This window comes from Lysinibacillus sp. F12 (assembly GCF_057773605.1).
In genome coordinates this window covers 1,380,911-1,423,303 of sequence record NZ_JBYMLP010000001.1, presented here as the reverse complement: position 1 = coordinate 1,423,303, position 42,393 = coordinate 1,380,911, and the positions used below count along the sequence as shown (strand labels likewise).

General features: G+C 35.6%; 40 protein-coding genes (1 of these 40 running past the window's edge). 32 read left to right on the top strand and 8 right to left on the bottom strand.

All coding sequences use genetic code 11. From position 1 onward, the window contains the following. On the bottom strand, positions 1-1,541 hold a 1,541-nt coding region (gene pruA, locus AC3CH7_RS07065; RefSeq protein WP_061504551.1), incomplete at its 3' end, for an L-glutamate gamma-semialdehyde dehydrogenase. Between the two features lie 177 nt (positions 1,542-1,718). Here pruA and AC3CH7_RS07060 point away from each other — a divergent pair. After that, complete coding sequence (locus AC3CH7_RS07060) at positions 1,719-3,056, top strand: AAA-type ATPase lid domain-containing protein (RefSeq protein ID WP_012292877.1); 1,338 nt, start codon at positions 1,719-1,721, stop codon at positions 3,054-3,056. A gap of 124 nt (positions 3,057-3,180) precedes the next feature. On the opposite strand, the gene AC3CH7_RS07055 is transcribed toward AC3CH7_RS07060, so the two are convergent. Then, the gene (locus tag AC3CH7_RS07055) at positions 3,181-4,155 is read right to left on the bottom strand and encodes a proline dehydrogenase family protein (protein ID WP_012292878.1); all 975 of its coding nucleotides are present in this window, start codon (positions 4,153-4,155) and stop codon (positions 3,181-3,183) included. Positions 4,156-4,765: 610 nt separating this feature from the next. On the opposite strand from AC3CH7_RS07055, the gene AC3CH7_RS07050 reads away from it, so the two are divergent. Continuing rightward, positions 4,766-5,386, top strand: coding sequence for a TetR/AcrR family transcriptional regulator (locus AC3CH7_RS07050; protein ID WP_031418674.1), 621 nt, complete (start codon positions 4,766-4,768; stop codon positions 5,384-5,386). A 24-nt stretch (positions 5,387-5,410) separates the two neighbouring features. Here AC3CH7_RS07050 and AC3CH7_RS07045 read toward each other — a convergent pair whose 3' ends face one another. Both AC3CH7_RS07045 and brnQ read right to left on the bottom strand, forming a co-directional pair. Then, a complete protein-coding gene (locus AC3CH7_RS07045; RefSeq protein ID WP_012292880.1) occupies positions 5,411-6,784 on the bottom strand; it encodes a S41 family peptidase in 1,374 nt (457 codons plus the stop codon). A 192-nt stretch (positions 6,785-6,976) separates the two neighbouring features. Continuing rightward, positions 6,977-8,308 (bottom strand): branched-chain amino acid transport system II carrier protein, encoded by a 1,332-nt coding sequence (gene brnQ, locus AC3CH7_RS07040; protein ID WP_036160825.1) that lies wholly within the window; start codon positions 8,306-8,308, stop codon positions 6,977-6,979. A gap of 249 nt (positions 8,309-8,557) precedes the next feature. Between brnQ and AC3CH7_RS07035 the strand changes: the two genes are divergently transcribed. Then, entirely contained in the window at positions 8,558-9,454 is an 897-nt protein-coding gene (locus AC3CH7_RS07035) for a C40 family peptidase (protein ID WP_031418677.1), read from the top strand. Between the two features lie 89 nt (positions 9,455-9,543). Here AC3CH7_RS07035 and AC3CH7_RS07030 read toward each other — a convergent pair whose 3' ends face one another. Together AC3CH7_RS07030 and secA2 are read right to left on the bottom strand one after the other, a co-directional pair. Beyond that, the gene (locus tag AC3CH7_RS07030) at positions 9,544-10,440 is read right to left on the bottom strand and encodes an accessory Sec system S-layer assembly protein (RefSeq protein ID WP_031418678.1); all 897 of its coding nucleotides are present in this window, start codon (positions 10,438-10,440) and stop codon (positions 9,544-9,546) included. Then, positions 10,440-12,803, bottom strand: a complete 2,364-nt coding sequence (secA2, locus tag AC3CH7_RS07025; protein ID WP_031418679.1) for an accessory Sec system translocase SecA2 — start codon at positions 12,801-12,803, stop codon at positions 10,440-10,442. Before secA2 ends, AC3CH7_RS07030 begins: the two co-directional genes overlap by 1 nt. Before the next feature lie 224 nt (positions 12,804-13,027). Here secA2 and AC3CH7_RS07020 point away from each other — a divergent pair, with 224 nt between their 5' ends. Continuing rightward, the gene (locus tag AC3CH7_RS07020; RefSeq protein WP_031418680.1) at positions 13,028-14,095 is read left to right on the top strand and encodes a glycosyltransferase family 4 protein; all 1,068 of its coding nucleotides are present in this window, start codon (positions 13,028-13,030) and stop codon (positions 14,093-14,095) included. 481 nt (positions 14,096-14,576) lie between these two features. Here AC3CH7_RS07020 and AC3CH7_RS07015 read toward each other — a convergent pair whose 3' ends face one another. Together AC3CH7_RS07015 and AC3CH7_RS07010 are read right to left on the bottom strand one after the other, a co-directional pair. Then, positions 14,577-15,638 (bottom strand): LCP family protein, encoded by a 1,062-nt coding sequence (locus AC3CH7_RS07015; protein WP_099804979.1) that lies wholly within the window; start codon positions 15,636-15,638, stop codon positions 14,577-14,579. Positions 15,639-15,787: 149 nt separating this feature from the next. Further along, positions 15,788-16,423: a YigZ family protein gene (locus tag AC3CH7_RS07010; protein ID WP_012292889.1), complete on the bottom strand. Its 636-nt coding sequence runs from the start codon at positions 16,421-16,423 to the stop codon at positions 15,788-15,790. Between the two features lie 165 nt (positions 16,424-16,588). Here AC3CH7_RS07010 and AC3CH7_RS07005 point away from each other — a divergent pair, with 165 nt between their 5' ends. The 28 genes from AC3CH7_RS07005 to AC3CH7_RS06870 all read left to right on the top strand — a co-directional run. After that, entirely contained in the window at positions 16,589-17,737 is a 1,149-nt protein-coding gene (locus AC3CH7_RS07005) for a sensor histidine kinase (protein ID WP_012292890.1), read from the top strand. A gap of 30 nt (positions 17,738-17,767) precedes the next feature. Then, complete coding sequence (locus AC3CH7_RS07000) at positions 17,768-18,442, top strand: response regulator transcription factor (protein WP_008178876.1); 675 nt, start codon at positions 17,768-17,770, stop codon at positions 18,440-18,442. 295 nt (positions 18,443-18,737) lie between these two features. Then, positions 18,738-19,289 (top strand): DUF3225 domain-containing protein, encoded by a 552-nt coding sequence (locus AC3CH7_RS06995; RefSeq protein ID WP_036214684.1) that lies wholly within the window; start codon positions 18,738-18,740, stop codon positions 19,287-19,289. A 244-nt stretch (positions 19,290-19,533) separates the two neighbouring features. After that, positions 19,534-20,376, top strand: a complete 843-nt coding sequence (locus tag AC3CH7_RS06990) for a DegV family protein (protein ID WP_036214687.1) — start codon at positions 19,534-19,536, stop codon at positions 20,374-20,376. A 45-nt stretch (positions 20,377-20,421) separates the two neighbouring features. Next, positions 20,422-21,807 (top strand): ATP-dependent helicase ComFA, encoded by a 1,386-nt coding sequence (locus AC3CH7_RS06985; RefSeq protein WP_488381642.1) that lies wholly within the window; start codon positions 20,422-20,424, stop codon positions 21,805-21,807. After that, on the top strand, positions 21,804-22,394 hold the full coding sequence (locus AC3CH7_RS06980; protein WP_036214694.1) for a ComF family protein: 591 nt from the start codon (positions 21,804-21,806) through the stop codon (positions 22,392-22,394). The genes AC3CH7_RS06985 and AC3CH7_RS06980 overlap by 4 nt, the downstream gene beginning before the upstream one ends. Positions 22,395-22,473: 79 nt before the next feature. After that, entirely contained in the window at positions 22,474-22,887 is a 414-nt protein-coding gene (locus tag AC3CH7_RS06975; protein ID WP_012292895.1) for a TIGR03826 family flagellar region protein, read from the top strand. 120 nt (positions 22,888-23,007) lie between these two features. Beyond that, complete coding sequence (gene flgM / locus AC3CH7_RS06970) at positions 23,008-23,268, top strand: flagellar biosynthesis anti-sigma factor FlgM (RefSeq protein WP_012292896.1); 261 nt, start codon at positions 23,008-23,010, stop codon at positions 23,266-23,268. A gap of 27 nt (positions 23,269-23,295) precedes the next feature. Further along, on the top strand, positions 23,296-23,796 hold the full coding sequence (locus tag AC3CH7_RS06965; RefSeq protein ID WP_031418689.1) for a flagellar protein FlgN: 501 nt from the start codon (positions 23,296-23,298) through the stop codon (positions 23,794-23,796). 16 nt (positions 23,797-23,812) lie between these two features. Further along, a complete protein-coding gene (flgK, locus tag AC3CH7_RS06960; RefSeq protein ID WP_488381641.1) occupies positions 23,813-25,405 on the top strand; it encodes a flagellar hook-associated protein FlgK in 1,593 nt (530 codons plus the stop codon). A gap of 76 nt (positions 25,406-25,481) precedes the next feature. Next, entirely contained in the window at positions 25,482-26,384 is a 903-nt protein-coding gene (gene flgL, locus AC3CH7_RS06955; protein WP_447402693.1) for a flagellar hook-associated protein FlgL, read from the top strand. 60 nt (positions 26,385-26,444) lie between these two features. Next, entirely contained in the window at positions 26,445-27,008 is a 564-nt protein-coding gene (locus AC3CH7_RS06950; protein WP_488381640.1) for a DUF6470 family protein, read from the top strand. A gap of 14 nt (positions 27,009-27,022) precedes the next feature. Next, positions 27,023-27,466, top strand: a complete 444-nt coding sequence (gene fliW, locus AC3CH7_RS06945; RefSeq protein WP_488381639.1) for a flagellar assembly protein FliW — start codon at positions 27,023-27,025, stop codon at positions 27,464-27,466. After that, complete coding sequence (gene csrA, locus AC3CH7_RS06940; protein WP_488381638.1) at positions 27,466-27,687, top strand: carbon storage regulator CsrA; 222 nt, start codon at positions 27,466-27,468, stop codon at positions 27,685-27,687. Before fliW ends, csrA begins: the two co-directional genes overlap by 1 nt. 179 nt (positions 27,688-27,866) lie before the next feature. Continuing rightward, positions 27,867-28,679: a flagellin N-terminal helical domain-containing protein gene (locus tag AC3CH7_RS06935; protein WP_008178849.1), complete on the top strand. Its 813-nt coding sequence runs from the start codon at positions 27,867-27,869 to the stop codon at positions 28,677-28,679. Between the two features lie 102 nt (positions 28,680-28,781). Then, entirely contained in the window at positions 28,782-30,479 is a 1,698-nt protein-coding gene (locus tag AC3CH7_RS06930; RefSeq protein ID WP_036160835.1) for a motility associated factor glycosyltransferase family protein, read from the top strand. Between the two features lie 2 nt (positions 30,480-30,481). Beyond that, the gene (locus tag AC3CH7_RS06925; protein WP_008178846.1) at positions 30,482-30,823 is read left to right on the top strand and encodes a DUF8042 domain-containing protein; all 342 of its coding nucleotides are present in this window, start codon (positions 30,482-30,484) and stop codon (positions 30,821-30,823) included. Position 30,824: 1 nt separating this feature from the next. Next, on the top strand, positions 30,825-32,027 hold the full coding sequence (locus tag AC3CH7_RS06920) for a motility associated factor glycosyltransferase family protein (RefSeq protein ID WP_488381637.1): 1,203 nt from the start codon (positions 30,825-30,827) through the stop codon (positions 32,025-32,027). 24 nt (positions 32,028-32,051) lie between these two features. Then, complete coding sequence (locus AC3CH7_RS06915; protein ID WP_488381636.1) at positions 32,052-33,056, top strand: NAD-dependent 4,6-dehydratase LegB; 1,005 nt, start codon at positions 32,052-32,054, stop codon at positions 33,054-33,056. Further along, positions 33,053-34,213 carry a LegC family aminotransferase gene (locus tag AC3CH7_RS06910; RefSeq protein WP_488381635.1) on the top strand — a complete coding sequence of 387 codons (1,161 nt, stop codon included), beginning with the start codon at positions 33,053-33,055 and terminating at the stop codon, positions 34,211-34,213. Before AC3CH7_RS06915 ends, AC3CH7_RS06910 begins: the two co-directional genes overlap by 4 nt. Beyond that, positions 34,210-35,337: a UDP-N-acetylglucosamine 2-epimerase gene (gene neuC, locus AC3CH7_RS06905; RefSeq protein WP_488381634.1), complete on the top strand. Its 1,128-nt coding sequence runs from the start codon at positions 34,210-34,212 to the stop codon at positions 35,335-35,337. The genes AC3CH7_RS06910 and neuC overlap by 4 nt, the downstream gene beginning before the upstream one ends. Further along, positions 35,334-36,413, top strand: a complete 1,080-nt coding sequence (gene neuB / locus AC3CH7_RS06900; protein WP_008178834.1) for an N-acetylneuraminate synthase — start codon at positions 35,334-35,336, stop codon at positions 36,411-36,413. Before neuC ends, neuB begins: the two co-directional genes overlap by 4 nt. After that, positions 36,406-37,029: an acetyltransferase gene (locus AC3CH7_RS06895; RefSeq protein ID WP_008178832.1), complete on the top strand. Its 624-nt coding sequence runs from the start codon at positions 36,406-36,408 to the stop codon at positions 37,027-37,029. Before neuB ends, AC3CH7_RS06895 begins: the two co-directional genes overlap by 8 nt. A 4-nt stretch (positions 37,030-37,033) precedes the next feature. Continuing rightward, the gene (locus AC3CH7_RS06890) at positions 37,034-38,086 is read left to right on the top strand and encodes a nucleotidyltransferase family protein (RefSeq protein ID WP_488381633.1); all 1,053 of its coding nucleotides are present in this window, start codon (positions 37,034-37,036) and stop codon (positions 38,084-38,086) included. Then, positions 38,076-38,762, top strand: coding sequence for an acylneuraminate cytidylyltransferase family protein (locus AC3CH7_RS06885; RefSeq protein WP_488381632.1), 687 nt, complete (start codon positions 38,076-38,078; stop codon positions 38,760-38,762). The genes AC3CH7_RS06890 and AC3CH7_RS06885 overlap by 11 nt, the downstream gene beginning before the upstream one ends. A 39-nt stretch (positions 38,763-38,801) precedes the next feature. After that, positions 38,802-40,025, top strand: coding sequence for a flagellin lysine-N-methylase (gene fliB / locus AC3CH7_RS06880; RefSeq protein ID WP_036160838.1), 1,224 nt, complete (start codon positions 38,802-38,804; stop codon positions 40,023-40,025). A gap of 139 nt (positions 40,026-40,164) precedes the next feature. Further along, the gene (locus AC3CH7_RS06875) at positions 40,165-40,830 is read left to right on the top strand and encodes a methyltransferase domain-containing protein (RefSeq protein ID WP_488381631.1); all 666 of its coding nucleotides are present in this window, start codon (positions 40,165-40,167) and stop codon (positions 40,828-40,830) included. A gap of 67 nt (positions 40,831-40,897) precedes the next feature. After that, positions 40,898-42,393 carry the 5' portion of a sulfatase-like hydrolase/transferase gene (locus tag AC3CH7_RS06870; protein WP_488381630.1) on the top strand. Its footprint extends 514 nt past the window's final position, so 1,496 of the gene's 2,010 nt are visible here — the first part of the coding sequence; its start codon is at positions 40,898-40,900; its stop codon lies beyond the right edge, outside the window.

The window sequence follows — 42,393 nt, the reverse complement described above, 5'->3', positions numbered from 1 at the left end:
AGCATTTCAGAAGTTGTTTTTGCTTGCATGTGAAGTTGTAGGTAGTCTGGGCCACCAGCTTTTGAGTCTGTACCTGACATGTTGAAGCCACCAAATGGTTGGTAGCCAACAATCGCACCTGTACAACCACGGTTGAAGTAAAGGTTTCCAACATGGAATTCTTCACGTGCTTTTTCTAAGTTCATGCGGTTTGTCGTAATGACAGCACCTGTTAAACCGTATTCTGTATCGTTCGCAATTTCAATCGCATGATCGAAATCCTTTGCTTTTGCAATCGCTACTACTGGTCCGAAGATTTCTTCTTTCATAATACGTGCAGAAGGCTCTACGTCCGCAAATACAGTTGGTTGTACGAAGTAACCTACTGTATCATCTGCTGTACCACCAGCTACTAGACGACCTTCGCCTTTACCGATTTCGATGTATTCCGTAATTTTATTGAATGCTGCTTGGTCAATAACCGTTGCCATGAAGTTGCTGAAATCTGTTGGATCTCCAACTGTTAGTGCGTTTGTTAACTCTTCTACACGGTTCACTACTTGGTCATACACATCTTCTACGATAACAGCACGAGAACATGCTGAACATTTTTGACCTGAGAAACCAAATGCTGATTTCACGATCGATTGTGCAGCTAATTCAAGATCTGCTTCTTTATCGACAACGATTGTATCTTTACCGCCCATTTCAGCGATAACGCGTTTGATCCAAATTTGACCATCATTTAGGACAGATGCTCGTTGGTTAATACGTAAACCAACATCACGTGAACCTGTGAAGCTGATGAAACGAGTTTTTGGGTGATCCACTAAGTAGTCGCCCACTTCTGCACCAGAACCTGGTACAAAGTTAACAGCTCCTGCTGGAAGACCTGCTTCTTCTAATACTTCGATAAATTTATATGCCACTACTGGTGTTGTAGAAGCTGGTTTTAGTAATACTGTGTTACCTGTTACTAAAGCAGCCACTGTTGTACCAGCCATAATCGCAAATGGGAAGTTCCAAGGTGAGATGACGATACCGATTCCTAGTGGAATATAGTCATAGCGGTTGTATTCACCTGGACGGCTTTCTACTGGTTGACCGTTTTTAATGCGTAGCATTTGGCGACCATAGTATTCTAAGAAGTCGATTGCTTCTGCTGTATCTGCATCTGCCTCAGCCCATGGTTTCCCAGCTTCTTTTGTTAATAATGCTGAGAATTCATGTTTACGACGACGAATAATAGCTGCTGCTTTGAAAAGAACGTCTGCACGAATAGCTGGATCTACCTTTTTCCAAGTTTTGAATGTTTCATCTGCTGCTTGCATCGCTTTTTCAGCTAAATCTTTGCTTGCTTTTGACACACGGCCGATAACTTCTGTTTTCTTTGCAGGATTGTACGAAACAATTTTATCTTCCGTTGTAATACGCTCACCACCGATAATAAGTGGGTAGTCTTGCCCTAAGTAACCTTCAACTTTATTTAAAGCCTCTACATAAGCATTGTAGTTTGCCTCTTGTGAAAAATCTGTGAATGGTTCGTGTTTGTATGGAATCATATCTGTTTCCTCCCCTGGATAAAGGGTGCAAAATGATTATGCACCTTTAAAGATTTTGTTAATTATATAATGCAATATAATTTGGCATTAATCAACTAATTTTAAAACTTTTTTAATTATTGCATCTGTTTTTCGTATTGGTGTTAGAATAAGCATAATGGAATACAGGAGGACAAGATGGATAATAATGTATTACTAAGCATTTATAAATACGTCATTGAAAAAGGTGATATGGGAATCTGCGTTGTGGATACAGAAGGCAAATTGCTCATTTACAATAAAAAAATGCGAGAACTAGAAGGCGTGAATGAAGACGAGTATGAGGAGAGGCGAGCAATAGAAATCATTGATTTCGAAATCGAAAAAAGCGATATCTTTAAAGTTCTAAGTTCTGAAACGCCAGTTCTACATGTGAAAAAAACGTATTGGAATAAAAAAAATCAAGAAGTGACCTACATAAGCAATATTTATCCGTTGCACTATGAGGGTGTTTTAGTAGGGGCTGTAGAGTTTGCTCGGGATATTACGCAGCTTGAATATATGATGTATCAGCCATTAAGAAGATACGGTGCACCGCTAACATTTGATATTATTACGGCTGTCTCCGAAGTTATGAAGGGTGTCATTGAAAAGGCAAAAATTGTCGCCTTGAGCAGAATGCCTGTTGTGCTAATAGGGGAGTCAGGTACTGGAATTGATATGATTGCTGAGGGGATTCATCATGATCTAAACGTGCAAAATGATATGTTTATCGCATTAATTTGCCGGCGAGATGAGCAAACAGTGTTGAATCAATTTGAAAAATACATTGTTGAAAAAGAGAGAATTACTTTTTTTGCTGAACGCATCGAATATTTATCACTCGAGGCACAAGAAAAGATTGTCGAGCTATTCAACGATCATCCAAATCATCAGCATGTTTTAATTGCTAGTGTTGGCAAAGACCCAATAGATTTGATTCAAAAACAGGAGCTTTCTAAAAAACTGTACCGCTTATTTTCTGGAATCACAATTTATGTACCACCTTTGCGTGAAAGAAAAGAAGATATGATGCCATTTATTGATGATTACTTCAAAAGGCATCGTGATAGCTTTGGCTCAACGATTCAAGGACTTTCGGAAGAAGTTCAAGAGATATTTTTGAAATATGATTGGCCAGGTAATTTAAAGGAATTAGAAGTATTGCTGGATGAAATTACCTCTCTGATTACCAATGAAACGGTCGTAGAATCCCATATGCTACCTGTTCATTTTAAATGGAAAATCCAAAGTACATGTGAGGAAACAGAAAATGAAGTATCAACAAGTGATTTGTTTGTCATTAAAAATCAGCAAGACATTCGACCATTAGATGTCTACATGAAAGAGGTGGAGGAATATTATATTTCCAAGGCTTTAGACTTTCATCAAGGTAATATCTCCAAAACCGCGGCTGCATTGGGAATTCGACGACAAAGTTTACAATATCGCGTAAAAAACTATAAGCTCAATAAAAAAAGCGAAAACATGGATTAACAATGTTTTCGCTTTTTTTGATAGCTTGTTTAGAATGACGGATAAAGCAGTCGAACTGACGGATAGAATTCCGAAAGTGACGGCTAGAATTATCGAACTGTTGGATAGTCACTAGCCTTAAGTCTTATTTTCCTTTTTTTGAAAGACGACCAAGGGCGAAGGCTGCTGCTCCTAAGCCAATTGCTAGGTTTGTTTTTTTATTAAACACTTGTTTTGTTACAAGTGCTACGTTTTGTGGGCGCTCAGCTAGACGGCGCATAAAGTAACCGTACCAGTCGTTACCAAATGGTAGGTATGTGCAGAAATTATAGCCTTCACGTGCAAGGTCTAACTGCATTTCTTTACGGAAACCATATAGCATTTGGAATTCAAACTTATCATTTGGAACGTTATGCTGTTTAACGAATTGCTTCACATGATTAATAACATTGTGGTCATGAGTAGCGATAGAAGTAAATTTACCATGTAACAAGTGATGTTCGATTAGCTTCAAATAGTTCCGGTCGATATCACCCTTTGATTGATATGCTACACTTTCTGGCTCTTTGTAAGCACCTTTTACAATACGTAAACGGAAGTTTTTGTACTTCTCAATATTTTCCTCTGACTCGAAGAAGTAAGCTTGAATAACAGTTCCCACATTATCAAATTCTTTGTGTAACTCCTCTAATAATTCAAAAGAGCTGTGTAAACGTTCATAATTTTCCATATCGAAATTCACGAAAATATTATATTGATGTGCAAGCTCTACGATTTCTTTTAGGTTTTCGTAGCAAAATGCGTAATCAATATCTAACCCTAATTGGGAAGGTTTAAGTGAAATATGAGCATCTAGTTGCTCATCGTGAATCGCTTGGACAACAGCTAAAATATTATTTTTTGCAGCAGTTGCTTCTGATTTCTCATAAACGAACTCTCCAAGATTGTCGACTGTACAAGAAATATTCGCTTTATTTAATTCTTTAATAGATTGGACAACTTCAGGTAAGCTAGTGCCTGCAACAACACTTTGTGCCCCCATTTTTAGACCATATTTTTGTGCAGCGCTATTTAATACTTTGTTTTCTGATAAGTAAATGAAAAAATCACGTAGTACCATTTTATGCCTCCAAAATTGAAAATTTTAAATTCTTGGCGATTATAACACTTTTTTCGAAAAGTAAAATGGGATGATTTTTAGAAAAAAATTTTTTGAACAGATGACTGAGGAGGTAAACTCTTGGCGTAATTGATTTTTCGAATTTAAAAACGGCCATAAAAAATATTTTTTCAAAAAAAAGGACTTTTCAAAATAATAGTTTTGTTTTATGTTAAAATTTTTGTCTTAAAACGGAAGTGCTGCTTTATTGAAGGAGTTTATTGCTATAATTTTGCTAATTTATTGGGTGAAAGAGTGTTTATTTAAACCCAATCTATAAGAAAAAAAGAAATAAGTGAAATCCTTCTATTGATAATATGTTGATATAATTTTATGGTATGGATAATTGAGGTATTTTGGAAATTAAATAAAAAATATACACTTTTTAGTGTAATCATAAATCTATCATTTATAGTAAAAATTTAAAAGGTGTATTATAATACAATGGTGTATAATCATGAATAAAAAATGCACATGTTATGAAAATTTAGTTACTTTTGATTAAGAATAGTGTGTCTATTAGTGATGCTAAGGGATTAGGGCGACTATAAACTGAGATAAGGTGGAAAGTATGGCAAGGGGTAGAAAATTTAATTCAAATGGTGAACGAAGCAAACAACTATTACTTGAAAAAGCGATAGAGCTATTTTCTGATAAAGGATATCATCATACAAAAATTAGTGATATTGTGAAGGCTGCTAATGTAACACAGCCTACTTTTTATTTATACTTTAAAAGTAAAGATGCACTTTATAATGATTTGAACTTGCAATTTCAGAGTGGCTTTTTTGAAGCGATGAATAGTAAATCCTCTGATAGTATGGCTAATGGATTAGAAGCATTTATTTCGATTTTAGAACAAAAACTGTCAAAATTGTTTCTCTACATAATCGAAAATCCGAAGCTATCAAAAATCGGTTTTATAGAATCTAAGCAGGCAATTTTAGTAAAATCTCAACTAACGCAAGAATTAATCCATCTTATTTATCTTCATGATTGTGACAAGGATTTACAACGTTATCGTGTAGATATTAAAATTTTAATAGATTCTTTAGTTGGATCGATGGAGAGACTGATTTTAACCAATTTACTAGAGCAAAAAAGATTGCCAGCAGAACTAGCAAACGATATTGTACAATTATATTTTTGGAAAACTGAAGAAATCATACAAAAATCCTCCCATCAGTCGTAATGTAGATTGATGGGAGGATTTTTCTTAATTTTCAAATTTTATGTGCTGATAATAACCTTTTTGTCCCTTGCTTTGTTTATTCGGATGAATGAGTAGCATATATTCCTGATTGAGTGATAAAGGACTCGTTGGAGTAACAATTAATGTTTGCCCTTCGACTTTAGTAGTGGCTAATACTTCATCGCCCCCTAAAGCAATAAGTTGAATAGACCCCTTATCCATTTGTGAAACAAGTGCTGTAGGTAGTTTCACCGTTATTTTTCCTGTTTGAATGCTAGTCTTCCCAATTGAAAGCTTTTTATATTTAGGGTATTGCTCCTTTATGGCATCAAAATGTGCCTGGAAAATAGGCGCTGTTGTTGTTTGAATATTGGGTTTGACTCCTACTTCATGAATGGTTTGCTGGGCAGGACCTGTAAATTTGCCTACAGTTAATTTTAAGTAGCTTCCGTCATGGAGCATATAAAAGCCCTGCATGGCGCCCTTCCCGTAAGTAGTTTCACCGTATAAAATAGCTGCTTTTTGGTCTTTTAATGATGCAGAAAGCATTTCAGAAGCACTAGCGCTGTATCGATTGACTAAAATACGCGTATTTACTGGAAACTTCGTATTTTGCTTAACGGCTGGTATTGTATAAGAGGCATGTGCTTCCTCTAATAGATACGCAACTTTTGCTGATGGAAATAGACCTGTAAGCTCTTCAGCTGTTGTAACATACCCGCCACCGTTATTTTGTAAATCGAAGATAAACGATTTAGCACCGCGCTTTTTTAAATCAGCTAACGCTTTTTTGACAAGCTGTGCACCATCTTCTGAAAATGAAGCTAGTGAAATGTAGCCAACATGCCCAAACAATAATTTAGATTGTACATTTGGTAATGTGAATTTTTTTCGTGTAATGGTTTTTGTCGTCGTCGTTTCATTACTATGTTTAAGTGTAACTTTCACCTGACTACCTTCATGACCAGTTAAGAGAGAAGAGGTCTCCTGTGTAGAACGACCAATAATTGACTCACCATTTACTGCAATAATGATATCTCCTGCTTGTAAGCCTGCATCAAATGCACCACTGCCCTCAATTACTTGTAAAATATGAATACCATCTTCGTGCTCTTCAATCACAACACCGATGCCGATGGATGATAAATTGATGCTATTCATATAATCTTCAAATTCTTGTTTTGTAAAATAAGTGGAGTAAGGATCCAGCATATCAATAATTTCTGCGATGGATGTAGCCTTTTCTAAGTTTCCGTTAATCGTCCCCACATACGTATTCTGTATAATATCCTTTACTTCTCTTACTAACGATTGTTCATGGCTAGCTGCTTGCGTAGATGTTAGTGGTAGGAGAAAGAAGCCTAGAATAAATACGAACGGCCATATTAATTTTTTCATTGAACACCTCTTTTCTAGAACTCACAATAGGAATGTATGTCCTCCTAGTTAATGGATGGATACATTTTACAATTGAGTATCTAGTTTTTATTATACATGAACGATAGAAATAGTGGATGAATTTAATGTCATAGAAAAAGAATCTACTTGCCTTGTATAGCAAGTAGATTCTCATGAAAAATGTCAGGTCCATTAAGCCGAGACTTGATTGTTAAATAGTTTATAAATAATAAAACCGATAAATGCACCAACAATGGCTGGTACAAGCCATCCTAAGTTTTGCTCATACAATGGCAAGGCTTGAAGAATATTTTCATATGAAGTGATTTCGATTTTCATTTGCTTTAATCCATCATATAGGCTGACAAGGAAGGTAGGGATTAACGCTAAAATATAAACAATTTGTCCACCTTTAAAGAAGTGATCCATTAATGATAGCACCATCAATACCATGGCTATTGGATAAATGATTAACAGCACAGGTAGAGATGCTTTAATAATTGTTGAAAGCCCTACATTTGTAATGGCTGTACTAAAAATAGTAAAGACGATTAAGAATGTTTTGTAGGATACTTTTGGGAATAGTTTATGGAAAAATTGTGCGTTGGCAGTTAGTAAACCTACAGCTGTTGAAATACAAGCTAGTAAAATAGTCGCAGACAAAATAATACTTCCTAGACTTCCAAAAAGTACTTCTGCTGATTTTGCAATAATATCTCCACCATTCGCAGAAGTACCAATGGCAGCAATGCTTGTATTACCGATATGACCGAGTGAGATGTAAACAAAAGATAAACCAATTGCTGCAACAACACCAGCAAATATAGTTGTATTGACTTGCTTTTTCTTATCTGTCATGCCCATATCGCGTAATGCTTGTAAAATAACGATACCGAATACAAGAGCGCTCAGAACATCCATTGTTAAGTATCCCTGTACAAATCCTTCAGCAAATGGGGAGCTAATATAGTTTCCAACCGCTTCCCCAGGCTCGCCCATTGGAGAAAGAAAGCTTTTGACAGCCAGCAATAAAATGACAAGAAGTAGGACAGGGGTTAAGATTTTTCCTACTCGATCGACAAGCTTCGAAGGGTTAATGGATAAATAAAGAATTAAGGTAAAAAACAAAATAGATGTAATGAAAAGAGGTGCCCAATGATCCTTCATACCTTCTGAAAGAAAAGGGGCAATTCCAATTTCATAGGACACCGATCCAGTTCGTGGTACAGCAAAAAACGGGCCAATTGCTAAATATACAATAGATGTAAAGAGTATACCAAAAGCGGGGCTAACACGATTGGCGAGCAGTTGTAAATCGCCTCCTGCTTTAGCGACAGCAACGATAGCTAATAATGGTAAACCGACACCTGTAATTAGGAAGCCAATCATGGCTACTGAGATATTTTCACCTGCTTGTTGACCTAATAACGGTGGAAAAATAATATTCCCAGCACCCAAGAATAAGGCAAATAGTAGTAATCCTACTGCTAAATTTCCTTTGAGGAAATGCATGATGTTTTTCATAAGTTAAAAACTCCTTTAAGATTGAAAAGATGAAACTTTCTAAAAATTTTAAATACAGAAGTGTATGTTATCATAGGAACTAAATTCTTGCAATGAATATACTATTGTAATATAGTCGGATTTCGTCGTTTTCTATAAGTTTGATAAAAAGTTTGAAAAATAGTCAGTATTTCCGATTTTTCATAATATAATTATCTAGTATGATAGACACACAAGGAAATATTCTAGCACGAACGGAGGCACTTTGGTATGCAAAAAACAAAAAAATGGAGAATTCTCGTTTTAAGCACTTTAGCCACTTCATTTTTAACACTACAAACTGCAGAGGCTGCAACATATACTGTACAAAAAGGCGATACTTTATCTAAAATCGCCCAAAATCATCAAGTAACGATTACAGATATTATGAAATGGAATAATCTATCGAAAGATACGATTTATGTGGCTCAAAAGCTTGAAATTCAAAAGCTAGCGACGAATGATAGTAAAAATCCTTCAGTTCCATCAACAACCGTAAAGCAGCCAACAACTACTTCTCACACAGTAGCGAAGGGTGATACATTATCCAAAATTGCTAAGCAATATAATGTGACCATTAAGGATATTATGAGTTGGAATAAGCTGGAGAAAGACACAATTTACATTGGACAAGTGTTAAAAATGTCTCCAGGCGCAGTCATTCCCGAGAGCGATTCAATACATAATAATGTGACTTCAGATGCGGGTACACCATCAAAAGTAACATCAAATGATCCTACCACTAATGGACAAGCTATTTATAAGAAGACAATAGAAGTGGCCAATACATTGGTTGGGACACCGTATCTATATGGTGGAAATACACCTGTAGGCCTTGACTGCAGTGGCTTTATTTTCTATACCTTTAATCAAGGTGGCTTAAAAATAGGAAGAGCGAGTAGTGAAGGGTATTTTAATGGCAATACAACAGCTGTACAAAATCCAGTACCTGGTGATTTAGTCTTCTTCGAGAACACATATAAAGAAGGGATTTCTCATATGGGTATTTATCTTGGTGAGAATAAATTTGTCCATGCAGGTACAGATGGTGTAGAAATTTCAGATGTTACGTATCCATACTGGTCATCTAAACTAGTAGCCTATAAACGTTTTGATAATGTGAAATAAAAAACTAGGGATTTTTGCTAGGGCAGAGATCACTAGTGTAGTGGGAACTTATAAAGCCCCTTCTCTTTATTGAGAAGGGGCTTTATGTATTATTGCGTTACACGTGCTGTCCAACGAGAAAGATCAGCGTCTTCTGCATCAACAAGCTCTGCTGGGAAGATAAATGTCCATGGCTTTGTTGAGTTCGGTTGAACAGTTAGAATTGGGTCCATTTTAAAAGAACCTTTTGCAATTTGCTTACCTGTCGAATCAATAATTTCTAAAGGTAATTGCTCTAAATTGATCGCTTTGTTGTGACCATTTCGGATAAAGATGGATACGTTTAGATTACCATTGTCTGCTAGTTTTGCCTGTAGGCCTGTAAAGTTTACCTCAGTTTCACCAAGTTCTGGTAATGTTTTGACGATTTTCTCAAGCTCTTCTTTTTGAGCTGCTGGTAATTGCTTTTCCCATGATGGATCTAGCTCTAATTGGTGACCACGAAGGGAGACAAGGTTAAAGGCAATTTTCCAGCCATCTTCAGGAACTTCGTCTACTTTAATAGTAGATTTTTCAAATTCAAATACCCATGGACGAGCACTTTCTGCCGGAATTGTGCCTAAAGCTTTAAAATCGAATTTTTTAGAAGCGATAAGCTCTTCATTTTTATCTAGAATGAAAAGTTCAATTTCACCTAGCTCAATTGCTTGTGGTAAAGAAGAACGGAAAAATGCACGAACTAGCCATTTTCCAGCGCGAGCCTCTTCAATACTAATAGAAGATAGCGATAATTGATTCGGTTTCAATGGTTCTAGCTCATTCGCAAGGAAGTTAAAGATGTACTTTTGCTCCTGCGGCACATCCCATTCTGGATGAAAGGACAGTTTTGTTACAACATCACGGTGATCACCTTTATTTGCTGTAGCATTTCCTAGCAGGTCTTTAGAGTCAATCGTATTTTCTTGACCGACTTTGTCCGATTTTTTAAAAAATGAAAATAAACCCATTATTGTTCCTCCTGTTGTGCCTCGACTGTTTTCATGAAGCCTGTAATCTCTATTATAATTGAACGACGTAGCTCTTGGAAATTTTTACCGAACAATTCAAGTCCTTCTCGTTGGTAAATTCGCATTGGGTCTTCTTGTTGATAATGGCGTAAGCCGATTCCTTCTTTTAAATGCGTCATTGCCTCTAAATGTCTTACCCAACCACTATCGATATAGCTAAGCATAATTTGTGGAAGAACTTCAATTACTCTTTCATTTTCCGCAAATTTCTCCATATGATTGAGGAGCTCTTGTTCAGAAGGCTGAATATCAGCTAAAATTTGTTTTACTTTACCAACCTCGCGATCGATTGTAACCGGTGTGATGAAAAGGGAGTTAAGTGCATGCTCCATCCGATCATAATCCCAATCTATTGAGGATACATCCTCCGGTGCAGCATCTAGTACAGCGAAGTCAACCGTTTCATGTAGCATTTTTTTCAGCTCGCCCATTAAGTCTTCACCAGCTAAAATTTTGTCTCGTAGTCCGTATAGTACAGTACGTTGATCATTAATAACATCGTCTAACTTTAAGTTATACTCACGCATGCCATACTGAGAACCTTCGACAATACGCTGTGTACGGTCTATTAGCTCCTGAACCTCTTTATTTTGAATAATGCCCTGTTCGTCAACGACCATCTTGGCAGAGAATTTTTCAACTTCTTCTTTTGCATAGCGTCGGAACATATCATCTTCAATAGAGAGAATGAAGCGGCTTTCGCCTATGTCACCCTGTCGACCAGAACGACCACGAAGCTGATTGTCTACACGGCGACTTTCATGCTTTTCGGTACCAATAACATATAAACCACCAAGTTCGTGAACATCATCGCCTAACACGATATCCGTACCACGACCAGCCATATTTGTCGCTACCGTAATACGCCCTTTTTGACCTGCCTGCGAAATAAGCTCAACCTCTTGTTCAACGGTTTTTGCATTTAGTAATTGGAATGTTAATTTTTCCTTTTTTAGATAATCGGCCACTGTCTCAGACTGTAAGATCGATGTTGTACCAATTAAGATAGGCTGTCCTTTTTCGTGGCGCTTTTTAGTTTCGGCTGCCACATACTTATATTTTGCCTCTTGAGTGCTAAAAATAATATCAGGCTGATCGACACGTTGACGTGGACGATTCGTTGGAATTTGTACAACTTCCATGCCATATACTTCACGAATTTCTTTTTCCTGTGTTTTCGCTGTACCCGTCATCCCAGAAAGCTTCGGATACATACGGAAATAGTTCTGAATTGTAATTTGTGCTTGTGATTTATTTTCATCTGTAATAGTGACGCCTTCTTTGGCTTCAATTGCTTGATGTAAACCGTCAGAAAGCGAACGTCCTTCTAAAATACGGCCTGTAAACATGTCCACAAGCTCGATTTTGTCATCTTTCACAATGTAATCCACATCACGTTTAAACATGACATGAGCTCGTACTGCTTGGATGACATAATGGAAAAGTGTTTGATGTTCTAAATCATACAGATTTTCAACATTGAAAGCAGCCTCAATTTTTTCAATACCTTTATCTGTTAGAGATGTAGCCTTTGTTTCATCATCGAAATCATAGTCTTCATCCTTTTTGAAACGTTTAGCTAACATAGCCGCAATGCGATGTAATTCATCATTTGAAGGCATTTTACCTGCGATAATTAAAGGTGTTTTAGCTTCGTCGATTAATACACTATCCACTTCATCAATAATTGCGAAGTGATAAGGACGCTGTACTTTATCTGCTAAGCTATAGGACATATTGTCACGTAAATAGTCGAAACCAAATTCAGTACCCACACCGTATGTAATATCTGCATTGTAGGCTTCTTTTTTCTCATCAGCCTCCATCATTGGAATATTTAAACCAACAGTTAGGCCAAGAAAACGATGAATTTGACCAACTAGCTCATAGTCACGTTTTGCTAGGTAATCATTCACGGTGATGACATGAACGCCTTTACCTTCTAATGCACGTACGTAAGAGGGAAGAGATGCCACTAGTGTTTTACCTTCACCTGTAGGCATTTCAGCAATATTACCTTCTGTTAACACTAGACCACCGATAAGCTGCACATCAAAATGACGCATTCCTAATACACGCTTTGAGGCTTCGCGTACAACAGCAAATGCGTCTGGGATGATTGATGTAATAGGCTCACCTTGTTCTAATTGATTTTTGAAAATAAAAGTCATTTCACGTAATTCGGCATCTGACTTGTCAACATACTTTTGTTCAAGATTATTAATTTGATCTACTATTTTGTAGTAGCGTTTTAATTGACGAGCACTCGTTTGCTCTTTGTTACTTTTGAAAATTGAGAACATGAAATATACGCTCCTTTAATGTTGTCTAAATGCTAGACACTCCATTATTCTATCAAATTTTACGTATGGTGACTACAATTGACTATATAGGAATCTATTAATGCTAAAATGTACAAAATATTTGTGAAATCGTGGAAAATGTTTAGAAAAAGTATATTTCAATGCTTGTTCGTGCTATAATCAATTTGGATTTCAATGTAGATTATTTTTTGAGGAGGAGAGACATGATTTACGTGTCTTTAATAGCAGCATTCGTTGCATCCATTTTGTTAACTCCATTAGTGAAACGTTTAGCATTTAGAATAGGTGCAGTGGACGCACCAAACTATCGAAAAGTACATGCTCGAATTATGCCAAGACTTGGTGGTTTGGCTATTTTCCTTGCATTTATAATTGGTGTAACGATTTTATATTCTTATTTAATTCATACTAAAAATGGCAATAGCGATTATTTAATAGCGATTATTATTGGTGCTTGTATTATAGTAGCGACAGGCGTTGTGGACGATATGCGTGAGATTTCTGCGAAAGCAAAAATGCTTGGTCAGCTGGGTGCTGCTCTCATTATTGTTTTTGTAGGTGGCATTCAAATTGATGTGGTAAACCTACCATTTTTAGGTACATTAGATTTTGGTTTACTAAGTATTCCTTTAACAATCATTTGGATTGTTGGGATTACAAATGCTGTTAATTTAATTGATGGCTTAGATGGTCTAGCTGCTGGTGTATCCACAATAGCGCTGATTACATTAGCGGTCATGGCATTTATTATGAGTAATATGTTTGTATTAGCAATAGCAGCCATTTTAGCTGTAGCTTCACTTGGCTTCTTATTTTATAACTTCCACCCAGCCAAAATCTTTATGGGTGATACAGGAGCACTATTCCTTGGATTTATGATCTCTGTACTAGCGCTACTTGGGTTTAAAAATGTTACGTTCGTTTCTTTAATCATCCCAATTATTATTCTTGGTGTTCCGATTTCTGATACGTTCTTTGCGATTGTTCGACGTGTACGTATGAAGAAGAAATGGTCTGATCCAGATAAATCCCACTTACACCATCGTTTACTGGATATGGGTTTCACACATCGTCAAACTGTACTTATTATTTACGGAATTGCAGTGATGTTTGGATTAGCAGCAATTATTTTCTCAATGGCAAAAGTATGGGGTGCGATTTTACTTGTCGCTGTCATTCTAACAGCTATCGAAATATTTGTAGAAATTATCGGGCTAGCTGGTAAAAACTACAAACCATTATTGAATTTTGTACGAAGCTTTAGTAAATAAAGCTTTGTGACATACTAAAGACTAAAGACGCACTCAAAAAATTGAGTTTGTCTTTAGTCTTTTTTGATTTCCATAACTCCAGATTAGGTCGAAATGCTTCCTGCATGATCTCTACTTTGAGTTGGAATTTTAAGAGAGGACATCTATCCATAAGGGAAGTATACGAAAGAGACGCGAGAACTTCTTGAAGGCTTTTGATTGGGTCAATCGTTGTTTCACAATGCATAGGGCGTTATGCTTTTTCCTCCTTCGCGTCTAACATTTTATTATGAGGTTAGTTGGTTATTGTCACTAACGGAGAGCTGTTTAAAGTAGCAGATTAAAGGGAAAAGAAGCAACAACAAAAAATCTGCTCGTATGGTCGTTAAGGCGTATGGAAAAGAGAAGGAGAGATAAACTAAAATGGCGTTGGCTAGAATAAAAAGACCATAGACAAAAATTTCGTCTATGGTCTGAAGGGTTTTATTGTTATACGAACTGATTATTCAACCACTGAATTTTCATCGCTAGCAGCACTATCAGTTCCTGTATTGTTGCTACCACTTGAAGTTAGGCTTGAAGATTCTTCATTTCGGCCAAGATGGTTTTTGAATATTTCCTTTGTTTCTTCCACAGAATCCTGATTTAGCTGGTAATAATAAATACCAGTAGACATATCATCTGTACCATCTAAAGTTAAAGTGTCGATACGCGGAGCGCCTTTTGATAAGTATGATAAGAAGGATTTCATTTCAGTAAATGTCATATCTGTTTTCATATTATCACCAAGTGCCTTGATTACATCATCATACTTTGTGATGGAACCTACAGAAGCTACTTTTTTAATAATAGCTGAAAGAATTTCCTGTTGACGTTTACCACGTTCGATATCGCTATCCTGTTTACGTGTTCTTGCAAGAGCGAGTGCCTCACTACCATTTAAATGCTGTAGTCCTGGCTGTAAATTGATTGTAAACTTATCAAATTCGTCAAGTTCGTGTAAGGCATACGGTACTTCAGCCTCTACACCGCCTAATGCATCGACAACATCAATGAAGGCATTGAAGTTCATTCGTACATAGTAGTCGATTGGGATATCGAATAATTGTTCTACTGTCTCAATCGTAGTAAGGGTCCCACCCATTGCGTGAGCATGAGTGATTTTATCTTTATAGCCGACCTTAGGAATATAAACGTAAGAATCACGAGGGATACTTAACATTTTAACGGTATGTGTTTTATTATTTAATGTTGCTAAAATAAGCGCATCAGAACGTGAATGATCAGAACCTTGTCCACGATTATCACTATCATCAACTCCGACAAATAAAATAGAAACATTATCATGTACGGGTTCTACTTTTTCCTCACGGAGCTTAGATACTTCCCGACCTTCTAATACTTCATGGGCTGAGTTTGCCGCATGCTCTACCTGTTTTGTAAGGTAAACACCATAAGCAGTAACACAAATTACTAAGCTAGCCACTAGGAGTAGTGTAACTTTTATAATTAAGGAAGCTTTAGAAGATCTCTTTTTGAACTTATTAACAGATCTTTTTTTCATATTGGATATATTCTCCTCTTATTATTGGGAATAATAATGCGATAAAGCTAAATTTTATTCAATTACTAAAGAAGTAAACGTGTGGTCCATAAAAATAGCCTAACAAAAAAATTATACTATGCATATTTAGTTTCGACAATTAAAACTATTTATTTGACAATAAATTCTATAAATTGAGCATCTTCGAATGTAATGGATGCTTGTCCATTTGTGATTTCTGTCATCCAACCTCGAAACTGTTCTTCTTCCTCTTTAGGCACAGAGACGATGATTTCGACACCCTCCAAATAACGTATTTCCTCTAACGTATAAGACGAACCTCTTACTTCATTTTCGACTTTCCCGAGCCATGTGTAGTCAATGGCAACTTTCATGAAATGATGAAGCTTGCGTTCCACTACTTGCGCAGCAATAAGACCTTCTGTTGTTGCTTTTCCATATGCACGTATAAGACCGCCACCGCCGAGTTTAATACCTCCAAAATAGCGTGTCACGACGACGACCGTATCTTTTAGGCCTTGCTTTTTTAAGACCTCTAACATAGGGACGCCAGCCGTACCACTAGGTTCCCCGTCATCATTCGCTTTTTGGATGTGATCATGTTCGCCGATTATATAGGCTGAACAATTATGAGTTGCGTTGTGATGCATTTTTTTTATACGTTCTATAAAAGAAATTGCATCCTCTTCCGTTTCTGCACGTTCTATATAAGTGAGAAAGCGTGATTTAGAAATAACAATTTCGCTTTCACCATATCCTTTTACTGTTAAATAGTTTTCTCTCATCCGTATCAATCTCCTTTTAACTAGAGTTCTATTCTATAATTTTCATAAAGAAAAAGCATTAAATTTTAGCATGGTAATGCTATAATAGGTGTAGACTATGGAATATAAGAATTTGGTCTATTAAAATAGTAAGTAATCATAAGACATTAGACTGGGGAGTATAGTATGTTTTCAAATGATACCTTCGATTTAAAGTCGCTTGATGACATTTTTAATCGAATGTTAGATACAATCATGAGCTCGAAAGATGATATCTTTATTATAAGCGAACAAAGCCGTATAAGCTTTGAAGATATGCAAAAAGAGCTAGAAATTGTTCGAAAACAAATATCAATTGTAATTGATGAAGGCGACGCATTGGAAAAAAGTACGCAGCTTGCTAAACAAAGACTTGTCTTAGTAAGTAAAGCTTTTGATAATTATACCGAAGAACAAGTTAGAGAAGCATATGAAACTGCACATGATTTTCAAGTAAAGCTCTCCGTTATTAGAACGCAAGAAAAACAGCTACGGGATAAAAGAGATGATCTAGAGAGAAGATTAAGAGGATTACTCGATACGATTGAACGTGCTGATCATATTGTCAATCAGGTAAATGTCGTTTTGAATTACTTAACTTCAGATTTAAAAAATGTTGGTTTAGCGCTTGAACAAGCAAAAATGAAGCAAGATTTTGGGATACGTATTATTGCAGCTCAAGAAGAGGAGCGTAAGCGTTTGTCTAGGGAAATTCATGATGGACCTGCTCAAATGCTTGCAAATGTACTAATGCGCACTGATTTAATAGATAGAACGTATCGTGAAAAAGGCATAGAAAATGCATTGGCAGAAATTGCTGATTTAAAGAAAACGGTGCGAAACGCATTATCTGAGGTGCGACGTATTATTTATGATCTACGACCAATGGCACTTGATGATTTGGGAATTATTCCGACATTAAAGAAGTATTTATCAACAGTCACTGAATATAATCCAGGTGTCGACATTCATTTCCAATCGAGAAGTACTGAAAAACGTATACCTTCCAATTATGAAGTATCCATTTTCCGACTTGTGCAAGAGTGCGTAACAAATGCCATGAAGCATGGAAAATGTAAAGACATTTGGGTAAAGCTTGAGTGGTTAAAAGATGCTGTTAATATCGTTGTTAAAGATGATGGTATAGGCTTTGACCAACAAGTAGTGAAAGACCATTCCTTTGGTATTTTAGGAATGAAAGAACGTATTGAAATTTTAAATGGTACAATTACTATTACTAGTGAAATCAACCGAGGTACAACGGTGTTATTTAAAATTCCGTTAGAAGTAAAGTAACTGTTGCAGAAATTTAGGGGGTAAAGACAAATGACAAAGATTATTATTGTAGACGATCACCAGCTATTCCGTGAAGGAGTAAAACGTATTTTAGATTTTGAAGATACGTTTGACGTAGTAGCAGAAGGTGACGATGGTACGGATGTGGTGACGTTATACGCTGAAAACGAACCAGATGTAGTACTGATGGATATTAACATGCCAGGTAAAAACGGAGTAGAAGCAACATCGGAGTTAATTAATGAATTTCCAGATGCGAAGGTAATTATGCTGTCCATCCATGATGATGAAACATATGTGACACATGCATTAAAATCAGGCGCTCTTGGCTATATGTTAAAAGAAATGGATGCAGATGAAATCGTGGAGGCAATTAAAGTCGTTGCAAACGGTGGATCTTACTTACATCCAAAAGTAACGAAAAATTTAGTGGCAGAGTTCAAAAGACTTTCAGAACACGAAAATAAAGGGAACTTCCACCAAACGGAAATTCGCCGTCCATTCCATTTACTAACAAAACGTGAATGTGAAGTATTACAACTATTAACAGATGGTCAATCTAACCGTACAATTGGTGAGACACTGTTTATCTCTGAAAAAACAGTTAAAAACCATGTATCAAGCATCTTACAAAAAATGAATGTGAATGACCGTACACAAGCCGTTGTAACAGCCATTAAAAATGGTTGGGTTGAAGTACGATAATTGTTAAAACTGTTTTTAAAAGCTACTTTTTATGGGAGTAGTTTTTAAAACAGTTTTTTATTGTTTTTTGGTAAATTTTTGTATTGTCATCTGAAGATAATGGACCGCCTTTCACAAATTTGTAACAATGCTTTTTGGTCCTGTTAGTAGACATTAAATATGGAAACTGTCAGATCATGCAACATTTTACTGTCAAATGCGTCATAAGGAAGATGTAGCACCTAAATGTTGAAAAAGCACAACAAAATTCCTACGACAGCATTTATATGCTACAATATGCGCGGGAGGTTTTGTGATGTTAAAGAAAAGTTTTCTAGCAGTTTTAATTTTATTTGTATTCACTTTAACTGCATGTGGTAATAAAGAAGAGAAGATTAGTGACGACGATCGAGAAAAGGTAATAGAGGATGGTACCGTTGGCTTTGAGATGATGGGCGGTAATGTTGAAAAGGCAGAAAACGTACCAGAAGCAGATGAAAAAGCTATTTTAGCTTCTTTCGATGAGTATATTGCAGCCCTAAATGCGGAAGAAATCGACCGCTATATGAAAACGATTTCCAAAAATCCAAAGGGTTTTAAATACGATGAAGAAAAAACATATGCCACAGAAGTGTTCGATCAATTTGATATAAAGCGTGATGTCGAAAATGTAACGATTGCCAAATACGCGCCTGAAGAAGCACAGGTATTTGCCAACATGAAAATGCATTCACTTCAGCTTGAAACAAATGTCGAGCATGAAAGTGCAGGACGACAGGTGACGGTCTTTGTCAAAGAAGATGATGCTTGGAAAGTAACAAGCGTCTTTTATATTGGTGATGACTCACAGTCAAGTACAGGCAATTAAGAGGAGCGATCTTCATTCAACGTAGAATTGAGTGAAGATACGCCTACTATACATAGGAAATGAATGTGAAATGAAAGCTAGCCACTAGCTCGATTCTCGAATGACTAAAACGTAAAATATACGTTCGTCCTTCAACACATTCATTTCTTTTTTGTTTTCATTCAAAAATCTGTGGGAAGCCCAACAACAATTGCACCAAGATGAAATAGATTGTAAACTATGAATCATAGGAGAGTGGACATAGATGAGGACGGCAATCGTAACAGATAGTACTGCATATAATACAGCTGAGGAACGTGCACACTTAAATATTCATATGATACCTTTAAGTGTTAATATTTCAGGTCAATTATTTGCAGAAGAAGTAGATATCACAGCATCTGAATTTTATGATAAGGTGCGTGGTGCCAAAGAATTCCCCAAAACAACACAGCCTCCAATCGGAGAATTTGTCGCTCTTTTCGATGAGCTAGCAAAGGATTACGATGAGGTTATTTCCATCCATCTATCGAGTGGAATTAGTGGAACATACCAAGGTGCCGTGCAGGCAGGTGAAATGGTGGAAGGTATTGATGTTTATGCCTTTGACAGTGAAATATCCTGTGCTGTGCAAGGCTTTTACGTTTTAAGAGCAGCTGAAATGGCGAAAGAGGGCTATTCAGCAAAAGAAATACTTGCAACATTGGCGGACATGCAGCAGTCTATTCGTGCTTACTTCATTGTAGACGACTTAGCACATTTGCAACGTGGTGGGCGTTTGTCTTCTGCGGCAGCTTTGATAGGGGGCCTTTTACAGGTGAAGCCTGTTCTTCATTTTGTGGATAAGGTGATTGTACCTTTCGAAAAGATCCGAACACGTAAAAAAGCTTTAAAGCGTGTAGAGGAATTATTAGCTGAGGATGCTAAAAAATATGATGCCATGGATGCTGTGGTCATACACGGCAATTGCCCTGTAGAAGCACAAGAATGGCTAGAACAATTAGCTGCAACTTACCCAAACGTCAACTTTAAATTAAGCTATTTTGGTCCTGTCATTGGTACCCATTTAGGAGAAGGATCAATGGGATTAGGTTGGACAAAAAAATAAATGTAATTGATGAAAGTCTCTACGCAAAAGTAGAGGCTTTTTTCGATGAAGGGAGACATCATCTTGAGATACAAAGGTTGGCTGTTACCACCAGCTTTACGAGATTTCCATGAAGGACGTATTTGGTTAAAACATCATTCTCCATTTTCAACTACAGATACTAATCGAGCAATTAAGCAAAATTACTTCTATATAATAGATGGAATTGAAATGACGCCTGTTATCAAATGCAATCGTTGCCACAATATAGACCCACATTTATTCACATTATTCGAATGTTCAAAATGTCAGCAGCAATGTTTATATTGTCGGCATTGTATTAGAATGGGTAGGGTGAGTAGCTGTACGGAGTTAATGATTTGGACAGGCCCTAAAGTTATCAAAATGAGAAAGCATACACTGAAATGGGCAGGGCAGTTGACTAAGCTCCAACAGCAGGCAGCATATGAAATGCGAGCAAGTGTACAGGCAAAACGATCCCATCTTATTCATGCTGTATGTGGAGCAGGCAAAACTGAGTTGCTCTTTCCTGCTGTTCACGAAGCATTAAAGAAAGGGTTACGTGTTTGTATTGCTACACCGCGCACGGATGTAGTATTAGAGCTATATCCACGCTTTCAACAAGTTTTCCCTAAGACAGTTATTCATGCATTATACGGTGGTGTAACGAAGCAAAATGCTTATGCCCAGCTTATTATTGCCACAACTCATCAGCTCTACCGATTTGAGAACGCATTTGATGTCATGATCGTAGATGAGGCAGATGCTTTTCCTTATACTTTTGATCAAGCTCTACAAAGAGCAGTAACAAAGGCCAAAAAGGGAGAGGCACCTATCGTATTTGTTACCGCAACGCCATCACAGAAATTACTCAATGCTTTCCAAAATGAAAGCTATTCCTTCATCTCCAAACGCTTTCACAATCATCCATTACCAGTTCCTCAGATTCGTGCTTTATGGGGTTATAATAAAAGCTTTCATCAAGGAAGAATCCCTAAGAAATTAATAAAATGGACAGTAGAACGCCTTGAACGAAAGGAACCATTTTTACTATTTTTCCCTACCATTGCCCTCATGCATAAAGCAGCGCCTCTTTTTCAGCTGGTAAATGAAAATATACTTGCTGTGCACGCAGAAGATCCGGATCGGAAAGAGAAAGTAAAGAGGCTCCGAAATAATGAAGTACCCGGACTTTTAACGACCACCATATTAGAGAGAGGTATCACCATTAGTAATGTACAGGTGGCAGTTATTGGAGCAGAATCCGCCATATTTACCGCAAATGCACTGATACAAATTGCTGGACGAGTTGGACGAAATAGTCAATATCCAAATGGGGACGTCCTATACTTTCACCATGGCATCACGACAGAGATGGATGAGGCATGTGCGAAAATCCTTTTTTATAATAAAAAAGGATTTACCGTATGAATAAAACGGAATCGCATTGCTTGTTATGCTCACAGCTATTAAAAACCTCAATTTCTTGGAAAACGCTATTAACAAAGCAATTTACTCCAACTATATGTACATCATGCTCTGCTCGCTTTGAACAATCACAGTCAGTTACAGCAATCTATCAATATAATGAGGCCATGAAAGTCTATTTACACCAATTCAAATTCCTACAAGATATAGCTCTGGCAAAAGTATTTCGGCAGGAGCTGTATGCTCGTTTCAATAAAGAAAAGGCCATTATTCTACCGATTCCCATGCATCCCATCAAACAACAGGAGCGCACTTTCTCGCATACCGATGAATTATTAAAGGCAGCAAATATACCCTTTATTCAGCTGCTCGAAAAGACAACAACAGAGACACAAGGCTCCAAAAATAGAGAACAACGCTTACGTGCAACTCCGCTATTTCGCTTAAAAGCGCGTGCGAATGTAGAGCATAAAGATTACCTTCTTTTTGACGATATAAAAGCTACGGGAACCACCTTACAGCATGCTGCAGAAGTTTTAATGCAAGCAGGTGCGAAAAATGTCCAATACTTCACATTAATTGAAGGATGAATTTTCCAATGTATTATGTATAATAGATGATGAGTTTAGTATGCGTAGATAAGATATTTTGTTAGAGGAGGAAAAGTAGATGGCAGAGGTTCGAAATTGTCCAAAATGTAATGAGTTTTTTAATTATACAGGGGTACGGGAAGTTTGTCATAAATGTGCACAATCAGAAGAAGAACTGTATCAGATCGTATATCGCTTCCTTCGTAAACGTGAAAATCGTGCTGCAACAGTGGAGCGTATTGTAGAGGCAACGGGTGCTGAGGAAGAGCTACTATATAGATGGGTTCGTAAAGGTCGCTTGCAGCCAGCGATGTTCCCTAACTTAGGCTACCCATGTGATAACTGTGGTCATTTAACGACAACGGGCAAGCTTTGCACTAAATGTCAGGATGAATTAAAGGCTGATTTACGTACTTTTGAAGCCGCTAAGGAATTCCGAGATAGTGTTGAGCAACGCGACCGTGTCACATATCACGCAGATCGAAAACGTTAATAATTGAAGGTGTGTTAATTTTAAACAAAATTAGCACACTTTTTTATATGTGAAAACTTAACATTATGTGAGACAATCCGAAATAATAGTAAGATAAGATTTTAGACGGGGGGTTTCAAGATGAAAATTACATCTTATGGAATTAATGCAGTGAACGCCTATAAAAACCAAGTGCGCAATGTTAAATCCGATACAAACAAAGCATCTTTTGCAGACAAAATCGAAATTTCAAAAGCTGCTCAAGACATGAAAAGCGTTTCAACCTACAATACGGAACGAGCTGACCGTGTTCAACAGCTGAAAAAAGACATTGATTCTGGAGAATACAAAGTAAATGCTCGTAAAGTAGCTGAGGATATGCTGAAATATTATCGTTTCTAGGGTATAGCAGAAAGGGTGTATAGCAATATGTCTGTAGAAGCGATTAATTCTACATTAACGATGCTAGAGAGAATGCATAAAAGCTTACTTGAACTAGCCTGTAAAAAAACAGAAATTATTAAAGCTGGCGATATCGAAGCGCTAGACCAATTGCTCAAGGATGAGCAGGCACACGTAGCGGCCATCGATAAGCTCGAACAACAGCGTCAGAAACAGGTAACGGACTACCTTGAAGCAAAGGGACTTGCTTCAACTGACAAAACAACTGTTGCGGACGTCATCGAGGCTGCTGAACAACAAACTGACAAAGCAACATTATCAGTAGTTCGCGATCGCTTATTGCAAATTATCAATGACCTACGAAAACAAAATGACTTAAATCAAAAACTCGTTTTCCAATCACTTCAAATTGTCAACCTAACATTAGATGCCGTAAGACCTCGTACAGAGCAAATGAACTACTCTAGCAACGAGGTTCTCGGTACAAATAATATAGCAAAAAAATCATATTTCGATTCACAAGCCTAATAAGGGAGGAAGAAACATGCGCTCAACATTTATGGGTCTAGAAGCAAGTAAACGCGGCCTCTTTGTACAACAAACAGCTTTATACACAACAGGACATAATATTTCCAACGCCAACACATTAGGTTACTCACGCCAACGAGTAAATATGCAGGCAACACCAGGTTTTCCAACAGCCGGTTTAAACCAGCCAACTTATCCAGGGCATCTTGGTACTGGGGTGGAAGCGGGGTCTATTCAACGTATTCGCAGTGAGTTTATTGACCGCCAATATCGTCAGGAGACAAATAAGTTAGGGTACTGGGAATCTAGAACAAATGCCATTGCCCAAATGGAAGATGTTATGAATGAACCTTCAGAATTCGGCTTAGATAAAGCTTTCGAACAGCTCTGGAAGGGCCTTGAAGATGTTGGGACAAAACCAGCAGATGCAGCATCTCGAAAAGTGGCAATTAGTCGTGCAGAGCACTTAGCAGATTCTTTCAACTACTTAGATAAGCAGTTAAAACTAATCCAAGGTAATCTTGGAAATGAGCTTAATGTTTCAACAACTCAAATTAATACCATCCTAAAACAGATTGCTGCTGTTAATAAACAAATTCAAGAGGTTGAACCTAGTGGACATGTACCAAATGATTTATATGATGTTCGTGATACTTTAGTCGATAAATTAAATGAGTATATCCCCGTATCAATTGAACGTATTCCTTCTGGGGGATTAGCTTCAGAGGTTGCAGAGGGTAGCTTAAAAATTACAATTAAAGGTGCAGACGGTGTTGTCAGAGATCTAGTAAACGGTAAAGATTTTGCTCAATTTACAGCAATGGGTACGAATGGCACGAAGGTGACAGGCGACGATATTACAAACTCTTTCTCTGAATTACAATTAACAGGATTGGAATCACTAGATGCGCATGAAGCAGGTGCTGTCACTAGTACACAAACGGCCATTAAACAGCAAGACTTTGAAGCATCAAAAGGGAAATTACTTTCACTCATTAATTCGTTTGGGTATCAAAGTGCAGGCGGCGATATTAAAGGATACTACTCGGAAACTTTACAAAAATTAGATCAGCTGGCTAATGCATTTATTAAAGAATTCAATGCGCAGCATGCAAAAGGTTATACTCTTGAAGAAAAAGATGCGAATGGAAACATCATCAATGCTTCGAAACCAGGTGGCGTTTTCTTTGAAGGAACAGGTGCAGGTGGAATTAAGGTTAATGAGGATATCTTAAAAAATCCTAATCTTTTAGCAGCATCGACTAACCCGACAGAAGAAGGAAATGGTAAAAATGCTTATGAACTTGCCAATATGCAGCATAAATTATATGCAGATATAGATAACGCAAGCTTACAGTCATTCTATCAAGCGATTGTCGGTAAAGTTGGTGTAGATGGTGAAGAAGCATTACGTTTAGCGGCATCTTCTGAATCCCAGCTTCTTATGGTTTCTAAAAGCCGTGATTCTGTAAGTGCAGTTTCATTAGATGAAGAAATGACAAATATGATTACTTTCCAACAGGCGTATAATGCAAATGCCCGTATGATTACGGTTGTCGATGAAACATTGGATAAAATTATTAACGGCATGGGCCGAGTTGGATTATAACATAGAAAAAAATCAAGAGTAATGTAATTAATGGAGACAACTTTCTCCAACTGACAAGAAGGAGGTTTTTTACAAGATGCGTGTAACACAATCTATGCTATCAAGTAACATGCTACGCAATTTAAATAACAGCTATGGTAAAATGTCTAAGCTTCAAGATCAAATCAATTCGGGTTCAAAAATCACTCGTCCATCTGATGATCCTGTTATTGCAGTAAAGGGTATGGGCTATCGTCGAGATTTGGCTAAAGTAGAGCAATACACTCGAAACACGATTACGGCAAGTAGCTGGTTGGATTCGACAGATGAATCTCTAAATCAGGTTGGCGAGCAAATGAAGCGAGTTCGCGAATTAGTTATTCAAGCAGCCACTGATTCAAATACATCAGAGGATCGCGACAAAATAAAAAAAGAAATTGACCAAATTCGCCAACAATTACAGGATGTAGGGAATACGAATATAGGTGGTAGTTACATATTTAGCGGAACTAGAACTAACGAGCCTTTGTTTATAGGAGGTGCCATAAACCCAAATACTAATCAAGAGAGTGTAAAAGTAGAAATATATGATGGTATCCAGCTTTCTGTGAATACCCCAGGGAAAGATCTATTTAGTAATATAGATGGTATGATGGGTAAAATTTCGGATTTATTAGGCGATCCAACCAAAACAGGTGAAGAAATTGCTAGCATGCTAGGTGGCGTATCTTCATCGACTACAAATGATGATATTACAGCTATGCATAATAAAGTTTTAGAAGCACAGGCAGACATCGGGGCACGACAAAATCGTGTAGAAATGATGGAAAATCGTTTGGGTGTACGTGAGGTTAACGTAACAAAGCAATTGAGAGATAATGAGTCTGTTGACTATGCAAAGGCGATTACTGAAATGGTGACACATGAATCTATTCATCAGGCTGCACTTTCAGTAGGTTCTAAAATAATTCAGCAAACATTAGTGGATTTTATCCGTTAATATCATTTAGGCGTTTGGACACCTTGTTCAAACGCTTTTCTTGAAAGGAGAGCTAGTATTGTGAGGCTACCACAAATACAAATTCGTACAATCGATGCCAAAATTGATCTTCATATTGGTAAACCTCAGCAGTATATTGAACAACCAAAAGCGACAGAGCATATTGAACAGCCAGCCGCTATTTTAGATATAAATACAACGAGAAGTGTTTTAAAGATTGACTCCTCACAGGCAAGAAGAGACATAGGAATGATCGGTCCCATAGAATCAAGTGCAAATTACGCTGAAAAAGGGAAACAAGAGGCGCTAAAAGGAATGGCACGAAGAGCAAGAGAAGGACGACAAATTATGGAGAATTCAGGGAAAGATCAAGGGCGTGCAGTAATTCAAAATATCGCTCAGCAAAACCACGGTCCACATCGTGTTCAATTTAATGTCAAATTTGTACCATCCGTAGGATCCGTCAAAATTAATTTCACTCCAGGTACAACGGATATCAATATTCAACGAAGAGAACCAGTAATTGACGCCAAAGTGAACAAACCTATACATGAATACACACCAGGAAAAGTAACTGGTACAATGATACAAAGACCAGATGTTGACATAGATGTCATCATTTAAAGGAGAGTTTATAAATGAAAATTGCTACTAAATTTTTAGGAGAAGTTGAAATTGCCAATCAAGATATTTTGACGTTTGAACATGGCTTATTAGGTTTAGAGGAAGAAAGAAAGTTCGTTTTGCTTCCAATCGATGCAAACTTACCTCTCGCGTTACTTCAATCTGTTCAACATGTTGAAATTGGCTTTGTTGTTGCCTATCCATTTGCATTCAAAAAAGATTATAGCTTTGATATTAGCGAAGAAGATCGTGAGCAATTACAAATTGAAAAACAAGAAGATGTTCTTGCATACGCCATTGTAACAATGAAAGAGACATTTCAAGACTCTACAATTAACTTGTTAGCACCCGTTATTTTAAATATTGCTAAAAAACGAGGCAAGCAAATCGTTCTCCAAGACAATAAAGCCTTTCCTCTACGTTATCCAATGCAACCATTGGAAGGAAGTGCGAAATAATGCTAGTCCTTTCGCGAAAAAAAGATGAATCGATCATGATTGGTGATCAAATTGAAATAAAGATTTTAGCCGTAGAAGGCGAGCAAATTAAGCTAGGTATTGTTGCCCCAAAAACGGTAAAAGTACATCGTTCGGAAGTTTTTGAAGCAATACAAGCTCAAAATAAAGAAGCTCTTTCTTCAACAACAAACTTTTTAGAGCAATTGAAGAAAAATAATTGATATAAGTTGTTTAAAATTATTACATAAAAAAATTAAAAAAATTTCTAAAAAACTATTAAACATTTCCAGCTAAATACGATATATAGTTTGTAGGGGGCAGGAAGTATATACATACTACCTATTCCTAAATTCCACACGGATGTGGAATAACAAAACAAACATTCAAGGAGGAATTCCAAATGAGAATTCAACACAACATTTCAGCTTTAAACACACACCGTAACCTAGCTTTCAACAACACACAAGCATCTAAAAACCTTGAGAAGTTATCTTCTGGTTACAAAATCAACCGTGCTGGCGATGACGCTGCTGGTTTAGCAATCTCTGAAAAAATGCGCGGACAAATCCGTGGTCTTGATATGGCTACTAAAAACGCTCAAGATTCAGTATCTTTAATCCAAACTGCTGAGGGTGCTCTTAACGAAACACACTCAATCCTACAACGTATGCGTGAATTAGCAGTACAATCTGCGAATGATACAAACGTATCTACAGACCGTGATGCACTTCAAAAAGAAGTAGATGCATTAACTTCTGAGATTACTCGTATTTCAACAGATACAGAGTTCAATACTCAAAAATTATTAAACAGCAGCTTTAAAGGTAAAGTATTCCATATTGGTGCTAACAAAGACCAAAGCATTACTTTAACTATCAAAGATATGGGTGCTAAAGGTATTGGTGTAAGTGGAGTTAAGATTGACAAACAATCTGTAGCTAACAAAGCAATCTCTACGATCAATAAAGCTCTAGAAACAGTATCTACACAACGTTCTGCACTTGGTGCGGTACAAAACCGTTTAGAGCACACAATCAACAACTTAGGTGCTACTTCTGAAAACTTAACAGCTGCTGAATCACGTATCCGTGATACAGATATGGCTAAAGAAATGATGGGCTTCACTAAGAATAACATCTTAATGCAAGCTGCTCAATCTATGTTAGCTCAAGCTAACCAACAACCACAAGGTGTTCTACAATTATTACAATAATCTTTAAATGATTAAGAAGAAGGCTCTCTCTATTTATTGAGAGGGCCTTCTTTATTTTTTTAAAAGAATGCCGATATACAAAGTGAGGTGATTGATAGATTTATGGAATTACTAAATATAAAAAGTATAACTGCAAAAGACGGCAATGAAACGTTTGAAGTTAATGGATATTTATTGCATAGTAAATATAATCCTCTACGAGAAGCAGAAAGTTTGATTAAGAAAGAAATTAATAAACAATATATTAATGTTATTTTTGGATATGGAAAAGGCTATCTTGCAAATGCGTTAGTAAAAGAAAAAATAAGTAATGAAAAAATATTATTTATTGAACCAATTACTACTTTTGATAAATATAATACTAAACAATATGATATTGTATTTGGAAATAATTTAGATGAAATTCAAGAAGCAATTGACGGAAAGCTACGCTTTTTTAGTAGAAAAATTAATGTAATTTGTGCTCCAAACTATGATAAGATCTTCTCCTCTTTATATGTGAATGTTCTAAAAAAGGTGAAAGATATTCAAAGTTTAAATGTGGTTTACAATAATACCGTTAGGGATTTAAGTGTTACCTGGCAGGAAAATAGTATTCGCAATATGCTACCAACATATATTAATGGTTCTTTAAAAGTATTGGAAAAGTTTTACGATTGCCCAGTGGTAGTAGCATCTGGAGGGCCGTCATTAACTAAACAACTTAATACGCTGAAGGGTATTAGAAAAAATGTTATATTAATTGCTGCAGGTTCAACTGTAAATACTTTAATGACACATAATATTGAACCTGATTATATTATTACAATTGACGGCTCTGAAATAAATTTTGAGTCTCACTTTAAAGATTTAAAAGTAAAGTCAGCTGAGCTAATGTATGCTTCGACTAGTCATTATAAAATACAACAAAATTTTAAAAATAGACAATATGCTTTTCTAGATACTAGGGAAAATAAGTATAAGGAGCATGTGAATAAGACACTTGGAATCGAATTACCTAATATTTTAGGAGGTGGATCGGTAGCAAACTTCGCATTAAGTATTGCTCGTTATCTATCTACAGGTCCAATAGCCTTAATAGGGCAGGATTTAGCTTATACTGAGGGTAAGACTCATGCCGAGGGAAATAAGCATTTAAAAGCAGCTGATAGTGCATTTCTAGCTTTTCAAGGTGCCTTTGAAATAGAAGGTTACTATGGTGATAAAGTGATGACAGATTACTCATTATTTTCCATGAAGGAAAGCTTTGAGGAAATAATGAAACAAATTGAAGACCCTAATACCATTTTCAATTGTACAGAGGGAGGGGTGAAGATAGTAAATATACAGCAAAAATCCTTTGGACAATTTTGTCGTCAATTTGTAGATCGAAGTTGTGAAGTGAAATTATATAATGCAAAAGAGAACAAAAAGGATTTAGCCAAGTATATAAGTAGTGCAAGAGAGGAGATTAGAATATATAAAAATATTATTTTAGAGTTAAAGTTGGCTCAACAGGCCTTAGAAAAAAATACTTTAACGACAGAATTTGCTCCTAGTATTTTAAAAACGTTAGACGAAGTAGATATTAAGGTAGCAAAATTAATGAAAAAAGTAGTTATGGAGCGTATTAATGATCCAATAACATTAGATGTTATGACGAATTATGAGGCAAAAGGAGAAGAAACTCCAGAACAAACATATCAACGTGTGTTTGAACAGAATAGAGAGTTATATGACAGACTATGTAAGGCTACTGAACAATCTATTCAGTATACACAAGATACAATTAGAGAAGCTGAAAAGCTTATGGGGGAATAACAATGGAGATTAAAGAACTAATAGAAAGTTATAATGACTATGTGAAGAAGATACCTGATGGGGCTATATATATTGCTAACTATTTACGGGAGGACAAACTAAATAATGCTTTAATAGCAATTAAAGATTTTTCAGAAGGTGTACTTTGGCTTTCTGAAGCAAGTGATCTTTTGATGAAAAATGGAGCACACGCAGCATTAAATATTGGACAAATTCAGGAGTTTTTAATAGAAGTAAACGAAGGATTAGAAAAACAAGATTATGTATTAGTTGCTGATATGTTTGAATACGAAATCGCACCTTTTTTTGAAGAAGTAGTTAGTGCAAAAGGTACGGTACAATAAGTTGCAATGGCTAGTAGAAAAAGCTAAAAATGGAGAACCTACATTACAGTTAAATGGAGTCTTTATCTATAGTAAATACCGACCAAAGGAAGACGCTTTCCGTTGGTTAAATGCTGAGATTAATACAGAAGCAAAAAGTTACGTATTAATTGGTTTAGGGTTAGGCTATCATTTAAATGCTCTTGTTAGCCAATGTAAAAATAAAACCGTGACGGTATATTATTTTGATAAACATGAATACGAATTATTTTTAGCTCATAATACTGATCACTGGTGGAACCAAGGAAATGTACATATAGTTCATGACTTGAATCAAACAGAACTACAAGATAATGTTCAAATTTTACTTCCAAATGCTTGGATTAAGGGGATTGGCCAAAGGCATCCATTATTTTCAATTTTAGAAACGATAAAAATAAATCAACTTTCTCTTAAAAGAGATTCAAGTAAAATGGAAGAAAATTTCACTTGTAATATGAATTTAGCTGACGAAATTATTCAAGTAAAAAAGCAGCGTAGTATTGGTTGTTTAGTTGCCGCAGGGCCATCCCTGAACGATACAATACATTGGCTAAAAAAGTACCAATATCAAGTGGATATATTTGTTGTAGGAGCAGTATTAAAAAAGATGTTGGGAAATGGAATTACACCAAAAGCTGCAGTCTTGTCAGATGCTAATGATGAAACTATACCTCAGTTTCAAGATTCAAATTTTGAGGGAGAGTTGTATTATTTATGTACTGCAAACTCTAAAACCGTAGCTCAACATGGTAGCAAGAGATATATACTATTTCAACAAGGGTATCAATTAGCGGAGGAAGAGGCTAAGAAGCGGAATATACCTCTAATTGAAACAGGTGGATCTGTAGGAACAACAGCGTTTAGTTTACTTGAATATTTAGGTTATGAAACTATAGTGTTATTTGGTCAAGATTTGGGGTTCGCAGGTAATCAAACACATGCAGTAGATTCTACCTCGGGAAGAGATGCTTCTAATGATATTTTTTTAAGAAATATAGAGGCCAATGATGGAAGTACTATCCATACAACATCTATGTTTCAAGTGTTTTGGTATTGGTATAATCAAAAAATGGATAAAACAAAAGTAAATGTATTTAACACGGCTATTAAAGGAGCTAAAATAAAAAATGTTCCTTTGATAAATGAAGAGGAATTTGTACAATTAATAGCGAAAAATCAATAATTTTTTAGAAGAAGAGGGATAAGTGTGAAGCAAAAAAAGATTTTAGTAACCGGAGCAGATGGCTTCATAGGCTCACATTTAACAGAAACATTAGTACGACAAGGCTATGATGTTCGTGCATTTGTTTATTACAATTCATTTAATTCATGGGGCTGGTTAGATCAGTCTTCATCAGAAATTAAATCATCATTGGATGTGTTTTCAGGAGATATTCGTGATCCTTATGGTGTGAAAGAAGCTATGAAGGGTTGTACGCATGTTCTTAATTTAGCAGCGTTAATTGCAATCCCGTATTCTTACCATTCTCCTGCAACTTACGTAGATACTAATGTGACAGGGACTTTAAATGTAGTACAAGCAGCGAAAGAGTTAGGTATAGAAAAGGTAGTTCATACTTCTACAAGTGAAGTATACGGAACAGCGTTATATGTACCAATAGATGAAGAGCATCCGTTACAAGGGCAATCACCTTATTCTGCATCAAAAATAGGCGCTGATCAAATGGCATTATCATTTTACCGCTCATTTGATACACCAGTATCGGTTGTTCGTCCGTTTAATACATATGGGCCTCGTCAATCAGCTCGTGCTGTTATCCCGACAATTATTAGCCAACTGGCAAGTGGCAAAAAGAACATTAAGCTTGGTGCTGTAAGCCCTACACGCGATTTTAACTATGTAAAAGATACAGTTAACGGATTTATTTCTGTTATGGAATCTACTAATTCAATTGGGGAAGTTATTAATATTGGATCAAATTACGAAATTTCTATTGGTGAAACTGCACAAATGATTGCAGATATTATGGGTGTAGATTTAACAATCGAAACGGATGAGCACCGCCTACGTCCTGAAAAAAGTGAAGTCGAGCGTCTTTGGGCTGAAAACAAAAAGGCGAAGGAACTACTTGGATGGGAACCACAATATGGTGGTAAAGAGGGCTTCCATAGAGGTCTTGAAGAAACAATAGAATGGTTTACAAATCCTAAAAACTTATCTCAATATAAGGCAGATGTTTACAATATATGAATACTCAATGGACGGAATTTGCGAATAATGTAAAACAGTTTTACGGTAAAGAGTTTGTGCCTTTACATGAGCCAACATTTAATGAAAAAGAAGTTGAATATGTGACGGATTGTATCAAAACAGGTTGGGTTTCCTCAGTTGGAGCTTATGTGAATCGTTTAGAGAAAGACCTCGCAAATTTTGTGGGCGTTAAACGTGCTGTTGCTGTTGTAAATGGTACAGCTGCATTACATATTGCATTAAAAATTGCAGGCGTAAAGGCGGAAGACGAAGTATTAATGCCTTCTCTTACTTTTATTGCAACAGCCAATGCCGTGTCTTATTTGGGTGCAGTACCTCACTTTATAGATGTTTCCTTTCATACTTTAGGTGTTGATGCAGATAAATTAAAAATCTACCTAGAGCAAATTGGAACAACAGAAAACAACCAGCTTTATAATAGAGACACAGGAAGACGTATTTCTGCGCTTGTACCAATGCACACATTCGGTCATGCGGTTGATATAGAAGGTTTACTAAAAGTATGTGATATGTATAATGTGACGCTTGTTGAAGATGCAGCAGAATCATTGGGTACTTATTATAAAGGAAAACATACAGGTAGCTTTGGAAAAGTAAGTGCCATCAGCTTTAACGGCAATAAAATAATGACAACTGGCGGTGGCGGTGCGATTGTGACAGATGACGATGCGATAGCTGACTATGCAAAACATTTAACAACGACTGCTAAAATTCCACATCGGTGGGCGTATGAGCACGATGAAATCGGATTTAATTACCGCATGCCGAATTTAAATGCAGCGCTAGGTTGCGCGCAATTAGAAAAAATGCCAACGTTTATTCAACAAAAACGCGATTTAACCAAGCACTATGAGCAATGGTTAAGTAATTTAGAGGGCGTGCATTTATTTAAAGAGCCTGAAAATACTAGAAGCAATTATTGGTTACAGACTATTCTCCTTAATGAGCAGATTAATCGTGATGAGGTATTAAGCTTTTTAAATGAGCAAGGTGTAATGAGCCGTCCGATTTGGACACCGATGCACCATTTAGCAATTTATCAAAACTGTCCGAAATCAGAATTAAATGTGACAGAACAGTTGAATAGAAGAGTTGTCAATATTCCTAGCACACCAATCAGTGAGGGATCACGATGAAACGTAAAATTTGTATTGTGACTGGTACGAGAGCCGAATACGGTTTACTGTCAAATCTTGCTAATAAGATACGACGAGATGAAGCAATTGATTTACAGATGGTTGTAACGGGTATGCACTTATCGCCAGAGTTTGGAAGTACATATAAAGAGATTGAGAATGATGGTTTTTTCATTGATGAAAAGATAGAAATTCTGTTATCTGCGGACTCTTCCACTAGCATTGTGAAATCAATTGGACTTGCCGCAATTAGTTTCGCAGACGCTTTTAACCGTTTACAACCAGATTTACTTATCATTTTAGGTGATCGATTTGAAATGCTAGCTGCTGCTCAAACAGCACTTATTATGCAAATACCGATTGCCCATATACATGGAGGAGAATGTACTTTTGGTGCGTATGATGATGCAATTCGTCATTCCATTACAAAAATGGCTACCTGGCACTTTACAAGTACAGAATCTCACCGCAAACGTGTTATTCAATTAGGTGAATCTCCAGAACGTGTCTTTAATGTCGGTGCTCTTGGTATAGAAAATATTGTGAATTTAAATCTGCTGACGCGTCAGGAACTATTTCAAAAACTTCAACTGGATGAGCAACAACCTATGTTTTTAATAACTTATCATCCTGAAACGAATGGTCATATTAATGGGATCTACGAATTGTTAAAATCTTTGGAAAATTATTCCGATATTAATTTGGTGTTTACAAAATCGAATGCTGATAATGGAGGAAGGTTAATTAATGAGGCTATTCAACAATTCATATTAAAACATAGTAATGCTAAAATATTTGATTCACTTGGTCAATTAAAGTATTTAAGTGCAGTAAAGAATGCTGAGGTTGTCATTGGGAATTCTTCGAGTGGATTAATTGAAGTCCCTTATTTAGAGACACCTACTGTAAATTGTGGAAACCGTCAAGAAGGACGAGAGCATCCCAATTCAGTATTTAATACAAAGATGGATGCTGGAAATATTTATCATACTATTGAAAAGGCTAGAAAGTTTAGCGATAAATATGAACATTTATTTGGCGATGGCAAAGTATCGGAAAAAATAATGACAGTATTACGCAGCTTACCTTCATTTTCTATTCAAAAGGGGTTTTATGATTTATGAACAATAAAACATATATCATCGCTGAAGCAGGTGTCAATCATAATGGGTCATTAAAAATGGCAAAAGAGCTAGTGATGGTCGCAAAAGAAGCAGGAGCTGACGCGGTAAAATTTCAAACGTTTAAAGCTGAAAACTTAGTAACAAAGCAAGCGCAGCAAGCTGCATATCAAGTCGCAAATTTAGGTGAGGCTTCATCTCAATTTGCGATGTTGAAAAAGCTAGAATTAACTTATGATGAATTTATTGAATTGCAATCGTTTTGTCAATCAGAGCAAATAGAATTTCTATCGACACCTTTTGACTTTGAAAGTGTCGATTTTTTACTAGATGAAATTGCAATTGCCACAGCTAAAATTCCTTCAGGCGAATTAACGAACGCACCATTTATTCATTATATAGCGACAAAACAAAAACCAATAATTTTATCTACTGGAATGGCAACTGTCGAAGAGATTCATGAGGCATTAGCATTTATAGCTTATGGTTTAGTGAAATCTATGGAACCTGTTACGATTAAGCAGGTATACAGCTTTTATGCTACGACGGAAGCAAAAGAAGCGCTAAATAAATATGTCACATTATTACACTGTACTACACAATATCCAGCCCCAATGGACTCTATTAATTTAAATGCAATGACTGAAATGCAGAAGAGTTTCAACTTATCAATTGGGTTATCAGACCACTCAGAAGGTATTAATATACCCATTGCAGCTGTTAGCTTGGGCGCAAAAGTGATAGAAAAGCACTTTACTTTAGATAAAACACTAGAAGGGCCTGATCATATTGCATCCTTAAATCCAGGAGAGTTAAAGTCCATGATAAAAGGAATTAGAGATGTAGAGCTGGCACTGGGGGATGGAATTAAAAGACCTAACTCTGTAGAGATTAAAAATAGGATTCCTGTCAGAAAAAGCCTTATTGCTAAAACTCCTATAAATGTAGGTGAGGTATTTACTACTGATAATTTAACTGTAAAAAGACCTGGAGATGGTATGCAACCTTCTAAATACTGGTCTCTTATCGGTGAAATTGCTTCAAAATCATATGAAGAGGATGAGCTAATTGATGAATAAGCTGATTATTATGATTGGAAATGGTGGACATGCCTCCGTATTAACTGAAATGTTATTATCACAGAAGGAAACAATTATTGGATTTACTGCACCGACTACAGAAGAGAATGCTTTTGGTTTAACTTATTTAGGATCTGATGAGGTAATAGAACAATATAATCCAGCAGACATTGAACTAGTACTCGCCATAGGAACAATTAAACCGTCCCCATTGCGAGAAAAAATCTTTAATAAATTTACGCAAAAAACGTATCAATTTAAATCTGTCATCCATCCTTCAGCCATTATTGCTCCTTCCGTCCAATTAGGACAAGGTGTTCAAATAATGGCTGGTACTATTATTCAAACGAATACAATAGTTGCCGATAATAGTATTATAAACACCGGTGCGCTGATTGATCATGATTGTCAAATAGGTTCCCATATACATATTGCGCCAGGCACAAAAATATCAGGCAGTGTCCATATAGAAAAAGGAACACATGTCGGAACAGGTGCAACAATTATTCAAGGCATTCATATAGGATCAAATTGTTTAATTGGTGCAGGGGCTGTTGTGGTTAGTAATTTTGTAAATGGCGTAAAAGCAGTTGGCGTACCTGCAAAGGAAGTGTAACTATATGAAAAAATGGCAAAAAACGCTAGTTGATCAAAATCATACTTTACTAGAAACTATGAAAATTATTGATGATTCTTCTTTGCAATTTGCAGTAGTTGTAGATGAAGAACAACATTTGCTTGGAACTGTCACAGATGGAGATATTCGCCGTGGCATTTTGCGAGGTGAAGGTCTTGATGTGAAAATTACATCTATTATGAACCCAAATCCAATAACTGCAAAAAGTGGTCAAAGGTATCATAAATATAAGCAATTAATGAAATCAAAAATGCTTAAGCAGTTACCTATAGTAGATGAGAATAATAGAATTATCAATATACTTTTTGCGGACAATATTGAAACTACATTAAATAAAAACACGGTTGTATTAATGCTTGGCGGATTAGGTACAAGGTTGCGACCATTAACAAACGATACACCAAAACCAATGCTTAGAGTGGGAAATAAGCCGATTTTAGAAACAATAATAGAAGGTTTCAAGCAATATGGCTATACTAATTTTATTTTTTCTGTTAATTACAAAAAAGAGGTAATCCAGGACTATTTTCAAAATGGGGAAGCATTTGATGTAACGATTGAGTATATCGAGGAAGACAAGAAAATGGGGACTGCTGGAGCACTTTCATTATTAAAAAAAAGGCCTACGAAACCATTTTTTGTGATGAATGGAGATTTGCTCACACAAATTAATTTCGATCAACTAATGCAATTCCATATGGAGTATGAATCAGTAGCAACAATGTGTGTAAGGGAATTTGAATATCAAATCCCTTATGGAGTTATTGAAACAAACGGTACCGATTTGGTGACAATTAAAGAAAAACCGATTCATCGTAGCTTTGTTAATGCCGGAATTTACTTATTAAATCCTGATGTACTTGACTATATTCCACAGGATGAGTTTTATGATATGCCTTCCCTGTTTGAAAAATTAATAGAAAAAAATAGTAAAACATCTGTTTTCCCAATTAGAGAATATTGGTTAGATATTGGGCAAATTGATGATTTTAATAAAGCAAATAATGAGGTTAAGGAGCTTTTAAATGAAGCCTAAAGTTTTAGCAATTATCCCTGCACGCGGAGGTTCAAAAAGTGTGCCACGGAAAAATATTAAAGAGTTAGCAGGGAAACCGTTAATTGCATGGACAATTGAAGAAGCAAATAAGTCCAAATATATTGATAGAGTCATAGTTTCTTCAGAAGATAAAGAAATCTTACAGATTGCTCAAAAATTTGGTCCATATGTTCCTTTTGTAAGACCTGCTAATCTAGCAGAAGATAATACTGCTGGAATTGAGCCAGTTCTACATGCATTAGAACATTTTGCTGACTATGATTATGTTGTTGTATTACAACCAACATCTCCCCTGCGTTTAGTTGAAGATATAGATGGATGTATAGAGTATTTTTTACAAGAAAAAGCCAGATTTTGCGTTAGTGTATGTGAGGTAGAGCAATCCCCATATTGGATGTATACATTAGATAATTGTGCTAAAATGCAACCATTATTGAAACAACAATCTTTAATAACAAGACGTCAAGATTTGCCAAAAGTATATACTTTAAATGGAGCAATCTATTTAGCAAATATTAATCTTTTAAAACAAACGAGAAACTTTATTACAGATGAAACTATAGCTTATGTTATGCCAATTGAGAGATCATTCGACATAGATACAGAAGAAGATTTTAAGATTTGTGAATATCTTTATACGGAAACTCTAATGTAAAGTATTTATTAAAATGAGAAAAAATTAGGATGTGCAAATATGAGACCAATTTTAATACCAGAGTATTTTGAAGAGTTTAGTTGTATTGGTGGTGCTTGTGAGGATACTTGTTGTGCAGGGTGGAATATTACAGTAGATAAAAAGACTTATCAAAATTATCGTAAAGTAAAACATCCAGAAATAAGTGAGAAGTTACAACGCTATGTAAAACGTAATCGAAATCAACAGGATGATTCGAGTTACGCAAAATTACTTTTAGACGAAAATAAGAACTGTCATATGATGTTGGAGGATGGCCTATGTAGTATTCATAAAGAATTGGGAGAACAGTTTTTATGTAATACTTGTGCTACTTATCCAAGACAATTTACACAAGTAGGTTCCATTGTAGAAAAAAGTTTAACATTATCTTGCCCTGAGGCAGCAAGAGTTGTTCTATTACGTGAAGAAGGTTTAGGTTTTATTGAGACAGAGGAGCCTAAAGATACTCGAGGATTAATAAGTGGTGAAATTAATTTAAATAAGCATCCTTTATTTTGGGATTTAAGAGTTTTTACTATTCAACTAATGCAGAGTCGTAAACAACCTATAGAAATCCGATTAATTATTTTGGGTCTGTTTATACAAAAAATTGAGCAATTAAATCAAACTGAATTAGAAAAAAAATTACCTGAAATAATGGAAGATTATTTAAATCGCTTAGATAATGAAGAATTCATTGAATCCTTAAAAAATATTGAAGGGAACTTGATTTTTCAACTAAATTTAGCTCGAGATTTAATACGTTATCGTATGTCTGCTGGAGGTGTGTCATCGGAAAAATATTTATCTATTCTATCTCAACTATTAGAAGGATTATTATTAGATGAAGATGACAATCAAGAAGTACAGGACATGGATAAATCGATTGCTAAATATAATCAAAGCTATCTAGATTATTATGAACCATTCATGGAAAAGCAGGGTTATATACTTGAAAATTATATTGTCAACTATATATTTAAAAACCTATTTCCGTTTAATTACAATTCAATGTTTGAGAGCTATATGATGCTTGTTATTCACTTTACACTTATTAAATTACATATGATTGGAATGGCTTCAAACGAACAAAATTTAACGCAAGAAATGGCTATTGAATGTATACAACAACTTGCAAAAGCAATTGAACATAATTCTTCTTATCTTCAAGGCGTTCGTAAAGGTATGGAGGATTCTGGCTATACTACAATGGGACATATGTTTGTGATGATTAGTAATTAAGTATCGTTTTTTATACATAAACGTCTTAATTCAAATTAATGAAAATAAACAAATTTTTAAAAAATATAAATATTTGGATAGTTTGAAATAAGAGAAGAAGAGGTGAAAATACGAAAAAAAAAAGAATGGAGAATTTTTTATGAATTATATAAATAAACAGTATTGGGAAAAATTTTATAAAAAACGAGTGAATTTAACAGAATCATCAACTTTTAGTGAGTTTATTTTTAGAAAAAAAGAACGAATGATAAAAAACACAATTCTAATTGATTTAGGATGTGGTACTGGGAATGATACTTTTTATTTTGCAAAAAATGGTTTTGAAGTAATCGGTATTGATGGATCAGAAGAAGTAATAAAAAATAATAAGATCACGTTGAAAAAATATTTGAATACAAATAATAAAGTGCATTTCGACTGTGTTGATTTAAGTAATGAGAATGAAGTTCAAAAATTAATGGTTAAATTAAATGAAATTTCAATGTCGCAAGAAAAGGATATTTTATTTTATACTAGGTTTTTCTTACATGCAATTACAGATGAAACAGAAAATTTGATTTTTGAAAGCATTCTCGAGAATATTCAAATTCCATGTGAAATAGTTTCGGAGTTTCGAACAAAAGAAGATGAAGAATTAGACAAAGTTTTTGATAATCATTATAGAAGATATATAGATACAGATTTGCTAATTACCAAATTAATAAATCTAGGGTTTTCAATTCAAGAATTTTCAAAAGGCAGAGGACTTTCAATTTATAAAAATGAAAACCCATTTTTAGCAAGAATGGCTATTAAAAAGAACTAGATGAGTGATTTTAACTGCATTCTTTAAATAATACTAATAATATTTTAATATTGAAAGAGTGATATTTTTGAAAGATGTTAAAATAACTGCTATTAAAAAGCTTGAGGAAGAAATTACGTATCTCTTAAATGAAGGTCAATTTACAGAAGCTAAAGAAAAATTAGATAAAATAATTATAAGAAATGAAGCTTATTATTCCTTATTTTCCAATTACTACTATTTAATACATGAGTATCAACAAGGAATAATCTTATTAGAGGAGGCAATAAAGGAGTTCCCATTTTCATTTGAAATCTTTTATAATTTGGCAACTTTAAAGAGTGCAATTGGAGAACAAATACATAGCTTATGGTTGTTTGCACGATGTTTAAAGTTAGCGAGTTGTGACGAAGATAGTGAAGAAGTAGCAAATCAACTTAATAAAATAATAAAAATAATAAAAAATGATTCTACATTAATACCTGAACAGCTACATTCAATTTTAAATTATACACAAATGATTCTTCATGAAGGAGACGAGAGAACGTATCCAGTTAATCGCTTTAATCAAAGTCTTATTAAAAAAATTGTAAAAGATTCTTCTGACAATGAATACTTTACGGAAATGTATAAATCAATGGACGTCAAGGATATAGATATAAATTCACGTTACTATTTTAAAACTGAATTGTTACAAGGGAAAGCTACTGATTCATTTTCATTTGAAATTAATAATGAAACAACATTACCAGTAGCATTGTTTGAAGAATATGATGATATTTTAGTGGAAGGCCCGAAAATTAATTTTTGTTTTCCTAAAAATGTGTTAAGGACTAACCAATTTAATTATTTTACATTTGCGGATGTTGGTAAATATAAAGTAACGTCTAGTAAACTCTTTTTTGTTGCTAAACCAGTTAATTTGAAGCCTAAATTAAAATCTGCGCAAGTTATAATAACTATTTTTGTAGATGGATTAGCAAATAGTGTAATAGAAGAAAAGTTAAATGATTTAATGCCACATACATATAATTTTTTCTCAAATGGTTATATAAATAATAATTGCTATACAACAGGAGATTGGACATTACCAAGTGTTGCAAGCATATATACCGGCAAGACTACCTTACAGCACGGCCTTTACCATCCTTCAAATCATTTTGAGTTAAATAAACATAATCATTTATTTACTAAGGATTTTCAAAAGAATGGATATATGACTACCCAAATAAATAATGACTGGCGGGTTACACCTACTTATGGTTATTTAGAGGGGATGGATAGAATCTTATATCAAAACTATACAGGCGGCTTTACAGCTGGAGAAGTTGTTGCGGAAGCAATCGAACACTTAGAGACATTCAAAAATAACAATCATTTTTTATGGATAAGCTTAATGGATTTACATGATGTAGCTGATGAAATTAATAATGATTTAATGAGTCAGGTAAATGTGTCAGCAAAATATAGACAAAATAAAAATCTTGGTGCTACATCTGTATTATCTCCTTATGACCCAAATAAAATTAAAAAGTACGAATCAGAATTAAAGCGAGTAGATTTACATTTATCCTCATTATATAG

Coding starts and splice junctions, on each gene's coding strand:
- AC3CH7_RS07060 (WP_012292877.1), top strand. CDS start 1,719: ATGGATAATAATGTATTACTAAGCATTTATAAATACGTCATTGAAAAA.
- AC3CH7_RS07055 (WP_012292878.1), bottom strand. CDS start 4,155: ATGGTACTACGTGATTTTTTCATTTACTTATCAGAAAACAAAGTATTA.
- AC3CH7_RS07050 (WP_031418674.1), top strand. CDS start 4,766: ATGGCAAGGGGTAGAAAATTTAATTCAAATGGTGAACGAAGCAAACAA.
- AC3CH7_RS07045 (WP_012292880.1), bottom strand. CDS start 6,784: ATGAAAAAATTAATATGGCCGTTCGTATTTATTCTAGGCTTCTTTCTC.
- brnQ (WP_036160825.1), bottom strand. CDS start 8,308: ATGAAAAACATCATGCATTTCCTCAAAGGAAATTTAGCAGTAGGATTA.
- AC3CH7_RS07035 (WP_031418677.1), top strand. CDS start 8,558: ATGCAAAAAACAAAAAAATGGAGAATTCTCGTTTTAAGCACTTTAGCC.
- AC3CH7_RS07030 (WP_031418678.1), bottom strand. CDS start 10,440: ATGGGTTTATTTTCATTTTTTAAAAAATCGGACAAAGTCGGTCAAGAA.
- secA2 (WP_031418679.1), bottom strand. CDS start 12,803: ATGTTCTCAATTTTCAAAAGTAACAAAGAGCAAACGAGTGCTCGTCAA.
- AC3CH7_RS07020 (WP_031418680.1), top strand. CDS start 13,028: ATGATTTACGTGTCTTTAATAGCAGCATTCGTTGCATCCATTTTGTTA.
- AC3CH7_RS07015 (WP_099804979.1), bottom strand. CDS start 15,638: ATGAAAAAAAGATCTGTTAATAAGTTCAAAAAGAGATCTTCTAAAGCT.
- AC3CH7_RS07010 (WP_012292889.1), bottom strand. CDS start 16,423: ATGAGAGAAAACTATTTAACAGTAAAAGGATATGGTGAAAGCGAAATT.
- AC3CH7_RS07005 (WP_012292890.1), top strand. CDS start 16,589: ATGTTTTCAAATGATACCTTCGATTTAAAGTCGCTTGATGACATTTTT.
- AC3CH7_RS07000 (WP_008178876.1), top strand. CDS start 17,768: ATGACAAAGATTATTATTGTAGACGATCACCAGCTATTCCGTGAAGGA.
- AC3CH7_RS06995 (WP_036214684.1), top strand. CDS start 18,738: ATGTTAAAGAAAAGTTTTCTAGCAGTTTTAATTTTATTTGTATTCACT.
- AC3CH7_RS06990 (WP_036214687.1), top strand. CDS start 19,534: ATGAGGACGGCAATCGTAACAGATAGTACTGCATATAATACAGCTGAG.
- AC3CH7_RS06985 (WP_488381642.1), top strand. CDS start 20,422: ATGAAGGGAGACATCATCTTGAGATACAAAGGTTGGCTGTTACCACCA.
- AC3CH7_RS06980 (WP_036214694.1), top strand. CDS start 21,804: ATGAATAAAACGGAATCGCATTGCTTGTTATGCTCACAGCTATTAAAA.
- AC3CH7_RS06975 (WP_012292895.1), top strand. CDS start 22,474: ATGGCAGAGGTTCGAAATTGTCCAAAATGTAATGAGTTTTTTAATTAT.
- flgM (WP_012292896.1), top strand. CDS start 23,008: ATGAAAATTACATCTTATGGAATTAATGCAGTGAACGCCTATAAAAAC.
- AC3CH7_RS06965 (WP_031418689.1), top strand. CDS start 23,296: ATGTCTGTAGAAGCGATTAATTCTACATTAACGATGCTAGAGAGAATG.
- flgK (WP_488381641.1), top strand. CDS start 23,813: ATGCGCTCAACATTTATGGGTCTAGAAGCAAGTAAACGCGGCCTCTTT.
- flgL (WP_447402693.1), top strand. CDS start 25,482: ATGCGTGTAACACAATCTATGCTATCAAGTAACATGCTACGCAATTTA.
- fliW (WP_488381639.1), top strand. CDS start 27,023: ATGAAAATTGCTACTAAATTTTTAGGAGAAGTTGAAATTGCCAATCAA.
- csrA (WP_488381638.1), top strand. CDS start 27,466: ATGCTAGTCCTTTCGCGAAAAAAAGATGAATCGATCATGATTGGTGAT.
- AC3CH7_RS06935 (WP_008178849.1), top strand. CDS start 27,867: ATGAGAATTCAACACAACATTTCAGCTTTAAACACACACCGTAACCTA.
- AC3CH7_RS06930 (WP_036160835.1), top strand. CDS start 28,782: ATGGAATTACTAAATATAAAAAGTATAACTGCAAAAGACGGCAATGAA.
- AC3CH7_RS06925 (WP_008178846.1), top strand. CDS start 30,482: ATGGAGATTAAAGAACTAATAGAAAGTTATAATGACTATGTGAAGAAG.
- AC3CH7_RS06910 (WP_488381635.1), top strand. CDS start 33,053: ATGAATACTCAATGGACGGAATTTGCGAATAATGTAAAACAGTTTTAC.
- neuC (WP_488381634.1), top strand. CDS start 34,210: ATGAAACGTAAAATTTGTATTGTGACTGGTACGAGAGCCGAATACGGT.
- neuB (WP_008178834.1), top strand. CDS start 35,334: ATGAACAATAAAACATATATCATCGCTGAAGCAGGTGTCAATCATAAT.
- AC3CH7_RS06895 (WP_008178832.1), top strand. CDS start 36,406: ATGAATAAGCTGATTATTATGATTGGAAATGGTGGACATGCCTCCGTA.
- AC3CH7_RS06890 (WP_488381633.1), top strand. CDS start 37,034: ATGAAAAAATGGCAAAAAACGCTAGTTGATCAAAATCATACTTTACTA.
- AC3CH7_RS06885 (WP_488381632.1), top strand. CDS start 38,076: ATGAAGCCTAAAGTTTTAGCAATTATCCCTGCACGCGGAGGTTCAAAA.
- fliB (WP_036160838.1), top strand. CDS start 38,802: ATGAGACCAATTTTAATACCAGAGTATTTTGAAGAGTTTAGTTGTATT.
- AC3CH7_RS06875 (WP_488381631.1), top strand. CDS start 40,165: ATGAATTATATAAATAAACAGTATTGGGAAAAATTTTATAAAAAACGA.